The sequence below is a fragment of the Stappia stellulata DSM 5886 genome (assembly GCF_000423705.1).
Lineage (GTDB): Bacteria > Pseudomonadota > Alphaproteobacteria > Rhizobiales > Stappiaceae > Stappia > Stappia stellulata.
In genome coordinates this window covers 627,736-685,406 of sequence record NZ_KE384083.1, presented here as the reverse complement: position 1 = coordinate 685,406, position 57,671 = coordinate 627,736, and the positions used below count along the sequence as shown (strand labels likewise).

The following is a 57,671-nucleotide window of genomic DNA, read 5'->3' as shown; positions in this document are numbered from 1 at the left end:
TGAACCCGGGCGGTGCGGACCGTCCCGTCTTTTCAGGCACGCTTGCGGTTCGCGCCAACCCGGCAGGCCGCTACACGATCAGTGTTCCGCCCAGGTCGGTGGCGTCCTTGGCGCCGACATGCTCGACCCGTCGCCGCCAGTTCGACCCGAGATAATAGTATCTCAGGCTGTCGTGTTTGGGGTCAATTATGCGCTCCAGGCGGGCTTTCAGCCTGGTCCACTGTGCCGGGTCGACTTCAATCTCGAAAACCGAATACTGAACCCGCTGGCCGAAATCGCGGCAGGCCTTGGCCACCGCCCGCAGACGACGGGTGCCGTCGCCTTCCGACGCGCGCACGTCGTATGTCACCAATACCAGCAAGCAACGCCTCCTACTTCCAGAACCACGGCGGATAGGCGTCCAGATCGCCGCGCAAGTGTCTCGCAAGCATCTGTGCCTGAAGATAGGGTACAAGCCCCAGCGGCGCCTTCTCGCCAAGGAAGGCGTGTCTGCGCTCCTCCTTCTTGCGTTCCTGCCAGGCGGTCAGGACGGCCTTTCGGGCATCGTCGGCCAGAAACACGCCCCCTCCGTCCCGGACATCGAAGTCCTCTGCCCGCAATTGCCGGCGGTTGAACAACGACAGCGCGAGCCGGTCGGCCAGAACGGGCCGAAGCTCTTCCATCAGGTCGAGTGCCAGGCTCGGTCTGCCCGGACGGTCCCGGTGCAAGAAGCCGACGGAGGGATCAAGTCCGTTGCTTTCGCAGGCGGAACGGCAGTCGTGCGTCAGAAGCGTATAGAGGAATGACAGCACCGCGTTCACCGGATCGAGCGGCGGTCGGCGGGTCCTTCCCGTCCATCGGATTTCCGGGTCGGGCGATCTGATCAAGTGGTTGAAGACCGAGAAATACAGATTGGCCGCTTCGCCTTCCGAACCCCGCAATTGCTCGACCGTTTCGTCCGCCGCCTCGGCGCGGCGGACTATTCTGGCCATGCGATCAGTCGCTTCGCGAATTTGCGCCAGCGACTGTTGTGCGAATTCGTCGCGGTAATCGCGCATCGCGCGCATCAGCACGGAGCGTTGATTTGCAATCTTGCCCGCAACGATCGAGCGGACGATCTCCAGCGGTGCGTCCGAAGCCCGGTATTGCGCCCGGCGCAGGAGAACGTTCCCGGAAACCGGCCCTTCGATCCGCGCAAGAAAGCGGCCGTTGCGCTCCAGCAGGACAAGGGTGATGCCGGCCGCCGCGCATGCGCCGATCAATGCGGGAGAAAGATAAATCGCGCCAAACACGACCACGGAGGCCAGCATATGAAACGGAACGCGGGCACGCTCCATGCCGTCCACTTCCGCGACCAGGTTTTCTCCGTCCTTGCGCAGGCTGGCGCCCTCCGTGGTGATGTAGACGGTGTTCAGCAGCTTTTTCACGGATCGGCATCCTTCAGCATGTCATCCAGCATCCGTCTGCGCCAGGACCTGACGGGTGCGGCAACGATTTCGGGACGGCAAAGCTCCTTGAGGGAACAGGCCCGGCAGCGCGACGTTTGCGTGGTGGGCAAGGGGGTTTGTCGCGAGCGGAAGACCGCCCTGAGGTCCGCGATGGTGGTTTCGGTGAGTTGCCGGAGAGCGGGGTCGAGCGGCACCCTGACCCTGCGTTTCGTCCCGCCATAGTACAGGGCGCCTTCCGGAACCTGCCGGCCCGTCATTTCCTCGAGGCAAAGCCCCTGCGCGCACAGTTGCACCTCGTCGGCCCGGTGCAGTTTCGGTTTCCCGCGCTTGTATTCGACGGGATAGGGCACCTCGCCCCCATCGCCTTGGTGAAACTCGACCACATCGGCGACACCGGCGATGCCGAGTCGCCTGGAGCCGATCGGCAGCGCCATGACACGCCGGATTCCACGGGCCTGGCGACGACCGCCCTTGTCCGCAACCGCGTGCAGTACGCCGCCTTCCGCCGTGAAGCGGTTGTCGGCCCACAGTCTTTCCAGATGAATCAGCGCGGCCTGACGCAGGCAATAGACGGCGTGCTGAAGGGCCGACAGGGGGATCGGCTCCTCCGGTTCTCCCGCCTCCGGGTTTTCCCGCGTCAGGCTCATGGCTCAGAGCTTTTCGATGATCTCGACGCCGGCCGGGCAGTTGTCCCGGTCGATGTCGACGATGTAGTCGGCAAACCGGCGGGCGGGCGGCTCGTTGCCAATCCGTTTGTCGTCTACCGGTCTGAACTCGCCGTCGACGTTGCGGCCAATTCGAACGAGATCGAACAGCCGGTGGGCGGGGGCGTTTCCAAGCGGATTGTCGTGCTTGAAAATGAACAGCTTGCGCGTGGCCATCTCGCCGCGGGCGGCAGAGCGGTCGTGTTCGAACATGTTGCCGAGCGCTTCCCACAGGAGGTCGAGGTCCGTTTCGGAAAACCCCGTGCGCTCGGCGAATTTGGCCGACACGAACCCATGGGCGACATAAAGGCCGTAGGGAACGATATGCTTGCGTCCCATCGTCCGGTTGTCGGTTCGCTCGTTGCTGTCGTCGCCCTCGACCTTCTGCTTCTTTTCCGCCTCGTTGGTTGCCGCCATCCGCGTGATCGAGATTTCCAGCGGCAGGATCGGCTCGACGGAGGTGGCGAATGTCATCTGCACCGGCCCCTTGACCTGACCGCAGTTGATCCCGGTCGACATCACCGCTCCGAAGGTGCGCACGTCGAAGAAATTCGCGCACATGAAGTCGCGGAGTTTCGCGAGTTCCTCATCATCCTTCGGATTGAGTTTTTTCGCTGTTTCCAGCTTTGCGTCTCCCGGCTGCAGTGCCTTGTAGGCCTGGCGGTGCTTCTCGTTCAGGATCGACCCTTCCTCGACGTAGATGTGGAAGCCGTCCCGACCGGTGCGGGCAAGGTCCACGTAATTGCGGATCTTGCGTTTCAGGCTGACGTCGGAGACGAGCCCCTTGCTGGTCTCCGGATCGAGGCGCGGCAGATTGCCGGCGTCCGGATCGCCGTTGGGATTTCCGTTGGTCACCTCGAAGACAAGGGCAAAGTCGTAGCGGTTCTGAAGTGCGGTCATTCTGCGGTTTCTCCGGATTCTTGTGTCTCGGGAGCCTTCTTGAAGAATTCATTGCGCTGGTGGTAGTAGCCGAGTCCGAAAAGGGCCTGCTCTTCTGCCGCCAATGCGGCAGGAAACGGATCGGCGCCGGGTGTCATCTTGTCCATGATCGACGCGATCAGTTTTTCCAGGTTCACCCGTCTTCCCGGCGATTGCTTTCCGACTTTCGACAGGTGGTTCGCGGACCCGCTTTCCAGCAGGGCGAAGACCTTGCGGGGCTGCGCGGAGGCCGAACCGTAGAATTTGTCCTTGATGGTCGCATTGACCTTGTTGCCGAGCGCGGCCGACTGGGCCTGTTCATAGGCCGCAAACAGGCGACCCAGCAGGTAGCCTCGATCCTTGAAGTCCGGGTCCAGTGACACGGGAACCTCCCTTTTGACATTGCGAATGAGTGTTGCTTTCAAAATGCCGGCGCGCAGCGCATTCACGTCGCCGTCGGCCCTGATCCGTGTCAGGACCGCCGCGATCAGGGTGCGCGGGTAGGGGGCGCCGGACAGGATGGAGCGCATCCACGCCCCGGCGAGATTGGGCTGGACGTTTTCGCGCTTGCCCAGAACCGCCGTCTCGCGGAGGTAGCGCCACAGGGGCGGGTACCCGTCGCGTGGCGGCGGTTCGATCCGCATCTCCTCGACGAATTTCTTGTAATGGTCCGTCAGTTCTCCGAACGTTCCTTCGAAGAAGAACCGAACGGACAGGCGGGCGGCGTTCGGCGCGAGACCCAGAACGAAGAAGCGAACGCCCTCTGCCAGCTTCGGCTCGATCTCGCTCAGCGGCTCCCCCTTGCGGATGCGCTCAAGTTGCAGGCCGACTTTCCTGGCGGCATCGGCCTCTTCGGCACGGCTTGCGTCCGTCTTGCCGTCCGCGTCGAAGAAGCAGGCAAAGACCGCTTCGGCCTCTTCGGCGAGCGACGGATCGGCGGCCTCCGCCCAAAACACCGTCGATGCATCGCCGATCTGGATGCGGTGCCCGCTGTCGCGCTCCAGAAAACGGTTCAGGACCGTGGTGTATTTGAACGCGGCCTCGTCGGAGACCGGAGCGTTGTCGCCCTGGTCGTGACCGTAGGAGGTGAACGCATCGAGATTGAAGGAAACGAGAGCCGCACCCGAGGATTGCGCACCCCAGACCCCCTTGATCGACGGGTGCAGCCGGGCAACGGGCGCAGTCGTTCCCGAGACTAGGCAGATCTGCTTGCCCGCTTCGCCGTCGGCTTGCGTCGCGGTCAAAAGAGCTTTCGCGGCCTGGCGGTCGTGAAGAAAATTGTTGTGAAGACGTTCTCGTTCGAGAGCGAATACAACGTTCTGGTCCTTCATCTCCTCCGGCCAAAGCGGCCCCTGGAAATGATCGGGCGTCCAGTGCCGCAAGAACCTGAGCAGGGCCAGCAGGCCGGGGTCGTCGGTATCCGCTACCAGCGCGTCGTGATGCTCAACGAAGGCTGCATGCTCGGCCCCCGTTCGCTTGCCGTCTCCGACCGTCACGCCGAGCACGTAGGACGTCTTGTCCCAGAACGTGTTCGGTGAAATCCCGGCGGTCCGCTTGACGGCTTGCGGCACCAGCATTGGCCTCGGTTGCGGCTTTTTCCCGCTCGTGTCGCGCAGGTCGACGACATGCGCCACCGACCCGTCGTCGTTGAGCGAGATGCAGAAACCGATTTTCTCGCTGGAGAAGCCAATGGCAGGGGCATCCGGCAGGCGGTCGTAGGCCGAAACCAGGGAGGCGAGAATGCTCATTTGCGGATCTCCTGCGATCCCGGCGGCGGCACGCGCATGACGCCTTTGTCGAGACTTGCGCGAAAGAACATCGAGGGCCGCCCCGGCGCCTGATGGTCGATGTCCCAGAGCATGAAGCCCAGATCCCGGCTGTCGGGGATCGGGGCCGGTGGCTCTTGCTCCGGCGGGATCAGCTCAAAACTGGCGGCGAATTCCCGCGTTCCGAGGCACGGCTGGTGAAAGCACTGGCCGCGTGCGGCCCGCCGGTTGAAGATGTCGAGATGCTTGCCCTCGTTGTCGTCCGGTCCGGCCTTGTCCGTCAGGTCGAAGCGGGCCTCGATCACATAGGCCGGATTGACGAGAACTGTGGAGGCGCGCTGCTGACGATCCTCGTCGGCCAGGAGTTGAAGGCCGCCCAGGTCGCCACGTTTCATCGCGCTTCTGATCTTGCCGGCCGGCGCCTTGTGCCCGACCTCGTTGCGGCGGATCGACTGAAACCGGATCGGCTCCAGCACATGGATGGCCTCAACCACCCAGCGGATCGCGGGCTTCCAGTGGATCGCCTCCAGAATGCCGCGCGCCGCCGATGGCGTCATAACGTCGTAGCTGACCCGCTCGACCTTCATTTCCGGCCGTGTGAAGCAGCCATACTGGCCCCAGACCTTCAGGCGAATTCCATAAGGCACGGTGTCTCTCTCCTAGATCACGCTGCTTTGCGATGACAGATAGTCGGCCTCCTCCCAGACGAGACCGACCCGCTCCCGGTACAGGTCGTTGTTTTTCAAAACCGCGAATTGATCCCCGCGCAGGTCGGGGCGCTCGAAGGCGACATGGCCATTGCGGATCAGGGCTTCGCGGTCCTTTGGGAGCACCTGCACGGTGTAGCCCTGCAGCTTGCGCGCAAGCGCTCCCGAGGAGATCTCGGGGACGTGCAGTTGCCTGATGGCCTCGGCCGCAGTCTCGTCGTGCGCGACAATGACCGGCACCTGTCCGCTTTCGATCATCCGGAAACGCTCGGCCGCCGTGCGAAACGCAAAGTCGGTGCCGCGTCGGGTGCCGGTGAACATCTTGAGAATGCCGTGGGCGTCGAGTTTGTCGCCCATGCGCCAATAGACTTCAGTGAAATAATCCTCGATGGCGGCGAGGGACATCAGGTCGTCGTGGCGCCCCAGCATGCGCTGCATGTCGGTGACAAGGCTTGCGATCTCGCGAGGTGGCGGGTAATCGGGCGCGGCAAAGACGGTGACGATGCTTTGCTCGGCCGACTGCCCGCCCTCGCGGTTGCAGCGTCCGGCCGCCTGCACTATCTGGTCGAGCCCGGCTTCCGCCCGCCAGACTTTCGGAAAATCGATGTCCACGCCCGCCTCGATCAGGCTGGTGGCGATCACCCTGCAGGGAGCGCTTGCCGCCAGGCGGTCGCGCATGCGCTCCAGGATCTTACGCCGATGAACGGCGCACTGCCGGGTCGTGAGATGCACAAGACCGTCGAGGCCGGCTGCTTCCGCTTCCTGGAACAGCTCCCGCGCGTGTTTTCGGCTGTTGACGATCACGAGCCCCTGATGCTCCTGGCCCAAGGCGGCGATCAGGTCGCCGTTCGTCATGGATCCGACGCGTTTGATGTAGGCTCGCCGGAGCTTCCGGGAGAGCTCTTGCGGATCCGGCGCCAGTTCGCGGCCCCGCAGAGGCAATCCGCCTTCCAGCTTGTCCGCGTCGAGCGCCGGTTGCGTGGCCGTGCAGAGAACGATCGTGCAGCCATAGGAGTGCGCGAGCTCTTCGAGCATTCGCATGGCAGGCTTCAAGAGTGAACGCGGCAGCGTTTGTGCTTCATCGAGGATGATCACGCTTCCCGCGATATTGTGCAATTTCCTCGCCCGCGCCGGTCTGGAGGCGAAAAGGCTCTCGAAAAACTGGACATTGGTGGTTACCACCACCGGGGCCGCCCAATCCTCCATGGCCAGCTGCAACTTCTCCCGCTGTTGGCGGTCTTCCGTTCGGCCGGGTGATGGCTTTTCCTCATCGATCGAGGAATGGTGTTCAAGTACATGCCCGTCGCCGAGAACGTCGCGAAAGACATCCGCAGTCTGGTCGATAATCGACGTGAACGGGATGGCATAAATAATACGAGTGTGACCGTGAACGCGGGCGTGATCCAATGCAAAGCCAAGCGAGGCAAGTGTCTTTCCGCCCCCCGTCGGTACCGTCAGCGTGAACAGGCCGGGAGAGGCGTCGGCTTGTCCGCGGACATGATCCAACGTCCGGGAACGGAGCCTGTTCAGGTCATTGGAAAGATCGCGTTTCGCGTCCATGCAGGCGGCGAACCGCTGCAAAAACGCCGGCAAAAGATCCTGCAGGGCGGGCCATGTCCTGTCGGGCATGCGTTGCTGAAGCGCTGCGTAATGGGTTTCGGTATCCTTGAAATCCGCATCAACCAGGCATGAGAAGATCATGCGCGTTGCGACGGAAAGCGAAAAGAAGGTCTTCTTGGGGTCTGTGAATGTCGCGAACAGGTCGGGGGCTATGCCACCGGAAGGTGGTGCCAATTCGCTCTTCCATACCGGATCCAATGCCGGCAATTCGGATTGCAGGCGCCTGTCGAGACAGGCCGCGGTTTCGTTCAACCGATCCGGCAGACTTGCGTGGTGACCTGCGATGCAATAGGCGGCCAGCTCGGCAGCAGCCCTGTCGAGCGGTCGTTCCCAGGCATGTTGGAGCACGGCGACTGCACCGGCGGTCGAATGATCGACGCGGACATCCTCCCCTTCTAGTCGACGCTGAAACGCCTCGCAGTATTTTCCGAGGTCGTGATAAAGCCCGGCCAGAAACGCAACGCGATCCAGTCCCAGGGGCTTTGCATATGCGGCAGCTTGCGTGGCAACAGCCTTGAGATGATCTTCCAGGATCTGCCAGTCGGCCCCCTCGGGATCATTTCCTGAATGCGCGAAATACACGCCACATATCCAATCAATATTCTGATTCGAGCACTGAAAAGCAAATTCGCAGCGCGATCAGATCTGAATTTTGCAGTCTATAATTATCATATTTTCTACTCGATTCAGGTATTGCGTGCAATCTTTCGACTGGCCCGGCAAAGCTGCAGCGAGGTTGGGCTCATATCCAGGGCGAGGCGGTGTCGGACCGTCCGGGTGTTTTCTTTCGCGCGTCGTGTTCTCAGCGGCGCGGCGCTCAGATCCGCGGTGAATTCGGAGAAAGGAACCGATAGCCGATGCCTGGTTCGTTCTGGATAAGGCTCTGACTGGAGGGGTCGTCCTCCCGCTTCTTGCGTAGGGATCTGACGGTGACGCGCAGGTACTCGACCTTGTCGGTATAGGCATGACCCCGGAGCTCGCGCAGGAGATGCGTGTGGGTCAGCACCTTTCCGGGATGAGCGGCCAGCTCGGCAAGCAGCGAAAACTCCTTCGGGGTCAGCTTGGCTTCCGCACCGGACTTTCGCACGCTGTGGGCGTCGAGGTCGACCTCGATCGGTCCGACCTTGATCTGACGGGTGATGCCCGCGCTCCGATCGGCCCTGCCCAGGCACGAACGGATGCGAGCCAGAAGCTCGTCGCTGTTGAACGGCTTGGTGACATAATCGTCCGCACCGAGATCAAGTGTCGCGACCTTCTCGCTCGCCCCCTGGAGTGCGGTGAGCACAATGATCGGAACACCCTTGTCGCGGAAGGGGCCGATGAGTTCGAAACCGCCCCGGTAGAGCAGGCCGAGGTCGAGAAGGCCGAGACGCGGTTTTGAGCGGTCGAGCGCCCCTAGCGCTGTCGCGGCCGTTGCGGCCTCCTGCGTCGCGTAGCCGCTCCGCTCGACGGACACACGCAAAAAAGGCGCCGGATCGGCAGGACGTTGACGGCGCGGTCTCTCAAGGCGGCGGACATGCATGCTGAAACGCGGCAGGCGCTAGGCGCCGCCCGAGATTGATCCCGTTGATCCGCCAACCGTCGTTAGCGCGAAAATTGCGTCAACCGAGAACGGGCTCCAGGTCGTGTCGCCTTACCTCCACCTTCTGGACAGCGGCCTCGGGATATCCCTCAAGCTCCTCCGCCTCATGTTGCTCTAGTGGCAACAGCGATATCACTGCGGCGGCGAAGCGTGTGGTCCAGCTCTGAACGATTTCAAGTTCCGGGATGCCATCCTCGGTGCCCAACTCGAGGTTCCCTTTGCTTAGCTGAAAGGACAACCACCGCCATGTAGCGTCCCAGATGGACTCTTCACCATTGCGCTGTTCCGTTCCGTTTAAAGCTGACTTTCGCGCCCTGGCTCTCGCAGTCCCTAGGGACGGCCCTGAACACAGCCCGCCCCGAGTCATCAGCCTCTGACATCGCCTGCAGCAGCGGCCCGGCGAATTTCCCGGGAACAAAGCTCAGCTCAAGTCGCCGCCGCCCGAGGCCCGGCGCGATCCTGCCGGGACGATGACCCGGGATGAATGGCAGGCGCATGTGACACTCGAAGCGGCGTTGGAGATCGGACGATGGCTTGAGGCCCGAGGCCCGAGGGAGACTGCACGCCCCCATCGCAAGCCTCAGCCTCCGTGACCTCGAAGCCATGGCCGGCAACGCGATCTCGCGCTGGATCGTGCTCCAGTCCGAAGAGCTCCAGAGGGCGGGTTGGTCGCCCGAGGACCCGATCGCGACCGTCTTGCTCGGGTAGCGCTCTGCGCCGTCTGGACTCGCGAGGCTCGCGGCTTGGGCTACTGCCACGGCCTCCGCTGGGATCGCCAACCCTTCCACCGCTTCTGCTCGCGCTGCTGTCAGGACGTGGGCTGCGCCATCGTACAAAGGAACAACGGCATAATCGACAAGACCGCGCGCGATGCGCAGGCGATCCGCGATGCGCGGACGCTCTTCGCCGAAGCGCTCACCGACCTCGGGCTCTGGGAGCCCTTCTTCCACCGAAGAGCCGAGGACATCGACCGCCTGATCGAGGCGGCAGTCGCCGGCTACACCGACAGCATGCAGGAGCAGGCCGCGCGCAAGGAGCGCACCGGCACGATCCTCGGCGACCCCATTCCGTTCTAAGGGTGGCGCGATGATCGACCTGAACGACGACACTCCGTCCTGCAGCTGGACCCACCTGCTCGAGGCGGCCAGCGAGAACGCCGTCACCGACTTCGAGATCGAGTTCTGCGGCAGCCTCCGCGAGAAGCTCGAGCGGTTCGCCGAACGTCTTGAGACCACGAAGAAGGTCAATGATGTCCAACGCCGGATGCTGGAAGCGGCGGCGCGCAGCCCTCGTGATCGCAACGAGCTTTCTCAGCTGCTGCGCGACGGTTTGTTCTTAGGACGGCAGGCTCGCGACGTGCCCGCCCGTAGTCGAGTATGGCCGAGAGTTCCAAGCGCGGGCTGCAGACGAGCGGGTCCTGCTGCCGGAGGGTTCGGCTACCGCCGAAATGCTCGCCGACTACAGCGTCATGCGGGATCAGGCGCGGATGTATTGTAGATAAGCCTCGGTCGTAGCAAGTCCTACCAAAGCAGGTGCTCAGATCTGAGATTGCGAATCCGGGCGTTTTACAATGGAGAAACCTCTCCGCTATTGAGGCGACGGCGACCGTTTCGAATGACCCGATGCGATAGCCCGCCGGACTTTTGACCGGCGTCGCAATTACTGAACCAGTGCGATTTCGCTTGGCCGCCAGGTCTGGTTGATCCACGGCTCCAGCGGCCCATACATTCGCAGGATGGTGAACCAGCTCTTGCCGGGAACCGTCTGAACCCAATTGCCTTCTTTGCCCTCAGGCGCTGTGGGCGCGAAGAATATGTCGTAGGAGCCATCGGCGTTCGCGGTCATGCCGTCCGTCTGGCTGCCGATGGTCGGGAACTTTTGGCCGGTCTGCAGCAACGAGCGCGTCTGGGTATCGTACAGCGTCACGGCCCAGAAATTGTTGACCGGCACATCAGACGGCAGGTGAAGCCGGTACGTCTTTGACCCGTCGAAGGGCTTCTTGTCCGCATCCAGATAGGCGAGAGCGTAATCCGAGCCTTGTCCCACGGTGGTCGCCGCCATTGCCTGCGTCACCCCGGTCGCATTGAAATAGAACAACACGCGGGCGTCCAGATCCGTGGCACCACCGGTCTCAAATGTGGTGTTCTTGTTCGCGTAGGCGGTCGTCCAGGCGCTGTCGGTGTCTGGATAGATGAACACACCGCCGATGCGCGGCTGGTAGGTAATGGCGCGGGCAGTTGCGTTGCCCAGCAGCGCGGCTTCGCCCAGAAGCCGCGTCATCCGCGCGTCGGGTGCGAAGGGCTGGCCCTTCACGATGCCGATGGACGCCAGCAGCCCGCGCGCCTCGGGCCCGATCGCATCGAGGGGCTCCTCCTGAACCACCTGATCGAGACCTTCGAAAAAGCTGACATCGTTCGCTGCGACCGTGCTGTAGCTCACGCCGGAGAAGTTGATGAACTCGGTCGCGGGCGGAGTGTCGATTTGTGCCAGCGGATAGATCCTGAGTTTGGACTTGATGTTCTCGACGGCCGGCGCGAGGCCATTCGCGATAGAGCCGCGAAGAAACAGCAGATTGCTGTAGGTGCCTGTTTTGACGACGAAGTAACCGTCGGGCACGGCCCCTTCATGGTTCGGCGGCAGCACAAGGTACTTGCCTCCCTTGCCCCGGTCCGGACCGATGGCCCCCAGATTTTCGACGAATCTGAACCAGGCGTCGTCCACGAACCCCAGCATACCGGGTGGCAGCTCGATGACGAGCGGTCCATCCGTCTTCAGGTCCAGATAGGCGAGAGCGTAGAGAGTGGATGTGTTTCCAGTCAGATAGAGCGACTCAGGCTGCAGCAGCTGCTCGGTGATAGTAACCTTGTTCGACGCATCGGCGCCGATCCTCGCGTTGCCCGTCCGCATGGCGTGCAGCGACGCCGCCCCTTGGTTGTCGAGAAAGACCGCCAATCCGCGCATCCGGTCGAGATTGTCGTAGAGGGTGTCGATCGTGTCTCCAACCGGCACACCGTCGAAGAACTCGAGCGTCCCGATCGGTGTCGCGACCGTGTCCGGAATCGAGATCGCCGCCAGTTCGGATTCGGAGACATCTGCCAGAGCGGGAAGGGCGGCGCACCAGATCAGGAACGGCGTCGTCAGTAGAAATCTGGGGAGCATGGCTTTGCCTCCTCGGGATGAGATTGCATCCAGAGCACCCGCTCGGGTGCTCCGGTCCGTGTCGGGCGGTCAGTCGACCTTGACCGCCTTCGGCATGTTGTAGGTTCCGTCGGTCAGGGGCGCGTAGGGCCCGTAGAAGCGCGCGGTGAACCGGAAACCGTCCGCAGGGGCGGGGAGCCAGTTCTTCGCCTGATCCGGATCGGTCGGCTTTTCGTGCTGAACATGGATCACCAGCTTGCCGTCCTGTGCGACCAGATCGCCTGCCGCCAGCATGAAGCTGTTGACGGTGTATCGGTTGATCTCGTTGGCGACGAAGTAGCCGTTGGTGTCGTAGATCGGGATCGACCAGAACTGCGTCACCGGCGGCAGATCGTTCATGTCGAAGGTCAGCGTGTACTTGTTGCTGCCGGACAACGGCTGGCCATCGGCATCGGTGAAGAGAAAGGCGCCGCCGTGGGAGATGTTCTTGTCCGGCGCAGCCCAGGCGGCATCGGCGATCACCGCGCGGTCCATCCAGCGGGTCTCGAACCCGCCGTCATTGCGCACGATGCCCCAGCCGTTCATGTCGATCAGGTTCGTCTTCAGCGTGGCGCGCACACTGTCAAATCCCGCCTTGAAACCAGTCTCGAGTGCCGTCTGCATGTCGGGTGTCAGCGTCGCCCAGTCAAAGCTCAGTCCCGGCCCGATACCGATCGAGGCAAGTTGCGCGATCATGTCGGTCTCAAGCACCGAGTCCGTCAGCAGCGGCATGGTCGGATCGTTCAGGATGACATTCAAGAGGGTGAAATACTGTTCGGCGGTCTGCTTGTCGACTTGGCCAACCGCGTAATCCGGCAGACCGTCGGGGATGACGAAATCGCCTGCCACGATATCCCGCCCTTCCTGGGGCACACCCTTGTGCCCGTTTGCCATCCAGTCGGCCAGCGGCGTCATGGTGACCTGGTCCTGATAAGCGTTGATCGTCGCGATTTCCGCGTCCGACCCGTTTTCGACCGCCATTCGCACGACGCCATAGGCGGTCTTCGACGGCCATTGCACGATATCCGTGGTCGGGAAGTCCGCGGGCACGGTGCCGTCGAAGCCCGGGGGGATCAGGATGTACTTGCGGGCGATGGTGCCATTGAAGGGCGAGCCGACGATCATGCGGAAAATGCCGTACTGGTCCATGATCTGGACACTGAAATAGCGGTCCGTGATCGCGGGCACTTCGATCACGACCGGGCCTGCACGCAGGTCGAGGAACCCCGAACCATAGAGCGTCGTCGCATTTGGCGTAACGACGGGGAAATCCGGGGTGATCTGCTTGCGGACCCAGAAAAACCGGTTGACGCCCGAATAGATGTCGTTGGCCGCTGCGTCGTTCTGGGTATAGATCCAGCGCTGGCCATAAAAGATGGCCTGCTGAAGCCCGTAGGTATAGGCCCGTTCGGCAATCGCCTCGGGCGTTGGCGGCGGGCTCGCATCCTGGGCCTGTGCGCCGAGTGCTGCGCCGCCAAGGGCAAGGGCAAGGGCAGTCATGACGCCGGCAAGCCGTTTACGAAGGGCTGTGAGGGTGCCGCCGCGGGCTGCCGCGGCGGTCGTGCAAGGGTGTCTGTCCATGTGTCTCGCCTTTCTCGTGTGTATGTGATCCTGCGCGAAGAACAGGATGTCGGGCTGGTCCGAAAGGTTCACTTCGGAAAAAGGAATGTCATCTGCGCCCGCAAACCCCAGCCGTCCGGCCCGTCCTCCGGCGCATCGGCCCAGTAGCGCGCGCCAAGGCCGAGCTGCACTGGCTGGGCGCCCAGCTTTACGACCTGCGAGACCACGCAGTTGATGGGGACGGACCATTCGTCGGTCTCCCAGTTATGGGTGCTCTCGGTATTCAGCGTGAAGGACGTGGCCTTCGACGTCGTGTAGGACAGGAACGACTGCACGAAGGTCGCCGATACCTTGCCGAACCTGTCCTCATCGCTGATCGACCAGAGATGATTTGCGAGGGCGCCGACGGTCCAGGGGCCGGATTGCTTCAACGCGACGCCGGTGATCCCCGCCGCCCATTGGTCGGGCGCGACGTTGTCTGTGGCGGTGGGCAGCTGGAACACGGGCCCGACGCCCCAGATCAACCCGCCGACGGTCGGATCCTTGGGCGAAAAGAAGAAGCTCTGCGTGATGTTGCCTAGCCCTTTCTGCGAGCCGGAACCGGGCGCAAGATTGTCCTGGTCGACAAGCGGGATGATGGTGCGCGAGATCAGGTTCCAGGACGGGCTTATGGAGATCGGGATCACCGGCTGGATGTTGAGCGTGCTCTGCGATCCACCGCCCCCGTACCCGTCGTTGTAGTTGTACTGCAAGGGAACGCTGATCAGGGACGCGATCGGGTTCGACAGCTGCTTGGCAAGCGCCGCGCCGTCGGTATTTCCGGAAGGCGCCTCAGACCCCTGCGCCGCGCAGACAGCCGGCAGAGCGAGCATCGCCAGAAGAAGCGCGGCTGATCGGAAGGGCGAACGGTCCATCATCGGACCTTCTCTTGGTCAAGATATCGGAAGCGCTCTTGGTTGAGCCGCTGGCATGATCCCGGCGCGCAGATCATTGGACCAGTTCGATCTGGCCGGGCCGCCAGCTCTGGTCGATCCAGGGCTCCAGCGGCCCATACATCCGAAGGATCGTGAACCAGCTCTTGCCCGGCACGGTTTGCAACCAGTTGCCTTCCTTGCCCTCAGGCGCCGTGGGCGCGAAGAAGATGTCGTAGGAGCCATCGGCATTCGCGGTCATGCCGTCGGTCTGGCTGCCGATGGTCGGGAAGCTCTGGCCGGTCTGAAGCTGCGAGCGGGTCTGGGTGTCATACAGCGTGACAGCCCAGAAATCCTTGACCGGTACGTCCTTGGGCAGAGTGAGCTTGTAGGTCTTCGACCCGTCGAAGGCCTGTCCATTGCCATCGAGAAACGCCAGCGCATAATCCGACCCCTGTCCGGGGCTGCTTGTCGCCATGGCCGGGGTGACCCCGCCCGCGTTGAAGTAGTAGATCGCCCGTGCATCGAGGTTCATCGTGCCGTCAGCTTGGAAGCTGGTGTCCCGATTGGCGAAGGCAGTGGACCAGACGCTTTTTGGGTTGTCTGGATAGATCCGCACCCCGGCGATACGGGGATGGTAGGTGATGGCGCGTGCGGTGGCGTTGGCCAAGGTCGCGGCCTCAGCCAGCCGCGCCTGCATCCGGTCGTCGGGGGCGAAGGTCTCGCCCTTCACGATGCCGATAGCGGCGATGGCGCCGCGCGCCTCCGGGCCGATTGCGTCGAGCGGTTCTTCCTGGATAATCTGGTCAAGGATCGTGAAATAGCTGGCATCGCTGGGAAAGACCGTGTTGAACGCCATGTTCGACACGTTCACGAATTCTGTTGCCGCCGGATCCGCCGCGTCCTTCAGCGGATAGACCTTGAGGTTTGACGTGATGTTTTCCACCGCGGGGGCCAGCCCGTTGGCAATCGAGCCGCGCAGGAACATGAAATTCCGGTTCGTGGGCGGCTTCAGCAGGAAATAGCCGTCGGGGATGTCACCGGCATAGCCCGGCGGCACGATCAGATACTTGCCGCCCTTGCCCGCATCCGGCCCGGTGACGCCCATGTTGCCGACAAACCGCTGCCAACCGTCATTGAGAAAGCCGAGCATGCCCGGCGGCACGTCAATCACCGTCGGGCCATCTTTGGCAAGATCGGTGTATGTATAGGCATAAAGGGTCGACGTGTTGGCCGTAACAACCAGCGTTTCCGAATCCATCAGGTCCGCAAACAGGGCGATCCGGTTCGCGCCTTCGGCCCCGGCATCGGCCAGTCCCGTGCGCACACTGTACATCGACACGGCGCCGATGTTGTCCAGGAACACCTGCAGGCCGCGCATGCGGTCGTAGTTGTCGTAAACCGTGGCTATCGTGGCGTCGGTCGGAACCCCGTCGAAGAACTCGAGCGTGCCGATTGCCGTCTCTACCGTGTCGGGAATGGAGATTGCCTCCAGTTCCGCTGGTGAGACTTCCGCAAATGCGGGCCCCATGGCGAGAGTGAGGGCAAGTGCGCTCAAGGTGGTCAGGCGTGTCATCCGTCAGCTCTCCTCGGTCGGATCTGGCATTCCTATTGAGCCTAGACTCGGCACGGCCCTTCTGCTGCCCATTTCGCGCCAATGCCGCGTGGCTTGGGATCCGTCCTGGGGCGCATTCCTGAAGACGCTTGGGGAGCAGCCTGCCCACTTGGCGAAAGCACGCGCGAAGGCCCCCGGTGTCGCGTAGCCCAGCTTCGCGGCAACGTCCTGGACCTGCAGGTCGGTCTCGCGCAGCAGCGCACTGGCGATCTTGAAACGGCTCTGTTCGACAAGAGCCCAGAAGCCGACGCCGCCCCGCTTCAGTCGCCGCTGGAGGGTTCGGGGGCTGGTCTCCAGATGTGTTGCCGCAGCTGCGATCGAGATCGTGCCGTCCAGAACGAGCCCGTCGATCACGGACCGAACCTTGGACAAGCCAGGTTCAAGAGCCTTGGTGCGTCGGGCCATGCGTGATACCAGACCTTGATGATCGTCGCAGGCTTACCCTAACGCGAGTGAGGGGTGTCCTCCGACCAATGCGCGCCAGTCCTAGGCATGGTGTGCCCGGGGAAGCGTGTATGGAAGGACATCTGACGCTCGTGAGGGCGACGCATCTGAATGTCTACATATCGGTGCTGCGCGACATCGGCGCGCCGGTGGATCGCGATCTTGCGCGGTCAAAGCTGCCGGAAAACATCGAAACCACGCCGGACCTCTATGTGAGCATCCCGGTCGCGCTGGAATGGATCGCGCGGACAGGTCACGATCTGCGCCCTATGGAACTGGGTCTGCTGGGCGCACAGAACGCGTGCCTGTCGTCGTTGCGTCCTGCGCAACAGGCGGCCATCATGACGGCGCAGACCGGCCTGACGCGGCTCGAGGCACTGGCCGCTCTCTCGCGGTTCGAGGACAGCGCGCTTGCCATGCGCATCCAGCGCGAGGCCGACGATGTTCGCGTCATCTGCGAGATGGCGGGTGTCGGGCGCCATCCCTTCATCTGTCTTGCCGAGTGGCTCAATCTGCAAGCCGTTATCTCGGTCGTGCGCAGCGTTGCGGGGCCATCATGGCAGCCGCGAGAGCTATGCTTCGTCTCCTCCGCCCCCCCGCCCGCGACCGTCCAGGCGGCGTTTCCCGAGACGCGCCTCCGCATGGGTCAAGCGCATACGTCGATCGTCGTCGGAGGCACGGATCTCGCCCGATCGACGAACGACGCGACCGCTCCGGCGCATGATGCGGCGATGGAGGGGGATGACCCGGACGGCCCGGCGGCGGCATGGGAGTTCGTCAGCCTCTTGCGCATGATGGTTCAGCCTTACATTGGCGGCGGAAGCCCGAATGTCGCTTTTGCCGCCGAGATGGCGGGGATGAGCACGCGGACATTGCAGCGCCGTCTGAAGCTCTGCGGCAGTTCCTATTCGCAAATCCTCCAAGAAGCGCGGTTTTCACTGGCGTGCGAGCGCCTCGACGACCCGGGCCTGAAGGTGATCGAGGTCGCCATGCTGGCGGGCTACGAGACTCCGCAACACTTCACACGCGCCTTCCGGCGATTTACTGGGGTCACGCCTTCGGAATATCGCGACCGGTGTGTCGAGCAAGCCTGATGTGTTTTTTGAGTGCGTGGCGCCGTGCGTGTCGCTGCGACATCCCGCGTGATTGTCCGCCCACCTCTCGAGGAGGTCCGGGCTCTGTCGAAGGCGATCGTTAGGGGTGGTTTTTTCGCACAGCTGGCGCGATCCGATTGCAGGGATTGGCTGTTGAGACCGCGTGGGTAGGCCGGTCTGGCTTGAGCGGGTGACAAGTGAGGATGGGGTGGATGCCCTTCTCCCCAGATGGCATCGCGAGTGCCAAACTCATGGCGTCGAAAAACAAGCTGAAGGAGAGGGCATCCATGGGAGCGGCTACCATCATCGGCGCTGCACAGGCCGCGCCGGATTGGTGGCCCATGTTCTGCAAGAAGCTGTCGCGACCGCAGTCCGTGCGATTCATGGCGGATGAACTGCTGTGTCCGGAGAAGGTTGGACGTCAGGCCCATCCCCTCCGCCACATGCCCTTGCGAAAGCGTTCTCCCGATCCGGCTCCGGCCGGATTTTTCCGTTGTTTTCGAGGGTTATGCGGGAAGGGGTGAGCACCAACTCCTGGGGCAAAAGACCCGGGGGCCGTATCTCGGGACCGATATGCTCCAGACCTGTTGCTTGCGGTGATTTGGTGGACTTCGCACAATGCGCTGAAAGGTATTGATTTTTGCCGCGCACAGCCTGTCGTGTTTCGAGAATCCAACTGGGCGGCGGCCGGAACCGACATCCAAATTCCGTCAGCCGTAGAACCGGTTCTCAGGTCATGTGTCATTGTAGAAATGCGGGATCTGGTCGGGCGTCCGCGTCAGTAGGCAGCGAGATACTCCGGCCATGAAGCTCGTAGAAGTGCCGACCATTGTCGAATTGTTCTTTGATCCTGCGGCTAACTTCAAATCGGTTCTCCGGGGTCACAGTCACGTATCCGCCGTCAAATAGGCTATGAATGTCTCGCCTCATCAGAAGTCCGTTCTTGGCTTCGTGTCCGCCCGCTTCACGGTATATACGTCTTGAACGAAACAATATTTGGTGCCCAGCTTTGCGGGACCGGAATCCAGTCAGTCTAATGAATGAAGAACGGCTGAGTGAGGATTCGGCAACCGATTTGATAGTCACTTCGGTCCGACGGTTCGCTCCTGCGATAGCGTGCGATACGGACTCGCATCTCCTGTGCCGACCGCGCACCATTTGCAACGCCAAAAGCTTCCCAGGCCAGCGAGCATGGCAGAGCATTGGCGTAGGCGAACACGCCACCGCCGACGATCACGTTGCGGGGCGCGTGTAGCTTTAAGAGAGAGAGCTCACCGGGTCGAAGTTGTTCCCTGTCTGATTTGAAGTGGCCACGGGTGCGATGGTCCGGTGCTCCAAGTACCTTCGGCGAAGCGATCAGCTTCACTTATCCGCAACAGGAGTGCATACAAAATGCGCATGCAAATTACGACACGAACTTTTATTAAGTATTTGATATAATGAAAGAATTTTTCTTTATGAGGGAGTTCGAATCTCTCCGGCAGCACCATTTCCCATTTCCTCTCAATTGCTTGTTGAAATCCCGTTGTTCGCCCAAAATCCGAGCCTGCACAGGCACATACAGATTTTGGCGCGCAACAGCGCATGGCATGGCGCGCAAGATCAAATGGCAACCGAATTCGGGTCGGGAAACGCTGTTTGAGGGTGGCTCGAACCGCTGTCGTGGTCCCTGTCTTTGGGGCGCCCCGAACCGGAACTTCCGGGGGAGGGAGAGCTCATCCGGCGGAAGCCGCAGATGAGCCTTCGATGGGCGATATCGGCGGATTGTTTCCGAGCGCGTCGTAAGGGCGGACGTTGTTATAATCCTGGCACCATTCCTCCGTTTTCGAGCGGTCATCGTCAAGCGTCGGGAACCGGTGCGCGTTGAGACATTCGGTTCGGGACGTGCCGTTGAAGCGCTCGCTGAGCGCATTGTCCGTGGGCTTTTCAGGGCGTGAGAAGGCGAGATTGACGCCACTCTGGCAAGTCGCAGATCAAGGTCGCGGAAGAGGAACTCCGAGTCTTGATCGACCGGGGTCGTCTTCGGATCGCCGACGAAACGGCAGGCGTGGTCCAATGTCGCGACGACGTCTTCGCCTCGTCCCCGGTTGCAGCCCCATCTCCGTGTAAAGGCGATAGGTTCGCTTGGCATTCACCGGCCAGACGGCGAACGGGCTTCAGGGCTTTTTTACCGGACATCCTGCAATATCGCCCGGTCGAGCTCCAGATCGGCGACCGGCTTCTTCCGCCGATTGTTCTCGTCTTCCAGCTGGTGCATGCACGTGACCTGCGCCGGTGTCAGCCCGCCATAACGCTTGCGCAAGTTTTGGAACGTCGCGTCGCTGACGCCGGCCTTGCGGCAGACTTCGGCAACCGGCGTTCCGTCCTCGGCCTGGCGCAGAACGAGAGCGATCTGCGCCTGCGAGAACCCGGAGGCATGTCAACGACAGTCGGTCCCGTCATCGAGACCACACTCTGAAAGGCATGGCCCGCGGCTGCGGTATCCGAAAAATGAATACCAACTTAGAAACTGCGCCGTGTTTTTTGAACTGAGTGCTTTGTACCGTCACCGGGAGTTCAACACGCTTGGCTGCAAAGGTCAGGAAAAATAGGGGAGTCAGCAATGTCTGGCCAGTTCCGTCGCTTCTTTGGTGCTTCGCTGACCGCTGTTGCGGTCGCCTTTTCGGCCCTGGCCGTTGAGGCCGCAGATTTCAACATGAAAGTCGGGATTATCGCCCGCAATGATCCTCTGGAACACTACATCACCCGGTTCAAGGAGATCGTTGAGGATCAGAGCGATGGCCGGATCGACGTAACGCTTTACCCCGGTGCCCAGCTTGGCGGTGAATCGACTTTGGTCGAGGGCGTGCAAATCGGCACCATCGAAATGATTGCTGTTCCCGGCGTCTACATGAAAGGTTTGGCGCCGCGTTTTCAGATTGCCGATGCTCCGGGTTTGTTCCGGGACATCGATCACGCAAACGAAACACTGCAGGATCCCGAGTTCCGTGACGTCTACCTGAACCTGGCCGAGGATGTCGGCGTCAAGGGCATCTCGGTCTGGGTGTATGACACCACATCGTTTGCGACGGTCGAGCCCGTCAACGAATTGTCGGATCTGGGTGGGCGCAAGATGCGCGTTCTGGCGTCGGATACCGAAATGACGATCATGGAAGATCTGGGCGCTGTTCCCGTCTCGATGCCTTTTACCGATGTCGTTCCATCGTTGCAGCAGAATACCATTGATGGAGTAAGGACATCGCCGATTATGATGTCGGCTTTCAAGACACAAACCGCAGCCAAGTACCTGACGGCGACTGACGACGGCACAATCGCCATCGCAGGCCTTGTCAATTCTGCTTTCTTCGACCGACTGCCCGAAGATCTCAAGCAGGTCGTTCTTGAGGCCGGGGTGGAAGCCGAGGTCGAAATGCGCGACTTCGTCAAAAAGCGGCAGGCTGCTGCACAATCCGCATGGATTGAGGCCGGTGGTGAAGTAGGAGCACTGTCGGATCGCGACCGTGAGAAGCTGTTGGAAATCAACCGCAACGCAAGCGAACAGACACTGGCCATCGGCAACCTCAAGGAATTCTTTGAGCTGCTCAAGACCGTATCGCAATCTCACTAAAGAAAAAGCCAGAGGCGACGTCTGTTTGCAACGGGTCGCCTCTGGTGCTCTCAGAATGACGAGGCAGCATGGACATTAATAAAGAGATCGTGTGGCGAGAGGGGCGGACCTCTCGCCGTTTGATCAAGCTGCTCCGCTTTGAAAGCATCGTCGCCAACGGCCTGCTGGCGATCGCGGCGATCACCGTGCTCGCGGCAATTGTCATCAACGTCTCGGATGTCGTGGGTCGCAACTTGTTCGCAACGACGCTGCCCTGGTCTGGAGAAGTTCTCACCTACCTCATGATCTGGGCCGTCTTTATCGGCATGGTCTGCGTTACTGCACAAGACGGGCAAATCAAGGTTGACGTTTTTGAAACGGGACAGTCGCGCCGGATTGCCTATGCCCGGGAGATTCTCGTTTCGGTTGGTCTGATCGGGTTGGCAGTTTATCTGGTTTCATACTCCATGAACTTCGTCGAGATCATGTACACGAGCGGTAAGCGCAGTATCGATGCCGGCATTTCGATGTGGCTTGTTCACTCGGCCGTCATTCTTGGCTTTGGGCTAAGCGCACTTATTTCGGCCACCCGCTTGCTTGTCCTTCTGTTTTTGTTTTTTGGTCGTGAAGGAGAGGCCTCATGACTTGGATCCTGTTTGCCAGCCCCCTGCTTCTTCTGGCGCTCGGCTTCCCGATCTATTCGGCGCTACTGCTGGCTTCCGCGGTGATCATGTCGCAGGTGATGCATATGCCGGGCCTCGCGATGCATCAGTATATCTTTTCAACTTTGAACATTCCGGCTTTGGTTGCCATTCCATTTTTCATCTTTGCGGGCGACCTGATGGCGCGCGGCACCCTTGCGCGTGCATTGATTGATTGGGTGACGACCTTGCTCAAAGGGCAGCGTGGGGGACTTGGGACTGCGACGATTGGCGCTTCTACTTTGTTTGGCGCGATCTCCGGATCGGGGGTGGCCACCGTTGCCGCCATTGGCCGTATCACGCATGGGCCAATGATTTCTGCAGGCTATTCCAAGGGGCAAGCCGAGGCGATCATCGCGTCTTCGGCCGCAATCTCGTCGGTTGTTCCGCCATCTATCGCGATGATCCTGTATGGTGTCGCTGCAGAGCAGTCGGCAGCCGAACTCTTCATCGCGGGTATTATTCCGGGATTGCTGCTCGCCTTGTTCCTCGTCGTTGTGGCCCGCGCTATGGCACCGAAAGAGGCAAAGACCGGCCGGGCATCCTTGGCAGCGATCTTGGGTTCGACACGGCGCGCGCTTGTCGGGCTTGGCATGCCTGTCGTTGTGCTCGGGGGCATCTACCTGGGCTTTCTTTCCCCCACCGAGGCAGCCGGAATAGCCTGCGCTTACGCGATCGTCGCGACCATCGCGACCGACCGGAAAATCGCGTTTGCGCATATCTGGAATTCTGCAAGGCAGACGGTTATCGTGACGTCGCAAATCTTGATAATCGTTGCTGCAAGCGGTGTGTATTCTTGGGTATTGACAGTAAACGGCATCCCGCAGGCGTTATCGATGTGGCTGGGCGAACTCAATGCTCAGCCTTGGGTCGTCCTCTTGCTTATCAATATCCTGCTGTTGGCTGTGGGATGCGTGTTGGATACCGCTTCTGCCATCCTCGTCATGACGCCGTTGTTGCTCCCCGCGGTGCTGGCCGCTGGCGTCGACCCGATACACTTCGGGATTATCGTGACGCTGAACCTGTCGATTGGCATGTTTACCCCCCCCTTGGGCCTGAATATTTTCGTCACACAGGCATTGTTCAATTCGAATATCGCGTCCCTGTATCGCTGGCTTGTCCCCTTGATCGGTGCAAGTGTCATCGCGCTGCTGATAATCACTTTTGTCCCGGAACTGTCGCTGTTTCTTGTTGGCCGCTGATGACGAAGAGGAGGCTCGATTGCAGCCCACACCCAAGACCCTGAAGCTGGGCCAGGCCGAGGTGACCCAGATTGTCGATATCGTCAGCGAGACCTTTGCGGTTGGCGATATTTTTCCGGATGCCGATGCGCGGCTGGTGGAGCGGCTGATGTCGCAGGGGGTGCCCGGCTTTGCCAAGGGCGCGTCCCCCATGGTTGATCTGTCATTTTATGGCACGCTTGTGCGCATTGGCGGCCAAACGTTGCTGATCGACACATGCTGCGGGCATGACAAGAAACGCCCCGCAAGACCGGGCTGGCATATGCGCCAGGAAGGCCCGTTCCTGGGGAATCTTGCCTCCGCGGGCGTGACGCCCTCGGAAGTCGATTTTGTCATGTGCACACATCTGCACGCCGACCATGTCGGCTGGAACACAAAGCTTGAGAACGGGGAATGGGTACCGACCTTTCCCAACGCACAATATATCTTCTCTGAGATCGAGTATCGCCATTGGCAAAATGAGGCACTGCGCGCGGAGCCGGGGGCACTGCTTTATGGTGCTTACGAAGACAGCGTTTTGCCTATCATCAACAGTGGGCAGGCGCTTCTTTCAGATCCCGGGGCTTCGCCCTGTTCGGGTGTCCATATTGAAGCCGCCTTCGGTCACACGCCGGGCAATATGTCGATTCATGTCGAAAGCGATGGCCAGCAGCTCATGCTTTTGGGGGATGTGCTGCATCACAGGATGCAACTGGCCGATCCGCACTTGAACACCCGCTTCTGCTGCGATCCCCAAATGGCGAGGGACACCAGACAACGACTGCTGCATCGCGTGGTTGCTGACAAGGCCCTCATCGGTGGAGGGCATTTCACCGGGCAAGCTTACGGAAAGCTGGAGCCCGATGATGCCGGTTATGCATTTGTTGACGCAAACCAGGCTCTGTTGGCAGAAGGGATCCCCAAGTCACGCGGGTTCTGACCCGAGGTTGCTTTTCAGGAGGCATTCTCGGGGCGCGGCGATCCAGGACCTGTCCCCATGAACGGGTTTCATTGATGCGTCAGGCTTGATCGAACCTCCTTGACAAGGAGGTTGTCATGCGCCGTCACGAGTTGAGCGACTGACGTGCCTGCCGGTTTCAAAAGCGCAGATCGCTCTCGTCCTGAGACCGGGCGATGAGGGAACGCCGGTCGCCGAAGTCTGCCGCAGGGCGCGCCGTTCTATAACTGGCGCAAGCGTTTCGGCGGGCTGACGCCATCGAAGATCGAACGCCTGCGCCAGCTCGAAGACGAGAACAATCGGCTAGAGAAGCTGGTTGCCGATCTGTGGCTCGACCGGGCTATGTTGCAGGATGTCCTGTCGAAAAAGCTTTGAAGCCTGCTCGCCGCGCTTCGACTTGCGGATAGATCGAGTATCTATCCGCAAGCAGCTGAAGGCACGGACCCGCTGCTTCTCATCCTTGCCCCGGGTGAACAACCTTCACAGCTTCCACTGCTGGCGAGCGGGCACGGTCGGTCGGACGAGCGGCTTGCGTGTGTGTCCCGGAGGTCAGAACCAGGCGTTCTCGGCGCCTGCCGAGGCCATTGAAAGATGCGCAGGCCCGCTCTCCAGGCGATGCCAGCGGCGGTCCATGTAGACAAGGGGTTCCCGGGAGGTGGTGGCGTGGCCGTCTTCGGAGGTTGCGCCTTCCAGCAGTTCGGCGGCCAGCAGGGTCGCCCCGTCCAGCGGAAGCCGACCCAGAACACGTGCCCGGAACCAGGTTCGGACTTCGCGGTAGCGCGGTTCCCCGGTGGCGAGACGCTCCCAATCCATGCCCGGGCCGAAGCGGTCCGCTCCCGGTGCTGCGACCGTCTTGACCAGGTCGAGGTTCGAGAATTGCAACAGGTGCACCACGATGGTGTCCGCCTCCATGAGGGCCGCGCCGGAGCCTGACTGGCGCGAGACCGAAAAGGCGACGATCGGCGGCTCTGCGTTGACCGAAATCAGGGAACTCACGGTCAGCGCAACGGGGCCAGACCCCGGGTCGGCGGTCACGATGGCGACACCCGCGGGATGGCCGCGAAACGCGTTTCGGAATACCGCCGAGAGGGAAGCCGGGCTGCTTCCGGAGGGGCGGGCGAGGGGGAGGGGCGGCTGGGTCACGAGGCGAGAAAATCTCCGATACGGGGCATGGTTTCCGCCTTTTCATGCGCCACGAAGTGGCCGGCGTCCTTCACGAGCAGGGACCGCGCATCAGGAAGCGCATCGCACCAGAGCGGCATTTGAGAAGCGGGCAAAAGACGGTCTTTGTCACCCCACACGACAAGGGTGGGACATGTGATGCGTGCAAGCATCCTGCGAAGGTTGGGATGGCCGAAGCCTTGTGACGCGGCGATCCTGCCGACGAGATCGCCCTCGCGGGCACGATCCGCTGCGAAGGCGGCCGCCGCGTCCGGATCGGAGCCGTCGGGAAAGTACCGCGCGGCAACCGCCGGATCATGCGAGAGGTAGGCGGGCAGTTCTGCCGGCGGAATGGTGGGGATCGGGGTCATCGGATGCGCGGGGTCGTTCAGTCCCGCTGGAGCTATCAAAACGATGCGGTCGAATTTCTCGCGCGCCACGGCCGCGAGCTCCGCCGTAAGCCAGCCTCCCATGGAAAAGCCCACTAGATGGGGCCGGACAGCAAGATCGAGAGAGTCGAGAAGATCGAGGTAATGGATCACCAGATCCGACATGCCGGCAACGTGATCCGCCGGCCCGGACCGGCCCATGCCCGGATGATGCGGACAAATGACCTGGAAGCGGTCGGCAAGCCCGTCAACGAAATCGAAGCCCTCGAGTGTGGAGGCTCCGTGAAGAAAGATCACCGGGTGCCCTTGTCCGACACTTTGGACATGGGTTGGTACACCGCCCACCAAGAGTGTCTGTTCCTCGAATTTTGCGGTCATGCGGTAATGTTCCTTTTGTCGGTGTTGGGGGAGGCCGGCCGTTCGCCCCGCAAGGGCGGTGCGTGAGAACTCTTCAGGAGGGCGCGGCCCCGGGTCTGGATTTCAGGCGCGAAAAACGGTGCGGGATCTGTCGCACAGGCGGGCGTCAGGCATCGGGGCGGGGCGGGGCGAAACTGCTCGCCTGTGCGATCAGGGCTCCAAGCTGCGTGCGGTTGCGCACACTGAAACGCCGGCAGAGGATCGCGACGTATTCCTTTACAGTGTGCTCGGAAAGTCCCAGTTCGCGCGCGACGGCCTTGTTGGAAAAACCCTGCCGGATGAGCGCGGCTACCTCTGCCTGCCTTGGCGGCAATCGCATCTCGGGTTCGGTCTCGCCGGCCGTTGGGAGAAGCCGCGGAAGGGCGACGGAGGCCGCTCGACACAGAAGCGCCATGTTGTGCTTCATGCGCGCGGTATAGGGTCTGTCGTCACGATCCGTCGCGGTGTAGAGGACGCCAGCGACCTCTCCCTCTCGCAACAGCGGGCCACACATGTTGGAACAAAGCCCCCACCCCCTCAGCAGTTCATAGGAACGGCTCTGGCGCCAGCCGTGCGTTCCGTAGAAACCGTGGCCGTCAAGAACGCCGGGAGCTTCGCTCAGGCGCTCAAGGTAGGGATCGCTGACGCCAAGACCGGTGCGATACTCTCCCAACAGACCCATGGGCACGTTGGTGCTGCCCAGAAGGTGGGGGCGCCCGGCGTCGACCAGATAGATCCCGACGATCCCGGATCCGGTAATGCGGGCCAGGGCCGCGCCACAGGCTTCGCTGAGGGTCTGGGGTGTGACCGCCTCGGCCACGGACATCAGAAGATCCGCGGTCGAGCGCAGAGTCCGGCCCGATGCATCCTCCGAAAAACTCATGGGCCTCCCTCCCATTTGTTTTGACGGCTGTCGGCGCGGCTTGTCGCCGGCGCCAGTCGAAGATTAGCCGCAACACGGTCGCGCCAACACCCCCCGGGTTGGGGGGATTGCGGGAAATCCGTTCGACCGCCGAACCTCACACAGAGGATCGGCCGGAACCCCGGCATGATCATCCCCGTGGAGGAAGCTGATGAACATGAGTGCAGTAAAACCCAGCCTGTCGGAGGGGCCCGATCTGGCAACGCTTGCCGCCAATCTGGAAAAGATCCTGCCCCTGGTGGAGGAGCGGGCGCAGGCGGCCGAAGCGCAGGGCAGCCTGACCGATGACGTGGTGGCGGCGCTGCGCAAGTCCGGCCTCTACACAATGCTGTTTCCCCGGGAGGTCGGTGGTTCGGACGTGAGCCTGGTCGACGCGATGCCGCTGATCGAAAAGTTGTCCCATGCGCATGCCTCCGTCGGCTGGTGCACCAATGTGAACAACATGGAGGGGGCGACCATGGCCCTCTACATCCCCGACAGCGGCATCGCGCGCGTTTTCGCGAAAGGCGCCGACGTCACGGTCGCCGGAAACGGGGTGCCACGCGGGTTCGCCCGGAAAGTGGAAGGGGGCTACGAGATCTGGGGCAACTGGGCCTTTGGCAGCGGCATCTGCCATGCGGAGTGGGTCCACACCGGCGGCTTTCTTGTCGACGACGAGAAGCAGATGATCTTCGGTCCGACCGGCAGCCCCCGTGTCGTTCTCGTGCATCATCCGCGCAGTACGATCCGGCTCAAGGGCGCGTGGGATGTCCTGGGTCTGAAGGCGACCGGGAGCTACGACTACGAGGTGGCTGACGGGGAGACGATCTTCATTCCGGATGAACTGGTCTACGACTTCGACAATGCCGTTCCCCTGCGCGGCGGGCCGCAGGGGCAACTCGGCCTTGCAGGCTACAGCGCTTGGGCTCATTCAAGTTGGGCGCTCGGCGTCGGACGGCGCATGCTCGACGAACTCGTGAAGGTCGCGCGCAACCGCCGCGACGCGTTCGGCAAGACAGTCGACAGCGCGAGCTTCAAGTATCAGCTGGCTCTGGTCGAGGCGCGCTATCGTGCTGCGCGCGCCTATGCATACGAGACCTGGCGCGGGATCTGCCAGGGGCTGGAGCAGGGCGAAACGGTGACCCAGGACCAGATGACGGATGCCAAGCTCGTGTTGCGTCATGTTCATGACGTGGTTTCCGAGGTTGCCACCTTCGCCCATCGCTCGGCGCGCAGTGCCTCGCTCTACAACACGGTAATGCAACGGTGTTACCGCGACATCCACTCCGGGACCCAGCACATCCTGATGGCCGACCAGATCATCGAGGAATGCGGTCGTCAGATCCTCGGGGCGACGGATCCTGAAGCCAAGTGGACCGTCTTCGGTGTCGCCGACGGCGGCAAAGCGTGACGCGGACACTCCCGTTTTTGAAGGATGGAAACCAATGATTGATGAGATTGCCGGGATCACGCGCGCCGACGAAGCGCGGGGACAAACCGTCTGGAACATACTGGGCCAGACTTACACGCTGAAGCAGGTGAGCGAGAGTTCGATCGCTTGGCATGCCTTGTTTCCGGCTGGAACCTTCGTCCCTCCTCACGTGCACCACACGCAGGAAGAGTACATTTACGTCCTGACAGGGCGGTACACCCTATTGCTGGACGGCCAGGAGCAGATTGCCGAACCGGGGGACCTCGTCCGCATGCCGCGGGGTATGCCGCACGGGATCTTCAACAAGACCGACGCCGATGCGACGAGCCTGTTCTGGGCCTCGCCAACCAGCAAGCTCGAGCAACTTTTCCGGAACATCGACAGGGTTCGCGATCCGGCGGAGGTGGTGCGCATCTGCGCCGACTTCGACGTGGATTTCCTCCCGCAGTAACGCCTGGTTGCAGTCGACACGAAAACCGTCGCCGGCAGTCGCGTCGCGCAAATGTCGTGGCGCGGCGGCCGGCTTCGTCGAGAGCTTCAACGGCAGTTTCAGGGATGAGTGCCTCACGAGAGCTGTCTTCGTCGCGCGCCGAAGCCCGGTCCCAAATCACCGCATGGACGGACGGCCACAACAAAACCGACCACACCCATCCCCGGGCGATCTCACGCCCGACGAATTCGCATCGAAAATGACATTGCAAACACCGGCCGCAGGAAAGTCAAAAATCAACCGGAAGATTCCGCGCCAAACCGGATGAGGATCGGGTCTCAGGTCAACGGACATGACCGGTTCTGGGATGGCGGGGATCATGCCCATCCTTCAAGTCTCCACCGGCAGATAGATGTTGCTGCGCAGATCCTTTGGCTTGGTATCAACCGGAGAGTTGAGGTAGATTTCAAATCCTGGGCGATCGGATATTTCAAAACCGGAACTTGGCAACCAAACACCATATAGCCAGCGATACGCATTCCGCATGTCAGCGTAGGGGCCTTTGTACTCCAGTTTGGCGAAACGTCCCGAAGGTATCACGAGCTCTTCTGTGTCGGCAGGTATTTCCAACGCATCGGGCCACGGCGTACAGGCGGCTGACCTGAGGTGTTCTTCTGCGTGAAGGTCAGGGTCGTCGTAAAATACAGCCTGCATCGGCGTATCCTGTAACAACATCCCCGATTTTTCCATTGAGCCAAAGAGTTTTGCCATCGCGGCATCAATTTTCAGATACGACCCAACGTGTGGCACGCTGATGCATCGCACTGCAGGACGATGGGCGATGCTGACGACAAACCCATTGGCACTCTTGCTTGAAATAGCGGCCTTGAACGTCGCGTGACTGCCACTTTGACGGTAGGCACCTGGGGCCTTGCCATATGCGTCGCGGAAGGCACGCGAAAAGGCGTCCCGAGATCCGTATTGTGCCAGACGCGCGATTGTTGATATTGGCAAATTCGAATTTGCCAGGCGATCAGCCGCGCGCTGCAAACGCAGGCGTCGCAGCGTGGTCGCAACGGTCTCGCCACACATTGCAGTGTAAATTCGGTGCCAATGAAAGCTGGATAGACAGGCCACTTCTGCCAGCTCTTCAATGCCAATATCGCTTTCCAGATGGGCGTGCAGATAGGAGATCACCCGATCCAACCGCTCACGATAGCTCAGTTGCGTTGGTTTCAAGGTTTTCGTCCCTTTGTATCCCTTGGAGGCCATGTCCCGACCGGAGCTGCCACGGATCGTGCCGAGTGCCACGGAAATCTCCTTATCTTTGGCGGGATCGCCACTTGCGGACCCCTACCGTACACACCAGCAACACCAGGAGCACAATGAAGACCGTCATCACGCTCGACTTCAACATGGTGGCCATCGAACCGAGCTTCGTTACTGTTGCCGAGACTTCGGGAAATTGTACCAACATCGTTATTTGCAAGGCGTTCTCAATATAATCAGCGCCTCCGCTCAGCAACGGCAAGACGGCAATCCACCCGAGAACTGTCCCGCTGAGTGATGTTTTGCTCAACAGCCACAACCAGGCCGCGGCACCTCCTGACGCGTAGAGAGCGGGATAGACCATATCGAGCGCCAAATGGCGGCCAAGATAGTAGCTCCGCCCTTCTGCACCAAGATTGGTCAAGAAGGCCCTAGCATAGTCGATATCGTAACCTTGTGTCATGACATCGAAGGGTTTCAGTCCACCAGAATACTGCGTCAACTGAGGTATTGTCACCGTGAGCATGTATAAATTGACGAGATTTGACGCAATGAAGAGTGCCAGGGTCTTCTTTCCGTCCGGTGCTCTACTAAAAATCGATCCCATTCTGGCAAGCTCTCCGCCCCGTCGCTTTTTTTTCGATTGCATGATTTGATCCAGATTGTGTCGTTCGGCTGGAAGTTAGGTGAACGACAACCGACAAATCCTGCGAACCTGAGTTCGAAGGTGTTGGTAAAATCCAAAGCGCTTCGATTGCCTTCGCCGCTCAAAGGACCTTTGGGATGACGGCGCGCTTTTTCAGTGGCCCATGTTTTCATCGAAGCCGGCGTTCGCTGCCGCTCAGAAGGCCAGAAAGACCGGCTTTCCGCGTCGATCACAGTTCGCCGATGCCATGCTGTGAGGGATCACTGACACACGAATGAAAACCTGCTGACCTTACCTGTGAAAAACGACAGGTGCCGCCCCGGTCCGGCGGATGCGGTCACGATCCTGGCCGTCGTCGCGATTCAGAACGCCGTTAGCAGCAACGATCGGCAAGAGCGCCTGTCCCCCTGCGAAATCGGAGACATCGAGGCCTATAAGGTTGAAGGAGACGGGCCTTTTGGAGGCCGCCCGCCGGGTTCCGTTCGTGCGTCGTCTCCTGTCCCCTTTCGCACGGTCGTCGGGGGCGTGGACAAAGCGGTTTTCCCTGCGATGCATCGCCTTCTGCCCGGCGCGACCGGGTTTCGGCGTTTTCGTGGCGTATCGCGGTCGCGTTTCCTCATGCGAGATCGACGTTGACGTTGCGTCGCTGCATACTGCACCGCATGAAGACCAGGCACACGACCTCCATCCGTTTTTCCGGCGGCAAGGCGCTCATGGCGTTCGCAGCGTTGGCGGTTGCCGTCGCACTCGTGGCGTTTCCGCGGCTGGAGGAGTTCTTCCAGATCCAGGCCGGGTTGAGGGGCAAGGAAACGCTTCGCCTCACGGTGGAGGGACTGAACGGGGCGCTGCGACGCTACGAACCCCTGCCGGGACTGATCGCCGAGCGTCCCGTGCTTGCGGAGGTATTGATGGCGCCGGACGATCCGGAACTTCTCCGGCGGGTGAACGAGGAATTGCGGCTGACCGCCGAGCGGCTGAAAGCCTCCGACGTCTATCTGATGGACACGACCGGCCTCACGATTGCCGCCAGCAGCTATCGCAAGGAACTGTCCTTCGTCGGACGGAATTTCGGCTACCGGCCCTATTTCACCCAGGCGGTCGAGGGCGGCCTTGGGCGGTTCTTCGCGCTCGGCATTACATCCGGCCAACGCGGCTATTTTTATGCCTTTCCCGTCGAGGTCGATCGGCGCATCGTCGGCGTGGTGGCGGTCAAGTTCCTGGTCGCCCCCTTCGAGGACGCATGGCGCGGGGGCGATCACTGGGTGATCGTCGAGGATCTCAACGGCGTCGTCTTCATGTCCAGCGATCCGCGCTGGCACTTCCGCACCTTGCGCCCGCTGTCTGCCGAGGACCGGGAGCGGATCGAGGCAGTTCGCCAGTATCCGGTCGAGCGGATGGAACTGCTGCCCACCACCGTATCGCCGTTGCGCGACGACATCGCACTCACCTCCATCGAGGTCGACGAGGAGGATGGCGGACGCCGGCAGTTTATCTCGAGCACACTTTCGATCCACGACGCGGGCTGGGACGTGACGATCCTGATCCCGACCGAGCGCGCGCATACCCAGGCGCTCGGTGCGGTGTCGATCCTGGCGCTGCTGATCATGCTGCTGGGGTTCGGCGCGGCCTTTTATCTCCAGCGCCGCGCACAATTGCTGGAACGGATCGCGGTCCAGCGCGCGGCGACGGAAACGCTGGAGACGCGGATCGCGGAACGCACGGTGGATCTCAAGCAGGCCAACGACAAGCTTGTCGGTGAGGTGCGCGAGCGCCGCGATGCGGAAAACCGCCTCCGCCAGACACAGACCGAATTGATCCAGGCCGGCAAGCTCGCCGCGCTCGGACAGATGTCGGCGGCGCTGAGCCATGAATTCAACCAGCCGCTCGCGGCCGTCAAGTCCTATGCCGACAACGCGGTCCGGTTCCTGGAGCGCGGGCGGAGCGGGGAAGCGCGCGAGAACATCCGGCGGATCTCCGCCATGGCCGACCGCATGGCGTCAATTTCCAAGCATCTGCGGAACTTTGCCCGCCGGCCGCAGGAGAAGGTCCGGCCGGTCGAACTGGTGCCGGTGATGAACGATGCGCTTGCCATCCTTCAGGGGCGGCTGGAGGCGAGCCGGGTCGATGTGCGGCTCGTTTTGCCCGAAGACCCTGCCTGGGTCACTGGCGGTCATATCCGGCTGCAACAGGTGATTGTCAATTTGCTCAATAACGCACTTGATGCAATGGAGGGTCAGGCGAGCCCGGTGATCGAGGTCGAACTCGCGCGCGCCGGCGAGCGCTGGAGCCTTCGGATCCGCGATCACGGTCCGGGCATCGACCAGGAGACCATCGGCAAGATCTTCGACCCCTTCTTCACGACCAAGACGCCGGGGCGCGGACTGGGCCTCGGTCTCTCGATTTCCTACAACATCATCCGGGATTTCGGCGGTCGCCTGCTTGCGCAGAACCATGATCAGAACGGCGCCGTGTTCTGTCTGGAATTGCAGGCGGCGCAGGTCGAGACGCCCGCCCTTGAAGCGCAGGAGACGGCGGCGGAATGAAAATCGATACGGTTCTTTTCGTGGATGACGAGGAGCATCTGCGGTTTGCTGCCGAACAGAGCCTCCAGCTCGACGGGTTGTCCGCGCAATGTTTCGAGGACGCCGAAACGGCGCTGGGCCGGTTGAAACGCGATTTCCCCGGGGTGCTGGTCACCGACATTCGGCTGCCGGGAATGGACGGGCTGACGCTGATGCGCCGGGCACTCGAGATCGACCCGGCGTTTCCGGTGATCCTGGTCACGGGCCAGGGCGATGTGGAGCTGGCGGTCAACTCGATGCGTGACGGGGCCTATGACTTTCTGGAAAAGCCCTTCGCGCCGAGCCGCCTGACGGAAACCGTTCGCCGGGCGCTGGAGAAACGGCGCCTTACGCTTGAAAATCGCGTTCTGCGCCGGCAGGTCGACGCCCGCGAGGCAATCGATGTGCAGATCCATGGGCAAAGCCCGGTCATGAAAGCGCTGCGCCAGCAGATGAGGCGTGTCGCCGCAAGCGAGGTGGATGTCCTTATTCTGGGAGAAACCGGGGTTGGCAAGGAGGTCGCGGCGCGGGCGCTTCATCAGGCCTCGAAGCGCGCGAACATGCCCTTTATCCAGATCAACTGCGCGGCACTTCCCGCCGACATGATCGAAAGCGAGCTGTTCGGCCACGAGGCGGGCGCCTTTGCCGGCGCCATGCGCACGCGCGTCGGCCGGTTCGAGGCGGCTCGCGGCGGGACGGTGCTGCTGGACGAAATCGACTGCCTGTCCAACGCAATGCAGGCCAAGCTGCTGCATGCCATCCAGAACCGGGTGATCACCCGGCTGGGATCGAACGAACGGCTTGAACTGGACGTCCGCTTCGTGGCGACAAGCAAGCTGGATCTCGTCGGCGAGGCGGAAGCCGGACAGTTTCGCGCCGATCTTCTCTACCGCCTCAACGTGGTCACGCTCGCGATCCCGCCGCTTCGCGAGCGCCGCGAGGACGTTCCGAACCTGTTCCTGCAACTCGTTGCCGAGGCCGCGGCCCGTTACAAGCTGGACGTGGCGGAGGTCTCCGGCGCGGTCCTGTCGTCGGTCGCCTCCCAGGCATGGCCCGGAAACGTGCGTGAACTCCGCAACGTTGCCGACCGCTACGTCCTGGGCTTCGACCTTGCGCTGGGCCGCAGCTTCAACGCGCATTTGTCGCCCGACAGGCCGGGGCTTGCGGAGAAGATGGCCGATCACGAAAAGTCTCTGATCGCGGCAAGTCTTGCGGCGCATGGCGGCCGGCTGAGAGAAACCTATGAGGGTCTGGGTGTGTCCCGCAAGACACTCTACGAGAAGATGCAAAAATACGGTTTGTCGCGAGACGTTTTTCACGACGACGACTGAGCGGAAAGAGAAGCTAACCCTGCGGCGGGTGGGATTTTACCCTTCGTTTTGCTCTTTGTGTCACGTGATCGACCCATCCTTGCGGGAATTGCAAAAACCTTGGCGATGAACAGACCAAGTGCTCTTGTTTTTATCGCAGGCTGCTCGTTTTTTGACCGATGCACGCCCCGAGAGGCTTGTAGGGTGGATTTCTGTCCACTCGGGAGAGTGCCGGACGGGAGGGAACGGAGACCTTGTTTCCTGGCTGTTCGGCAAAAAAACTGGAGGAACCCATGAAACTCACAGCTCTGACGGGCACGCTGGTTGCCGTCGCGATGTCCACGTCGGTCGCCGTCGCCCAGGATCGCACCGGCTGGCCGGAAAGCTTTACGGTCGGTACCGCGTCGCAGGGTGGCACCTATTTCGCCTATGGCTCCGGCTGGGCGAACCTCGTTGCCGATCAGCTCGGGATTTCCGGCGGCGGCGAAGTCACCGGCGGCCCGATGCAGAACATGGCGCTGGTGCACACCGGCGACGCGCAGTTCGGCATGACCACGATGGGTCCGGCGGCTGAATCGATCGCCGGCACCAACCCGATCGCACCGGGTCTCGAGATGACCAATGCCTGCGCGATGTTCCCGATGTACCAGACGCCGTTCTCGGTGACCGCCCTGGCATCGTCCGGCATCAAGTCGATCTCCGACATTCCGGATGGCGCCAAGATCGGCTTCGGCCCGGCCGGCTCGACCTCCGACACCTACTTCCCGCGCATGATGGAGACGCTCGGCGTCAATTTCGAACGCCGCAACGGCGGCTGGTCGGATCTCGGCGGCCAGCTTCAGGACGGTCTTCTCGACGTGATCGCCTTTGCGGCCGGCGTGCCGGTTCCCGCGGTAAGCCAGCTCGAGGTCCAGACGGACATCAACATCATCGAGTTCACGGAAGAGGAACAGGCCAAGATCATGGAGGCCTTCCCGGTCTCCGAGTTCGAGATCGCGGACAGCACCTATTCCACGCTGGAGGCTCCGGCGCGTTCCGTCTCCATGTGGAACTTCGCCGTGGCGAATTGCGATCTGCCGGCCTCCTTCGTCAAGGCGGCCGTTGATGTCGTCATGTCCGACAACGACCGCATGGTCGGCATTCACAAGGCGGCCCGTTCCACGCTTCCGGAAAACTGGGACAAGAACAAGGTCCTGAAGTGGCATCCGGGTGCGGCCGAATGGTTTGCCGAGAACGCCGGCGCGTCCATCCCTGACGACATGATCCACGGCAAGTAAGCCTCACGATCACTGGCACCTGGCAGGGCCCCGCGACCGGGGCCCTGCCTGAACAAGAAGAAATGTTATCGCAACAAGATAACGCACCCCGGGGGGAGCTTGGCATGACGGACAAGAGCGCTGTCGCGGAATCCGACGATCACATGATTGCCAAAGGCGTGGACGACGAGCCGATCGAGGCCAATCGTCGATTGTACGAGGGAAGATCCCTTGTGTTCGTGAGCGCCTTCGCCGCTCTTTATGCGCTGTTCCACATGGCCGCCCTCAACGGTGTGTCGATCTTTGAATGGACCGGGATCAGGATCCCGCTTCTTCCGTCATTTCCGATGGAAACCTGGAATTTCCGCATCGCCCACGTCGCCGGTGCCCTCGGCCTCGGCTTCATCCTCTATGCCGGCCGGCTCGACTTCCCGGACAAGGACGCGGAAACCCGGACGCTCGGCTATGTCGCCTATGCGCTTCTGGTGCCGGCGCTGTTTTCGCTCGGCACGGCCCTGTCGTTCGGCGTCGAGATCAACAACGGCGTCAACTGGAACGGCATGGATGCGCGGATCAGGTTCAACGAGACCTATCTCTTCGGCCTGCCGTTGATCGTCGCCACCATGGGCGCCATCGTGCTGTCGTGGTTTCACAAGCGCGAACGGTCCGGTTTTGCCGCGCCCGACATCGTTCTCGCCGTCTGCGGCGTTTCGGTCGCGACCTATCTGATCATCATCTACGGCACCTTGATGCGCAATTCGACCGGCACGCCCTTCGCGCCGATCGGCATTTCGATCGCGGCGGTGGCCGGCACCGCGCTGATCATGGAGTTGACGCGTCGCGTCGCCGGCATGGCGCTCATCGTGATTTCCGCGATCTTCCTCGTCTATGTCTTCGTCGGCGACATGCTGCCCGGGTTCCTGAATTCGCCGGCGATCACCTGGCAGCGCTTCTTCAGCCAGGTCTATACGGATGCGGGCATCCTCGGTCCGACGACGGCGGTGTCGTCGACCTACATCATCCTGTTCATCATCTTCGCGGCCTTCCTGCAGGCCTCGCGGGTCGGCGAATACTTCGTCAATTTCGCCTTTGCCGCTGCGGGACGGGCCCGCGGCGGGCCGGCCAAGGTGGCGATCTTCGCCTCCGGCCTGATGGGCATGATCAACGGCACCTCCGCCGGCAACGTGGTGTCCACCGGCTCGCTGACCATCCCGCTGATGAAGCAGGTCGGCTACCACCGCAAGACCGCTGGCGCGGTCGAGGCGGCCGCCTCGACCGGCGGGCAGATCATGCCGCCGATCATGGGGGCCGGCGCCTTCATCATGGCCGAGATCACCGGCATTCCCTACACCGACATCACGCTTGCCGCGCTCATTCCGGCGGTTCTCTATTTCGTGTCGGTCTATTTCATGGTCGACATGGAAGCCGCCAAGCTCGGCATGCGCGGCATGCGCGCCGACGAGTTGCCCAAGTTCGCGCGTCTTGCGCGGCAGGTCTATCTGTTCCTGCCGATCATCATCCTGATCTATGCGCTGTTCATGGGCTATTCGGTGATTCGGGCCGGCACGCTTGCAACAATGGCCGCGGCCGTCGTGTCCTGGCTGACGCCCTATCGCATGGGGATCCGTTCGATCGCCAAGGCCTTCGAACTCGCCGGCACCATGTCGGTCCAGATCATCGCCGTTTGCGCCTGCGCCGGCATCATCGTCGGCGTGATCTCGCTGACGGGCGTCGGCGCGCGCTTCTCCTCGCTGCTGCTCGGTCTCGCGGAGGCCAGCCAGCTCCTGGCGCTGTTCTTCGCCATGTGCATCGCGATCCTGCTCGGCATGGGCATGCCCACGACGGCCGCCTATGCGGTGGCGGCCTCCGTGGTCGCTCCGGGACTTGTGGAGCTTGGCATTCCGCTGCTCACGGCGCATTTCTTCGTGTTCTACTATGCTGTCCTGTCGGCGATCACACCGCCGGTCGCGCTGGCAAGCTATGCGGCGGCGGGCATATCCGGCGCCAATCCGATGGAAACCTCGGTGACGTCCTTCAAGTTCGGCATCGCCGCCTTCATCGTGCCCTTCATGTTCTTCTACAACTCGGCCCTGCTGATGGACGGCACGACCCTGGAAATCGCCCGGGCCGCCGCCACCGCCATCGTCGGTGTCTTCCTGTTGAGTTCGGGGGTTCAGGGCTGGTTCCTCGGCGGCTTCGCGGCCTGGTTCCTGCGCGTCGGGCTGATCCTTGCGGCGCTTCTGATGATCGAGGGCGGGATCTGGACCGATCTCACCGGCATCGCAGTGGGGGCCGCGGTGTTTGCCATTCAGCGGATCTTCCACCCCAAGCCCGGCGCGAGCATTCCGGTGCGCGGGGTCGATTAGGCCGCGGCGCATGTTCCCGCCGGCCATCTCCAGCAGATGGCCGGCGTCCCGACATGGTGGCCTTCCCCCGGGCTTTTAATGTAGAAGAGCGGTCTCTTTCGCTCGCATGGGGCAGGGCGCAAGAGAGCGGGACGACACGCCCCTGGTGGATTTTCAAGCGTGACCACGATCTATGTCGATGCCGATGCCTGTCCGGTGAAGGACGAGGTGGAACGCGTCGCGACCCGCCTCGAAATCCCGGTCGTGCTGGTGTGCAACGGCGGGATCCGTCCGCCGCGCAATCCGCTGGTGAGGCTGCACATCGTGCCGGAAGGGCCGGATGTGGCAGATCAATGGATCGCCGCCCATTGCGGCGTCGGCGATGTGGTGATCACCGGCGACATTCCGCTGGCGGACCGTTGCGTAAAGGCCGGCGCCCATGTGCTGCAGCACAATGGCGATGAACTGACGAGCGCCAATATCGGCAGCCGGCTGGCAACACGCGATCTGATGCAGGACATTCGCGCCGCCGACCCCTTCCATCAAAGTGGTGGCGGGAAGTCGTTTTCCAGGGCGGACCGGTCCCGCTTCCTGCAGGCGCTCGACCGGATGGCGCGGCGGGCGTTGAGCGAGGCCTAACCGGGATTGAAATCCCGCGCGAAGCGGTCGTACCAGGTCAGGCAATCGGGATTGGCCATCGCGTCTCGCGTCGCGACAGCCTCCATCGGCTGGCCAAGCAGGCGCTTCTTGATCGGCACCTCCAGTTTCTTCCCCGTCAGCGTGTAGGGAATATCCGGCGTCGCGACGATGTCATCCGGTACGTGATGCGGCGAGACCCGGCGTTTCAGCTCCGCGACGATGGCCGCCTCCAGGCTTTCGTCCAGCGACGCGCCCGGCGCGAGCTTGACGAAGAGGATCATGCAGGACGTCTTGCCGAGATACTCCAGATCGACCACGAGACTGTCGGCAATCCCGGCCATGTCCTCCACCACCCGGTAGATGTCGGCGGTGCCCATGCGGATGCCGTGGCGGTTGATGGTGGCATCGGAACGACCGTAGATGATGCCGCCGCCATCCGGCGTGATGCGCACCCAGTCGCCATGCCGCCAGACACCGGGGTAGGTGTCGAAATAGCTCTCCCGCAGACGGCTGCCGTCCGCGTCGCCCCAGAAGAACAACGGCATGGAGGGCATCGGCGTGGTGCAGACCAGTTCACCGACGTCGTTTTCCAGCGCGTTGCCGTCCGCGTCGAAGGCGTGGACGCCGGCCCCGAGCGCGCGGCACTGCATCTCGCCGATGCGCACCGGCAGGGTCGGCGCGCCGGCGAGGAAGACGCCGGCGAGATCCGTTCCGCCCGCGATCGGCGCGATCCAGACGTCGGGCCGTACGGTCTCATAGATCCACGCATAGGCTTCGGGGGGAAGCGGCGAGCCGGTCGAGCCCAGCATCTTCACGGCGGAGAGATCGGCTTCCTCACGTGGCACGATGCCGGCCTTCATGCAGGCGATGTACCAGGCAGCGCCCGCGCCGAAGACGGTCACGCCCGCGCGCTCTATGAAGCGCCACAGGCGGCCGTTGTCGGGAAACCCGGGACTGCCTTCGGCAAGGGCGACGGTGGCGCCGGTCAAAAGGCCGCCGACCTGGACGTTCCACATGATCCAGCCGGTCGAACTGTACCAGGCGAAAACGTCGTCCGCGCCGATGTCGCAGTGGAGGCCGAGGAGTTTCAGATGCTCCAGCATCACCCCGCCGTGTCCGTGCACGATGGCCTTGGGCGTGCCGGTGGTGCCGGAGGAATAGACGATCCAAAGCGGATGATCGAAGGGCAGCATTTCGGGCGCGGCCCGCTCTTTGGAAGCACACAGCGCTGCCCAGTCGGTGCGCGCGAGCGACCCGTCGTCGACCGCCTCGGCCGCATCCATCGAGACCCAGGCGGCAAGTGTCGGCAGACCCGCGATGAGCTCCGACACCTCGGCACTGCGGTCGCGCCATGTCCCGCCGAACGCATAGCCGGACGCGGTGAGGAGCACCTTCGGCTCGATCTGGCGGAAGCGTTCCAGCACGGTGGCGGCGCCCATGTCGGGCGCGCAGAGCGACCACACCGCACCGAGGCTTGCCGTTGCCAGAAAGGCGACAACCGTATCCGGCGTGTTGGGCAGGTAGCCGACGACCCGGTCGCCGCGCCGCACGCCAAGGGCAGCAAGTCCGGCCGCAACCGCCGCCGTCCTGTCGCGAAGCGTTTCCCAGTCGAGGTCCGTCAGCGTGCCGTCCTCCGCCTCGTGGCGGATCGCCGCGCGGCCGGGCCGGACATGGCGCATGACATGTGCCGTGTAGTTCAGCGTCGCGCCGGGAAACCACACCGCGCCCGGCAGGCGCGGGTCGTCCAGCGCCGCGCGCCAGGGAGTTGCCGTTTCGACCTTGCCGAAGGCCATGATCGCGTCCCAGAAGGCGCCCGGTTCGCTGACCGACCATTCCCAAAGCGCGGCATAGTCGTCGAAGTGAAAGTCGCGTGTTTCCGCGAGAAACGACTGGAAGGCGGCCATGTTGCTGCGCCGGACAAATTCGGGCGCGGGCGTCCAGTCGGGGGAGGGAGGTGTCTCGGTCATATGGTCCAGATGCATAACGGGCAGGGGCCGTTCCACTCGCCGGCGCGGCGGGCCCCAGAGTAGCGTCATGACCTGCACAGTAAAGGGCAAGGGGCCTGGCCGGCGCCCGGTCCGGGCGCGGGCGGTTTTGACCCGGACGCACTGGACGAGCGCCCCGTACCGGGGCAGAACAGGAGCCGGAAATCATCATACCAAAAGCAAAAACCTGAAAGAGGACAAACGCATGGGCGTGAAAACAGCAGTCATCGGCCTCGGCATCATGGGCCAGCGCATGCTGGAGCACATGGGCCGTCACGAAGGCTACGATGTGGTTGCACTGTGGGATCCGAGCGCCGAGGCCTGCACGGCGGCGGCGAAGCTTGCGCCGGGCGCGATGGTGACCGACGGCCCCGATGCGGCCATCGCGGCGGCGGATCTCGTCTATCTCGCCTGCCCGCCGGAGCCGCGCAAGACTTATGCGCTTGCGGCCGCCGCTGCCGGCAAGGCCGTGTTCCTGGAAAAGCCGCTCGGCGTGGATGTCGCGGAGAGCGAGGATCTTGTGGCCCGCCTCGAGGCATCCGGCGTGCCGGCGGCGGTCAATTTCACCCAGGCCGCAGGGGCGGCGCTTACCGACGTGTCGCAAGCGGCGAAGGCCGGCGAGATGGGCGATCTCGTCGGTGTCGATGTCGTCCTCACCTATCCAGCCTGGCCGCGCGCCTGGCAGGTGGCGGCGGACTGGCTGCGGTTTCGCGCCGAGGGGGGCATGACGCGCGAGGTGCTCTCGCACTTTCTGTTCTTTACAAGCCGTGTTCTGGGGGCGCTGGAGGTCGTCTGGGCCAAGCCGAGCTATCCCAAGGACCCGAAACTCTGCGAAACCCAGCTGCTTGCGCGTCTTGAAAACGCGGCCGGCCTGCCGGTCTCCATCCTGGCAAGTGTCGGCGGCGCGCAGCCCGATCGTCAGGAGTTCACCGTCAAGGGCACGACAACAAGCCGGCGGATCACGGATTTCTACGTCGATGCCTGTTCCGACGGTGGAGAGTTTGTCGAGTTGAGCAAGCGCCCCGCGGATCCGCGCGCCGTCAGCCTCAAGGCCCAGCTCGACGATCTCCTGCTGCTGATCGACGGCAAGCCCAACCGCCTCGCCACCCCCGCCGAGGCGCTCGCCGTGCAGAAGCTGGTAGAGACGATGCTGGCGTCCTAGGGGTGTCGGATTGTTCGATCATGGCCGCGCGGCGGGGGATCTCGGTCCGCCGCGCAGCCCTGCCGTTTGCGCCGTCTACTGCGGGATCCAGACGGCGCTTTGGGTGTTGACCTTCAGGTGCACGTCGGTGTCGGGCAGGTAGCCTGCCTCGCCGGCCTTGTGGCCCTGATCGACCACCATTTCCGTGCCCGCCGCCTGGACGATGTAGCGGATCTGGCTGCCGAGGAATTCGCGGTGCAGGATCCGGCCCGACAGCGTGTCCGCGTCGGGCTTTTCGCTGATCGCGATGTTCTGCGGCCGGAGCACGATGGCGCCGGTCCCGTCCGCTTCGCCCGACAGTAGCAGCTTGTCGCCGGTCCCGGCCACGAAGCGGATATCGCCGCCCTCGCGCTCGACCTTGCCCTCCAGAATGTTGGCGGTGCCGAGGAAACGCGCGACGAAGAGGTTTTCCGGCGTGTCGTAGAGCGTCTGCGGCGTGCCGATCTGCTGGATGACGCCGCCGTCGAGCACCGCCATGCGGTCGGAGGTGGTGTTGGCCTCCTCCTGGTCATGGGTGACGAAGATCGTCGTCAGGCCGAGCTTGCGCTGAAGCGCGAGCAGTTCGCGGCGCATCTGGACGCGCAGGGAGGCGTCGAGGTTGGACAGCGGTTCGTCCAGAAGCAGCACCTTGGGTTCCACCACGACGGTGCGCGCCAGCGCGATGCGCTGCTGCTGACCGCCCGAGAGCTGGTTGGGCATGCGTTCGGCCAGATGCTTGAGGCCGACGAGATCGAGGGCGGCTGCAACGCGCGGGCCGATCTCGGAGGACGGCATCTTGCGCTCCTTCAGTCCGAAGGCGACGTTCTCGCGCACCGACAGATGCGGCCAGAGCGCATAGGACTGGAACACCATGCCGACATCACGCTTCCAGGGCGGGAGGTTCACCACGTCCTTTCCGCCGATGCGGATATGCCCGTCCGGCTGGGGACCGAAGCCCGCGATGGAGCGCAGGAGCGTCGACTTTCCCGATCCCGACGGGCCGAGGAAGGCGAAGAACTCGCCAGGTTCGATGGTGAGGTTCACGCCCGTCAGCACCTTCGTCTTGCCAAAGGCGAGATGAACGTCCTCGATCTCGATTCCAACCATTTCCGTTGTCATAGTCATGTCCTCCCGGCGCCCGTCAGTGGTCGCCACTTTGGGTTTTGAGTTTCTTGTCGCGCTCGACGATGATCTGCGAGAGCAGCGTTCCAAGGCCGACAATCACCACCGCGACGATGCCAAGGGCCGCACCGGCACCGCGTCCGGACGGCGTTTGCATGAACAGGTAGATGCCGTAGGCAAGCGGGGAATCCGCATCGGATGACACCAGCATGATCGTCGCCGACAGCTCGACCGCCGCGGTCGCGAAGCTGGTGACGAAGCCGGCGAGGATGCCGCCCATCATCAGCGGGATGACGATCCGGCGGATGGTGCGCGTCTTGGAGGCGCCGAGGTTTTCCGCCGCTTCTTCCAGCGCATGGCTGACCTGTTGCAGCGCCGCCATGCAGGCCCGAAGCGCATAGGGCAGGCGACGGATCATGAGGGCGATGGCGATGATCACCCACCAGCTTGCCAGCGGCTCGCCGATGAAGGGCACGTCGACGCCCTGGAACGAGCGCAGATAGCCGATGCCGAGGACGACACCGGGGACGGCGAGGGCTGCGGTTGCCAGATAGTCGAGCCCCTTGCGGCCCCAGATGCCGGTGCGCAGCACGATATAGGCGATGGCCGTGCCGATGATCACATCGCCAAGCGCCGCAAGGCCGGCATAGAGCAGCGTGTTGGTGATGTACTGCTGCGAATTCTCCCACATGGTGATGTAGTTCTGGAACGTGTAGCCGTCAGGAAGCGGCGCATAGGACCACACGGTGCCGAGCGACAGAAGCAAGAGCCCGATGTGCGGCGACAGCACCAGAAGGAGGATCAGCGAGACGGCGCCATAGGCCAGCACCTTCTCGCGCGTCTTCAGGTCGCGCCGGGCAAGTCCGCCGCCCCCCTTTTGCACGGTCGAATAGTCCTTGCCGCGCATCACCAGGAAGGAGGCCCAGAGCGACAGCACCGAGAAGGCGACCAGGATGACGGAAATCACATAGCCCATCGGATCGCTGATCCCGACGGAGGTGATGCGCAGATAGGCCTGCGGCGCCAGCATGTTGTTGACGTTGAGCAGAAGCGGTGTGCCGAGGTCGTCGAAGACCTTGATGAAGACGAGGACGGCGCCGGCGATATAGCCGGGCATCGCCAGCGGGAACACGATCCGCCGGAACAGCCGCATGCCGTGCGAGCCGAGGTTCTGCGCGGCTTCTTCCATCGAGCGGTCGATGTTGCGCAGCGACGTCGACAGGTTGATCAGGATGAAGGGGAAGTAGTGGATGCTCTGGACGAGGATCACACCGTTCAACCCGTCCATGAACGGAATTGTGAAGCCGAAATGCTCGCGCAACAGCAGGTTCACCGTGCCGTTGCGGCCGAAGATCAGCTGCATGGCGACGGCGCCGACGAAGGGCGGCATGATCAGCGGAATGAAGCCGAGGCTCTGGACCACCATTGCGCCGCCGAAATTGAAGCGGGTGGTGATATAGGCCAGCGGCAAGGCGATCAGCGTCGCGAAGACGACTGACATCGCCGAAACGTAGAAGGAATTGACGAAGCTCTCGCGAAACAGGCTCGTGGCAAAGAAATCGCCGAAATTGCGAAGGGTCAGCGCGCCGCTGCCCGGATCCTGGAACGCGACATAGATCACTTGCAGGACGGGAAAGATCAGGAAGCCGCCAAGAAAGATGGCGATGAACAGGCCAACGATGGCCGGGCCGCTGAGTTTGGGAAAGAGGGCATCTGGCAAGCGGTCGGCAAGCGACCGCCCTCCTGCCGCAGGGCGGGATGAGGATGTCATTTCGATTTCCGGCGTTTTCGGGGATGGGCGGCCCCGGATCCGCAAGGGAGCCGGTCCGGGGCCTGGGGGGATCGCGCGCGGGGCGCGAGCCCGCCGTTACATTGCGGCGGCTTTGTCCGCCAGCTGCTTGGCGAGCGCGTAATTCGCGGTCACCTGTGCGTCCCATTCCTGTTCGATCTCGGCCTGGCGACGGTCGACGCTGTCGGTGGCCTTCTTGCGCCGCTTGGTGAAGGCGCCGTTCAGGCCGGGGTCGAGGCTCTGGGCCTCGGTGATCGGGGTCTTCTCGATCAGCTTGCGGGCTTCGGCGATCAGCTCCATGGCTTCCGCGTTCGATCCGTCGGCGTGCTTGGCTTCTGCCATCTGCACCGCGCGAACGGCGGCGCGCAGATCGTCGAGCCGGTAGGTGATCATCACGTCGAAGAGCGAGCTGACCACATAGTAGCGCTGGCCGGACTTGTTCACGTCGAACTTGACCGACGCGGAGATGGCTCCCTCCTCGAAGGGATTGGGCAGGCCCTCGGGCGCGTCCGCGTAGGTTGCCGGGTTGACCGGCAGACGCATGATCGCCGGGTTGAACAGGGTCTTCTGGCCCGCAGGCGACAGCAGGAACTCGATGAAGGTCTTGGCGCCTTCCTCGTTCGGCGCATTGCTGACGACGCCGATGTTCGCCGGCACCAGCGCGGTCACCGACGGATAGGCGAAGTCGACCGGGAAGCCGGAGGCCTTCGACGAAAAGCCGAAGAAGTCGATCACGATGCCGAGGCCGAAGTTGCCGGTGTTCACGCCGTCCGGCACGCCGAAGCTGCGCTCGGTCACGGAGGCGAAGTTGCCCGCGATCCATTTCCAGTCGGCCCAGGCCTTGTCCCAGCCTTCGCCCTGGATCAGGGTTTCAACCGTCAGATGCGTGGTGCCCGAACGCGACGGCGCCGACATGCCGACATGGCCATGGTACTCGGGCTTCTGCAGATCCGACCAGTCGCGGGCCGGCTCAAGCTCGTTGGCGGCGAGATAGCGCTCGTTCCACATGATGCCGTAGCCGGACGCCGCGAAACCGTAATAGGCCCCGTCCGGGTCGTTCATCGGATAGGAGCCGATCCTGTCCGGAATGCCGTCGACCTCAATGCCGACCTTGGCGAGATGATCGCCCGACTTCAGGACCTCGAAGGCATCCGGCGCAGACGCCCAGAACAGGTCGGCGGTGTTGGAGCCGGCGATTTCCTGAATGTATTTGACGCCCGAGGAGGTGCTCTTGTTCAGCACTTCCAGATCGTATTCCGGATGTGCTTCCTCAAAGGCCTTCTCGATGACCGTCGTCATGGTGTCGGGAAACGACGTGACGATAACCACCGGATCCGCCGCGAAAGCGGAACTGGCAAGCAGAACCGTTGCGGCAACGCTGCCGCAGAAAAACGTCTTCATGGTAGTCCTCCCAAACTTGCGCGGTCTCATGTCGCGCCATGGAAGGCTACCCATGCCCCGGAAATTTAGTCAAACTATTGAATTATATGGAAAAATTTTCGCTCATTGGGTCAGTATCGACACGCGTTTTTGGGGCATTTATGACCCATCCTGGAGCAGTCCGGTCGCCTTCAGCCGCAAATAAAGGCGCTTGCGCGGGATCTTGAGCATCTCCGCAGCCTCGCCCTTGCGCCCTCCGCTCTTGAGCAGCGCCGCGCGCAAGAGCGATGCCTCGAAGTCCTGCATCGCACTGTCGTAGTCGAGACCGTCAGGCACCTGCTCGTTGGGTTTTTGAAACCGGACTTTCAGACCGATCACCAGTTTTTCCGCGACATTGCGGAGTTCGCGCAAGTTTCCGGGCCAGTGGTAGGCCTTGAAGGGTCTCAGGTCCTCGGCCGTCATGGTCGGATAGCGTCGCTCGTGGCGGGCGACGGACTCATTGATGAAATGGTCGAGCAGCAGGAAGACGTCGTTTTCCCGCTCCCTGAGCGGCGGCAGTTCGATCTCCGCCAGGTTGAGCCGGTAGTAGAGGTCGTCGCGCAGCTCACCCGCCCCATGGGCGTCCGACAGGGTGCGTGGATTGGCCCCGATCACGCGAAACGGGTTATCGCCGCCGCGGCGGTCCATGACATCAAGCAGACGCAGCTGCACCGTTTCCGTGAGCGACGCGACATTGTCGAGAAACAGGGTGCCGCCGCGCGCGCGGCGGATGGCGCCGGGACGGGCCTCCGTTTCCGCAAACATCACGTCGTCGAAGGTGGTTTCGCTCAGGCTCCCGCAATTGAGCGAGACGAAATCTCCCTCCGCACCGGACAGGTCGTGAATGCAACGCGCGGCCAGTTCCTTGCCGGTGCCCGTTTCGCCGTGCAGCAGCACATCCACGTCCAGAGGCGCAACGGAGATGATCTCGCGTCGGCAGGTGCGGATCGCGGCGGAACGGCCGAGAAATCGCGCGCCAAGGTTCGCTCCCCTGGCGACGCGCCGCCGCAACCGGGCGTTTTCGACCTGAAGCCGGCGTGTGGTAACGGCCCGGGCCACGACGGCAAGCAGGTGTTCGGGCGGGGCCGGCTTTTCGATGAAGTCGAAGGCGCCGTCCTTCACGGCCTTCACCGCCATCTGGATATCGCCGTGGGCGGTGATCAGGATGAACGGCACGTCGGGGGCCAGTTGCCGGGCTTCCTGCATGACGTCCAGGCCGGAAAGCCCGGGCATGCGGATATCGGACAGGATAACGCCCTCCCATTCCGGATCGAGCTGGCGCAGCATGTCGCGGCCGTTGGAAAAACCTTCCGCCGGGATGCGTTCGCTCGCCAGCACCTCCAGAAGTGCCTCGCGCAGATCGCCGTCGTCGTCGACGACATAGACCCGGGTTTTCTCAGTCATCGCGGTCCCCGCTGGGAAGTTGCAGGACGGCACGCGCGCCGCCCCTGTCGCCCGGCTCCAGGCGGAAGTCGCCGTTCAGGTCCCGCGCGATATTGTAGGAGATTGACAGGCCGAGACCCATGCCCCGGCCGGCCGTCTTGGTGGATACGAAAGGATCGATCGCGACTTCCGGAGCGAGGTCCCCGAGCCCGACGCCCGTATCGGAAATGGTGAGCACGAAATCCTTGCCCGAGGGCGCTCCCGTCATCTCGATCTCACCGGTTCCCCCGGCATCCTCGATGGCGTCGACCGCATTCGACAGGAGATTGACCAGCACCTGTTCGACCAGAATCGGATCGCCGATCACGGATGCGGCGCGGCAGGTGTCCTCTACCTTGAGCGTGATGCCCGGCGCGTCGATCTTGCCGCGCATCAGTGCGATCGCGTTGTCGATGGTCTCGCCAAGCGACAAGGGGACCCGCTCCTGGTCGGCGCGCCGGGCGAAGCGACGCAGATGGGCGATGATTGCCTCCATCCGTTCCGCCAGTGCGGAAATCCGACCGATCTGGCGGTCGATCTGGAAGGCATCATTCGTGTCCCGGGCGGTGTGCAGCAGATGCAGGCGGTACTTCATCGCGGCCAGCGGCTGGTTCAATTCGTGGCTGATGCCGGCCGAGAGGTTGCCGAGCGCTGCCATCTTGCCCGCCTGCACCAGTTCCGCCTGGGTGCGGTGGAGGTCTTCGATGGCCCCGTCCCGCGCCAGGATCGACGACTGGAACACGCGGACTGCCTGCGCCATGCGTCCGATCTCGTCGCCGGTCACCGGAGGCAGCGTTTCCCTCCGCTCGCCCTCGGCAATTCCCATCATTGCATCGGTCAATTGCTGCAAGGGAGCGATGATGCCCTTCTGGACGATGCCGAAGAGCGTGGCGACACCGGCGATCCCGACGAGGATCGTGGCGCCGATCAGCCAGGCCATCGTGGTGCGCAACCGTTGCGCGGCGCCATCGACGGAGGCCAGAACGCTGCGCTTCTCGCTTTCTGCGACCTCGGTCAGGTTTGCCTGCAGCGCGGTGATCCCGTCCTGCAGCGACTGGATCCGCGCGTAGACGCGCAGTTCCTGCGTGAGCCAGTCATTGCGCAGGGCGAACACGCCCTTGTCTCCTTGCGCGACGTCGCGCAAGCCCGCGACCGACTGGCGGAGGGTGAGGAACTCGGGCTTCGCCGGGATCGCATCAACGCTCTCCGTGACGCGCACGAGCATGTCGTTGGTGAGATCGGAAAAGCGTTCGAGTTGCAGCGGATCGGCCGCCACACTGCCCTGAATGATCAGGGTGACGGCGGTTGCCGCGTCGCCGCCGATCTGGGCGATGGCGTTGCGCAGGGTTCGTTCGTCGCCAATGCGGCGCACAAGATCCTCGCGGACAGAGCGCTGCTCGGCGGCGCCGATTGCGCGCATCATCGCCTCGATGTTGAAGGAATAGTCGTTGAGGATCGGGTCGACCTCATCCTGGATGTCCACGTTCAGCCAGCGCAGACGCTCGATTCCGTCGGCGAGCGCGTCGGACAGCGCGCGGCGGTTCTCGAAGAGCGCCAGCAGCGCCAGCAACTCGCGCTCGACATCGCCGGGCGTCTCGGCGATGCGGCGAACGTCCGGAGCATTGGCGGGCAGGGGATCGGTCCAGGCCGGATCCTTCAGGGCGGATGCCAGCTGGACCGACACCCGCTTGATCTCGGCGAGGAGATCCTGATCTTCCGTTTGCCGTCCCAGGATCGCGGTGGCAAGACCGGCCAGACGGGCAGAGTATTCCGCAAGTTCGCTCGACAGCGCCAGGCGCGGGACATGCGAGGCGGCCAGGTCCGAATAATCCTCCTGTACCCGGGCGAACAGCAGGATCGAGAGGGCAAGCATGAACCACAGCACCATCACCGTGATGCCGATCACGACGAACAGGCGCCGCCAGATCCCGCCCGCCCAATAGCCCCGCCGGGACAATGTCATGGGCTTGCCCCGTCCTCGACATCGCGCAAGGCGGCATCGATGGCGGCAATCTGTTGAAGAGCCGCCTTGCGCCAGGCCTCCAGCGCGGCCTTCTGGCGGTCGGTCTGCGCGGTCAAATTGGTGATGCGCAACGGCAGGTCGTTCAATTCGCTGGAGGTCGCAAGCGTTTCGGGCACAGGCAGGGTGGTGAGCATGTCATGGACAAGGGCCAGCCGGATCGACGCGCCTTGCGCCTCCAGTCGCCGGTAGCGGGCCCAAAGCGCGCGACGCTCCGGCAGGACGTCGGAAATGAAGATGTCGAACAGGCCGTTGACCGCCCAGTAGCGGTCGCGGGCAAGTTCCGCGTCATAGGCCAGCCAGGGAAGTCGCATCGCCTCCCGGATTTCCTTGGGCACATTGTCGGTGTCCGCCTCGCGGAGCGTGCGGGAGATCGGAACGCGTCCGATCTCCGGGTCGAGCAGCACGCGCTGGCCTTTGTCGGACAGCAGGTATGCGACGAAGGCGCAGGCAAGATCGCCGGCCTTGCCGCTTGCAAGGACGCCGATCTGGGCGGGGAAGATCATCACCGGCTTGCCATAGCGGAACGTCAGGTCCGGCTGTGCGCTCACCGCGAGAAAATCGATGGTGATCCCGATGTCGAAGCGGTCGCTGCGCACCCCGTCGATCACGCCGAAACTGCGCGATGTCAGTGTCGAAAGGTTTTCCGACAGGGCGAGGAAATAGCCCCAGCCCTCGTTCCAGCCGCGAACCTGCAAGAAGCGCTCGACCAGCATGTGCATGGTCCCGGAGCGCGAGGGCCGCGCCATGCCGATGCGCTCGCGATAGGCGGGAAGCAACAGGTCGTTCCAGTCGGCGGGCATGAAGAGCGAACTGTCCGCGCGCCGTGTCCAGCCGATGGAGGACAGGGCAAAGGGGCGGTATCCGCGCGCGCCCGTGGCCGGGCAGAGCGGCTTTTGCGTCCCTTCGGAGGCAAAGGCGTCATGGCTTGCAAGGATGGAGAAGGCTTCCGGCGCGCTCGCCCAGAAGATGTCGAAGTGCCGTGGATTGCCGCGCACGACCTCTTCCAGTGCCGCGCCCGTGTGCTTGTTGAGAACCAGAACATAGGTGCCCGGGTTGGCGGCCTCGAAGGCCTCCTTGTAGGGCTGGAACAGTGCCGGCGGCATGGATGTGAGAATGCGTAACTCGCTGGCGGCAATCGCCTGAGCGGAAGCCGTGGACGCGAGCGCCAGTCCGAGAGCGGCGACAAGTGCCGTGTGAACGCCCTTCTCGCATATGCGCGCCAAACGGGACGACCGTCGCGCCCGAAACGGGGACGGGATGGCTTTCGACATGTCGACCTCACCTGCTCATCGGCGGCTCCGGGACGGACGCTCACGGCCGTGCCTTGCCGTGGTCGTGCCGCGCGTGTTCCGAGTTTTCGGTCAAGCGTGCGGATTGTTCAACGGCCAAGCGCGGTGAAAACGGATCGACGTGTCAAAAACGACCCAATGCATTCGGGCGAGAGGGGAGGGACCTTCGCGCCCTGTCGGTGAGACGGCCGACAGATCCTGTGGCGAGGGCCTGCGGGCGCTCGCCACGGGGCGGGTGAACCGGTCAGGCGATGCGCGCGGCGACGCTCTTGGTCTTGCAGTAGCTCTTCAGGCCTTCGAGGCCCTTTTCGCGGCCGAAGCCGGACTTCTTGTTGCCGCCGAAGGGCACCTCGATTCCGCCGGCGAAATACTCGTTGATGAAGACTTGCCCCGCATCGATGCGCCGCGCGAGGCGGTGCGCGGTGCCCAGATCGCTGGTGTAGACACCGGCGACCAGGCCGTACTGGCTGTCGTTGGCGAGCGCCAGCGCATGATCGGGATCGTCCGCGCCCTGAACCGCAAGCACCGGTCCAAACACCTCTTCCTGCACGATTTCATCGCGGGGGCTCAGGTTCGCGACAATGGTCGGCTCATAGAACCAGCCCTTGCCGGTCTCCGGATCGCATGTTGCCTGGCCGCCGGCAACGACCTCGGCGCCCGTCTGCCGGGCCCGGGCCACGAAGCCGGCGATCTTGTCGAGCTGCTCGGCGGAATTCACCGGTCCGACGTCCGGGCCGCGGAGCCCGTGCCCGAGCGTGAGCGCCTTTGCGCGGGTGGCCAGGGCGGCGAGGAAGTCGTCCTGGATCGAGCGTTCGACGATCAAGCGGGACCCGGCCGAGCAGATCTGTCCCGCGTTTTCGTAGATCGCGCCGAGAACGCCGGAAAGGGCCTGCTCGCGGTCGCAATCCTTCAGCACCACCACCGGCGACTTGCCGCCAAGTTCGAGCACGACGCGGGTGATGTCATCGGCGGCGGCCTTCATCACCTTGCGGCCCGTGGCGACGGAGCCGGTGAAGGTGATGTGGTCGATGCCGGCGTGTTGCGTCAGCGGGGCGCCTGCGTCCGCGCCCGTTCCGGTGACGACGTTGCACACCCCGTCCGGAAGCCCGGCCTGCGACAGGAGCTCGGCGAGCATCAGGGCTGTGAAGGGGGTCTGCTCGGCCGGTTTGGCGACGATCGTACAGCCGGCGGCAAGGGCCGGTGCGAAGCCGCGCGCGGCCGTCGAGATCGGAAAGTTCCAGGGGATGATATGGGCGGTCACGCCGACCGGCTCATGGATGGAATAGGCGAGATAGTCGGGCCCGAGCGGAAAGCTAGCGCCTTCGAGCTTGTCGCAGGCGCCGGCGTAATACTCGAAGGTGCGGGCCGCACCGCGCACATCGCCGCGCGCTTCGGCAATCGGTTTGCCGCTGTCGAGCGTTTCCGCAACCGCAAGCCTTTCGAGGTTTTCAAGGATGAGCTGCGAGGCGCGCATGAGAATGCGGGCGCGCTCGACCGGGCGCGTGTCGCGCCAGACGACCTCGAAGGCATGGCGAGCGCTCGCCACCGCGTCGTCGATATCCTCGGGCGTGCCGGCTGCGAACTCCGCAAAAACCACTCCGCGACCGGGGTCGAAGCTCTCCATGCGCCGGTTGTGCGCGGGACGGACAAATCCGCCGCCGATGAAATGGCCGTCCGGCAATCCAGCAAGCGTTCCCGTGCGCAGCGCCTCTGCGACGAGATCCGTCCTGGAGGTTTCGTTGGAAGTTGTCATGATTGCGTATCCTGGGTGCTGATCTTGTAGCTCGACCGGGCAAGCCATTCGGGATTGACCTCGACGCCCCAGCCGGGGGCGTCGGTCACCGTGGCATGACCGTCGTCAATGGCGAAGGGCGAGGAGACGAACAGGCCCTCCTGCCAAGGGTAGTAGTCCTTGCCTTCGATGGAAAACTCGAGGTATTTGCCCGCGTTCGGGATCGCGCGCAGCAGATGCATGGTGAAGAGTGTCACCATCGACAGATTGGCCGCATGCGGCGTGCAGGGAATGCCGGCCGACTCCGCCATTTTTGCCACCTGCAGCGTTCGGACCAGGCCTCCGAGATAGCAGATATCAGGCTGGATCACGTCCACCACCCGCTGGTCGATCATCCGCGCCCAGTCGACAAGGGAGCAATCCTGTTCGCCGCCGGTGATATCGATGGCGAGCGCATCGGTGACCTGTTTGGTCTGATCGTAGTGCCAGTAGGGACAGGGCTCCTCGTAGTGCGAGATGCCGTTGTCTTCCAGAAAACGCCCGACCTCGATGGCCTTTTGCGGCGAGTAGCAGGAATTGGCATCGACCAGAAGCGCCGTGTCGTCGGCGAAGGCCGCACGCATCGTCGGCACGATCTCCTCGGTGCGGCCGGGCCATTCGTCCCGGTCACGGCCGCATTCGGCTCCAATGCGGAACTTGAAGGCGGTGAAGCCATGGGCATCCTGAAGGCGCTTCAGGCGTTCCGCCTCGTCCTTTGCCGTTATGTCGCGTTTCATCGAGGAACCATAGGCCCGCACGCGTCCCGGCGTTCCACCGAGGAGTTCGCAGACGGGTTTTCCTTCAAGGCGTCCGCGCAGGTCGAAAAGTGCTGTGTCGAGCCCGCCCATCGCGCGGCGGACATAGGCGCCCGGGAACTTGTGCTCGCGCTCGGGAATGATGTCCATCAGACGGGCGACGTCGAAGGCATCCTCACCCAGCGCATGGGGCGCGACCTGGCGGTGAAGCACCTCCGCGGTGATGTCGGCGAAATAGGGCGCGACCTGTCCCCAGCCTTGCGCGCCGTTCTCCGCCGTGACCCGCACGAAACAGACGAACTGCGTCGTGAACGTCTCGATTGCCGTGATTCTCATCGACGTCCAATTCCTCCTGCGCGGGCGGTTTTCCGGCCGCAGGTCAAACCATTCGCGCCAACCTATCCAGAATTGGTCTTGAATTAAGGTCCGTTTTGCGGAAATTTCCATACCAATATTGCGCTGAAGGGGAGGAACATGAAGCGCCACGCCGGAATGATGCTGTCCTCGATCCGCATCGACAAGACGTCGAACCGGCGCATTTCGGTGCAGCTTTACATGGCCTTGCGCGAATTGCTGCTGTCGGGCGGGCTTGCACCGGGCGACCGCCTGCCGGCGACGCGCACGCTGGCGCAGGAGGTCGGCGTGTCGCGCACGACGGTGATAGATGCCGTCGACCGGCTGGTCTCCGAGGGACTGCTGGAAGCGCGGGTGGGCGCGGGAACCTTCGTCAGCGATGCGCTGAAGGTGCGCGATCCCGTGGCGGCCGGAAACGGCGCGCCGGCCTCCAGGTTTGCCCGGCCGCGCCTGTCGCATTCCGCAATCCATGCCGCGCCGGAATTTGCCCCCCGCAGCCGCCTGCCGCACAAGTCGCAGGCCTTCACCACGGCGCTTCCCGCGCTCGACGCCTTTCCCATGGCGCAATGGGCGCGTCTGTCGGCCCGGCATTGGCGCGGCGAGCGTGACCACGTCACCGGTTACGGGGAGCCTTTCGGCTATCCGCGTCTGCGTGCGGCGATTGCCCGCCAGCTCAACGCCTCGCGCGGCATCACCTGCGAACCCGACCAGATCTTCATCGTCAACGGCGCGCAGCAGGGCTTTTCCCTGATCAGCGCAATGCTGGTCAACCCTGGCGAAACGGTGTGGTTCGAGAACCCGGGTGCGATCGGCGCGCGCAATGCCTTTGTCGCCAATGGCGCCAAGCTCGTTCCCATCGGCGTCGATACGGAAGGACTGTGCGTGGAGGAGGGGCTGGCGCGCGCGCCGCATTTCCGGCTTGCCTTCGTGACGCCGTCGCATCAGCAGCCGCTCGGCCATGTCATGAGCCTGGAACGCAGGCTGGCGTTGCTCCAGGCGGCCAACGACGCCGATGCGATGATCGTCGAGGACGATTACGACGGCGAGTTTTACTACGGCGACCAGCCCCCGCCGACGCTGAAGAGCATCGATACCCGCGACCGGGTGATCTACGTCGGGACCTTTTCCAAGTCGTTGTTTCCAAGCCTCAGGCTCGGGTTCGTGCTCGCACCGCGCGGACTGGTTGCCGCCTGCGAGCGCATCTGGGAGGCCTGGCTCAGCGGCGCGCCAACCGTAACCCAGGCCATCGTTGCCGATTTCATGGACGAAGGGCTGTTCGCCACGCACATCCGAACCATGCGTCAGCTCTACCGGGAGCGTCACGATGCGCTGATCGATGCGGCCGCCTCCTTGCGTGGACGTATCGACGTGCAGTCCACCGGCAGCGGATTTCATGCCGTAGGGTTCCTTTCGGATAACTTAGCGGAAGAGACCGTCGTTCGGAAGTTGCGTGCGGAAGGTGTCGTCATCTCGCCGCTGGGCCGCTATGCTCTGTCACCGCTCCCGCAGCGGGGAGTGGTTCTCGGATTTGGCAGCGTGACACCGGAGGAAATCCGAAAGGGAATTGCGGTGGTTCGCAAGATTGTTTCGCGGGAGGGTGGATTGGACTGATAAAATATCGGGAATGGATATATTTTGCAGTCCAATCGGGCCATAGACTTTTTCACGATACTGTCATGTCGCTCATGTCATTTCGATCGTGTTGACTGCGTTTAAGGGAGGAACTGATGCGCACCAAGACAACAATCGCCAGCCTGCTGGCCGCGACCATGCTGGTCGCCGCCGGCACCGCACAGGCGGAAACCCTGCGGCTCTTGACCTGGGGTTCTTATGCGCCCGAGGAACTTGTGCAGAAATTCGAGGAGGAGTACCCTGACATCGACGTCGAGGTGACCTTTTCCAACAACGAGGAGATGATCGCGAAGCTGCGCGCAACCGGAGGTGCGGGTTTCGATCTTGCCCAGCCCAGTCACGACCGGATCTATGCAGCGCAGCTGGAATACGACATCTACAAACCTCTCGACCTGTCGCAGATCGACACCGACGCGATGCAGGCTTCGCTGCTCGACGGGGTGAAGGCCAACACCACCATCGACGGCAATGTCTATGCCGTGCCGCACCAGTGGGGCACGTCCGGCCTGATGGCCGACAAGACGAAGGCTCCGGACCTCAAGGGCTGGGGCGATCTTTGCGATCCGGCATACCAGGGCAAGACCTCGATGCGCCTGCGGCGCACGATCCTGCTCGGAATGGCCTTCTCGATGGGCGAGGACCCGTTCGCGGCCTATTCCGACCTCGGCAAATATCAGGAAATCCTCGACAAGGTCGCCGACAAGCTGATCGAGTGCAAGGCGAACATCAAGGCCTACTGGAAGGGCGGCGACGACCTTTCGGCAATGATGCTCTCCGGCGAGATCGTGGCCTCCGAAACCTGGGATTCAACCGCCTACAAGCTCTTCGACCAGAACAAGAACATCGTCTTCGTTCCGCCGGAGACGGGCGCGCTTGCCTGGATCGACACCTTTGCGATTCCGCGCAAGGGCGAGGCGGACGATGCCGCCTACAAGTGGATCAACTTCGTGTTGCGCCCGGAAAACGTGACGATCATGTCCGCCAGCACCGGCGCCATCGCCTCCGTGAAGGGGGCCAAGGATCTTTTGCCGGAAGACAAGAAGGCGGCCGTGAACGCCTCCTTCACCGACGCGGATATCGACAACCTGAAGTTCTTCGCCAACATTCCTCCCGGGGTGGAGGATATGGAAGGCAAGACGCTTGAGAAGATCAAGGCGGCGACCGGCGGCTGATCGCCGCTTCGTCCCGACCGAGACCTTGCGGGGCGCACGCCCGCTCCTGTGCGTGCGCCCCGTCCTGGTTGCGACCTTCACAGGTTGAAGCCTCCGGTCCGTTTTCGGAACGAGGGGCTGTTCGATGGCGCGGGCGCACTCTCGCCTGCCGCCGTTTGTCTGCATGTTTTCCAGTTGGCGTAATTCATGACCGAAACCCCGGCCTACGATCTCGAGTGCCAAGGCATTTCCAAGTCCTTCGGGTCCGTTCGCGCGGTGAAGGATGTGTCCTTCAACATTCCGAGCGGGTCGTTCTTCTCCATTCTCGGTCCGTCCGGTTGCGGCAAGACCACCTTGATGCGCATGATCGCGGGCTTCGAGGAACCGAGCGGCGGGGACATCCGCATCAAGGGCAAGTCGGTGCTCGGCACGCCGCCCAACAGGCGCAACGTCAAGATGGTGTTCCAGCATCTGGCGCTGTTTCCGATGATGAACGTCTACGAAAACATCGCCTACGGCCTGCGGTGCCGGGGGGCGAACACCGACGAGATCAAGCGCCGCGTCCAGGATGTGCTGGAGCGCATCGCGCTGCCCGATGTCGGCGGGCGCGAGATCCATCAGCTTTCGGGCGGACAGAAACAGCGCATCGCGATTGCCCGCTGCATGGTGCTCGATCCCGATGTGCTTCTGCTCGACGAACCGCTCGGCGCGCTCGACCTGAAGCTGCGCGAGGCGATGAAGATCGAGCTGAAACTGCTGCAACACCAGTTCAACACCACCTTCATCTACATCACCCACGACCAGTCCGAGGCGCTGGTGATGTCCGATCACGTGGCGATCATGAACGACGGCAACTTCGAGCAGATCGGAACGCCGCAGGCGCTTTATCACCGGCCGAACACGGCCTTCGTCGCCGGCTTTGTCGGCGACAGCAACCGCTGGTCCGGCAAGGTCACGGCAAGTGACGGCACGGGCGGCAAGGTCGCGACCGGGCAGGGACTGACAATGAGCTTCACCGCCGGGGGGGGCTTGCGCATCGGCGAGGGCGAGGCGG

Annotated in this window: 46 protein-coding genes and 2 pseudogenes (1 of these 48 running past the window's edge); 19 read left to right on the top strand and 29 right to left on the bottom strand. The window is 62.7% G+C overall.

What is annotated here, in order from left to right:
• Positions 1-70: 70 nt before the first annotated feature.
• The 8 genes from cas2 to G572_RS24960 all read right to left on the bottom strand — a co-directional run bounded on the left by cas2 (position 71) and on the right by G572_RS24960 (position 8,598).
• On the bottom strand, positions 71-361 hold the full coding sequence (gene cas2 / locus G572_RS0120270) for a CRISPR-associated endonuclease Cas2 (protein ID WP_029060029.1): 291 nt from the start codon (positions 359-361) through the stop codon (positions 71-73).
• A 10-nt stretch (positions 362-371) separates the two neighbouring features.
• Complete coding sequence (cas1c, locus tag G572_RS0120265; protein WP_029060028.1) at positions 372-1,406, bottom strand: type I-C CRISPR-associated endonuclease Cas1c; 1,035 nt, start codon at positions 1,404-1,406, stop codon at positions 372-374.
• Positions 1,403-2,074 carry a CRISPR-associated protein Cas4 gene (cas4, locus tag G572_RS0120260; protein ID WP_037547522.1) on the bottom strand — a complete coding sequence of 224 codons (672 nt, stop codon included), beginning with the start codon at positions 2,072-2,074 and terminating at the stop codon, positions 1,403-1,405. The genes cas1c and cas4 overlap by 4 nt, the downstream gene beginning before the upstream one ends.
• Before the next feature lie 3 nt (positions 2,075-2,077).
• Complete coding sequence (gene cas7c, locus G572_RS0120255) at positions 2,078-3,031, bottom strand: type I-C CRISPR-associated protein Cas7/Csd2 (protein WP_029060026.1); 954 nt, start codon at positions 3,029-3,031, stop codon at positions 2,078-2,080.
• Positions 3,028-4,797 carry a type I-C CRISPR-associated protein Cas8c/Csd1 gene (cas8c, locus tag G572_RS0120250; protein WP_029060025.1) on the bottom strand — a complete coding sequence of 590 codons (1,770 nt, stop codon included), beginning with the start codon at positions 4,795-4,797 and terminating at the stop codon, positions 3,028-3,030. The genes cas7c and cas8c overlap by 4 nt, the downstream gene beginning before the upstream one ends.
• Positions 4,794-5,462 carry a type I-C CRISPR-associated protein Cas5c gene (cas5c, locus tag G572_RS0120245; protein ID WP_029060024.1) on the bottom strand — a complete coding sequence of 223 codons (669 nt, stop codon included), beginning with the start codon at positions 5,460-5,462 and terminating at the stop codon, positions 4,794-4,796. The genes cas8c and cas5c overlap by 4 nt, the downstream gene beginning before the upstream one ends.
• Before the next feature lie 12 nt (positions 5,463-5,474).
• Positions 5,475-7,724 carry a CRISPR-associated helicase/endonuclease Cas3 gene (locus tag G572_RS0120240; RefSeq protein ID WP_029060023.1) on the bottom strand — a complete coding sequence of 750 codons (2,250 nt, stop codon included), beginning with the start codon at positions 7,722-7,724 and terminating at the stop codon, positions 5,475-5,477.
• 235 nt (positions 7,725-7,959) lie between these two features.
• Positions 7,960-8,598: a response regulator transcription factor gene (locus tag G572_RS24960; protein WP_245566280.1), complete on the bottom strand. Its 639-nt coding sequence runs from the start codon at positions 8,596-8,598 to the stop codon at positions 7,960-7,962.
• An 869-nt stretch (positions 8,599-9,467) separates the two neighbouring features.
• On the opposite strand from G572_RS24960, the gene G572_RS26475 reads away from it, so the two are divergent.
• Both G572_RS26475 and G572_RS26370 read left to right on the top strand, forming a co-directional pair.
• Positions 9,468-9,800 (top strand): DUF6511 domain-containing protein, encoded by a 333-nt coding sequence (locus G572_RS26475; protein ID WP_245566268.1) that lies wholly within the window; start codon positions 9,468-9,470, stop codon positions 9,798-9,800.
• Positions 9,801-9,810: 10 nt separating this feature from the next.
• Entirely contained in the window at positions 9,811-10,221 is a 411-nt protein-coding gene (locus G572_RS26370) for a hypothetical protein (RefSeq protein WP_037547513.1), read from the top strand.
• A 162-nt stretch (positions 10,222-10,383) separates the two neighbouring features.
• On the opposite strand, the gene G572_RS0120205 is transcribed toward G572_RS26370, so the two are convergent.
• From G572_RS0120205 to G572_RS24935, 5 genes are all read right to left on the bottom strand, one after another.
• Positions 10,384-11,580: a DUF1254 domain-containing protein gene (locus tag G572_RS0120205; protein ID WP_425423458.1), complete on the bottom strand. Its 1,197-nt coding sequence runs from the start codon at positions 11,578-11,580 to the stop codon at positions 10,384-10,386.
• 372 nt (positions 11,581-11,952) lie between these two features.
• Positions 11,953-13,482 (bottom strand): DUF1254 domain-containing protein, encoded by a 1,530-nt coding sequence (locus G572_RS24940; RefSeq protein ID WP_084650452.1) that lies wholly within the window; start codon positions 13,480-13,482, stop codon positions 11,953-11,955.
• 68 nt (positions 13,483-13,550) lie between these two features.
• Entirely contained in the window at positions 13,551-14,378 is an 828-nt protein-coding gene (locus tag G572_RS0120195) for a transporter (protein ID WP_342664775.1), read from the bottom strand.
• 70 nt (positions 14,379-14,448) lie between these two features.
• On the bottom strand, positions 14,449-15,948 hold the full coding sequence (locus tag G572_RS0120190; RefSeq protein WP_029060019.1) for a DUF1254 domain-containing protein: 1,500 nt from the start codon (positions 15,946-15,948) through the stop codon (positions 14,449-14,451).
• 3 nt (positions 15,949-15,951) lie between these two features.
• Entirely contained in the window at positions 15,952-16,341 is a 390-nt protein-coding gene (locus G572_RS24935; protein WP_169391347.1) for a helix-turn-helix transcriptional regulator, read from the bottom strand.
• A gap of 119 nt (positions 16,342-16,460) precedes the next feature.
• On the opposite strand from G572_RS24935, the gene G572_RS0120180 reads away from it, so the two are divergent.
• Positions 16,461-17,525 (top strand): helix-turn-helix domain-containing protein, encoded by a 1,065-nt coding sequence (locus tag G572_RS0120180; protein ID WP_084650394.1) that lies wholly within the window; start codon positions 16,461-16,463, stop codon positions 17,523-17,525.
• A gap of 741 nt (positions 17,526-18,266) precedes the next feature.
• Here G572_RS0120180 and G572_RS26725 read toward each other — a convergent pair.
• Positions 18,267-18,455: a hypothetical protein gene (locus G572_RS26725; RefSeq protein WP_245566267.1), complete on the bottom strand. Its 189-nt coding sequence runs from the start codon at positions 18,453-18,455 to the stop codon at positions 18,267-18,269.
• Between the two features lie 785 nt (positions 18,456-19,240).
• A pseudogene (locus G572_RS26365) lies at positions 19,241-19,917 on the bottom strand (integrase core domain-containing protein).
• Positions 19,918-20,127: 210 nt separating this feature from the next.
• Here G572_RS26365 and G572_RS0120160 point away from each other — a divergent pair.
• The 5 genes and pseudogenes from G572_RS0120160 to G572_RS26065 form a co-directional block, all read left to right on the top strand.
• Complete coding sequence (locus tag G572_RS0120160) at positions 20,128-21,132, top strand: TRAP transporter substrate-binding protein (RefSeq protein WP_029060015.1); 1,005 nt, start codon at positions 20,128-20,130, stop codon at positions 21,130-21,132.
• Positions 21,133-21,200: 68 nt separating this feature from the next.
• On the top strand, positions 21,201-21,755 hold the full coding sequence (locus tag G572_RS0120155; RefSeq protein WP_084650392.1) for a TRAP transporter small permease: 555 nt from the start codon (positions 21,201-21,203) through the stop codon (positions 21,753-21,755).
• Positions 21,752-23,014, top strand: a complete 1,263-nt coding sequence (locus G572_RS0120150) for a TRAP transporter large permease (RefSeq protein ID WP_029060013.1) — start codon at positions 21,752-21,754, stop codon at positions 23,012-23,014. Before G572_RS0120155 ends, G572_RS0120150 begins: the two co-directional genes overlap by 4 nt.
• Before the next feature lie 19 nt (positions 23,015-23,033).
• Positions 23,034-23,972, top strand: coding sequence for an MBL fold metallo-hydrolase (locus G572_RS24930; protein WP_051242817.1), 939 nt, complete (start codon positions 23,034-23,036; stop codon positions 23,970-23,972).
• Between the two features lie 139 nt (positions 23,973-24,111).
• Positions 24,112-24,379 (top strand): annotated as a pseudogene (locus G572_RS26065) (transposase); the annotation flags it as partial.
• A gap of 160 nt (positions 24,380-24,539) precedes the next feature.
• Here G572_RS26065 and G572_RS24925 read toward each other — a convergent pair.
• From G572_RS24925 to G572_RS25685, 3 genes are all read right to left on the bottom strand, one after another.
• Entirely contained in the window at positions 24,540-25,133 is a 594-nt protein-coding gene (locus G572_RS24925) for a flavin reductase family protein (protein ID WP_051242815.1), read from the bottom strand.
• Positions 25,130-25,918 (bottom strand): alpha/beta fold hydrolase, encoded by a 789-nt coding sequence (locus tag G572_RS0120130; protein WP_029060012.1) that lies wholly within the window; start codon positions 25,916-25,918, stop codon positions 25,130-25,132. Before G572_RS0120130 ends, G572_RS24925 begins: the two co-directional genes overlap by 4 nt.
• A 145-nt stretch (positions 25,919-26,063) precedes the next feature.
• On the bottom strand, positions 26,064-26,819 hold the full coding sequence (locus G572_RS25685) for a LuxR C-terminal-related transcriptional regulator (protein WP_029060011.1): 756 nt from the start codon (positions 26,817-26,819) through the stop codon (positions 26,064-26,066).
• A 196-nt stretch (positions 26,820-27,015) separates the two neighbouring features.
• Between G572_RS25685 and G572_RS24915 the strand changes: the two genes are divergently transcribed.
• Together G572_RS24915 and G572_RS0120115 are read left to right on the top strand one after the other, a co-directional pair.
• Complete coding sequence (locus G572_RS24915; protein WP_245566265.1) at positions 27,016-28,248, top strand: acyl-CoA dehydrogenase family protein; 1,233 nt, start codon at positions 27,016-27,018, stop codon at positions 28,246-28,248.
• 34 nt (positions 28,249-28,282) lie between these two features.
• Positions 28,283-28,720 (top strand): cupin domain-containing protein, encoded by a 438-nt coding sequence (locus G572_RS0120115; RefSeq protein ID WP_029060010.1) that lies wholly within the window; start codon positions 28,283-28,285, stop codon positions 28,718-28,720.
• 369 nt (positions 28,721-29,089) lie between these two features.
• Here the strand turns inward: G572_RS0120115 and G572_RS26060 are convergent, their stop codons facing one another.
• Positions 29,090-30,010 (bottom strand): AraC family transcriptional regulator, encoded by a 921-nt coding sequence (locus G572_RS26060; RefSeq protein ID WP_245566264.1) that lies wholly within the window; start codon positions 30,008-30,010, stop codon positions 29,090-29,092.
• Between the two features lie 10 nt (positions 30,011-30,020).
• On the bottom strand, positions 30,021-30,617 hold the full coding sequence (locus G572_RS25680) for a hypothetical protein (protein ID WP_156884755.1): 597 nt from the start codon (positions 30,615-30,617) through the stop codon (positions 30,021-30,023).
• A gap of 659 nt (positions 30,618-31,276) precedes the next feature.
• On the opposite strand from G572_RS25680, the gene G572_RS0120095 reads away from it, so the two are divergent.
• The 5 genes from G572_RS0120095 (at position 31,277) to G572_RS0120075 (ending at position 38,725) form a co-directional block, all read left to right on the top strand.
• Positions 31,277-33,157 carry an ATP-binding protein gene (locus tag G572_RS0120095; protein WP_029060007.1) on the top strand — a complete coding sequence of 627 codons (1,881 nt, stop codon included), beginning with the start codon at positions 31,277-31,279 and terminating at the stop codon, positions 33,155-33,157.
• Positions 33,154-34,506 (top strand): sigma-54-dependent transcriptional regulator, encoded by a 1,353-nt coding sequence (locus G572_RS0120090; RefSeq protein WP_029060006.1) that lies wholly within the window; start codon positions 33,154-33,156, stop codon positions 34,504-34,506. Before G572_RS0120095 ends, G572_RS0120090 begins: the two co-directional genes overlap by 4 nt.
• 272 nt (positions 34,507-34,778) lie before the next feature.
• Positions 34,779-35,762 (top strand): TAXI family TRAP transporter solute-binding subunit, encoded by a 984-nt coding sequence (locus G572_RS0120085; RefSeq protein WP_029060005.1) that lies wholly within the window; start codon positions 34,779-34,781, stop codon positions 35,760-35,762.
• 104 nt (positions 35,763-35,866) lie between these two features.
• A complete protein-coding gene (locus tag G572_RS0120080; RefSeq protein ID WP_029060004.1) occupies positions 35,867-38,107 on the top strand; it encodes a TRAP transporter permease in 2,241 nt (746 codons plus the stop codon).
• Between the two features lie 159 nt (positions 38,108-38,266).
• Positions 38,267-38,725: a YaiI/YqxD family protein gene (locus tag G572_RS0120075; protein WP_029060003.1), complete on the top strand. Its 459-nt coding sequence runs from the start codon at positions 38,267-38,269 to the stop codon at positions 38,723-38,725.
• On the opposite strand, the gene G572_RS0120070 is transcribed toward G572_RS0120075, so the two are convergent.
• Positions 38,722-40,692 carry an acetoacetate--CoA ligase gene (locus G572_RS0120070; RefSeq protein ID WP_029060002.1) on the bottom strand — a complete coding sequence of 657 codons (1,971 nt, stop codon included), beginning with the start codon at positions 40,690-40,692 and terminating at the stop codon, positions 38,722-38,724. The genes G572_RS0120075 and G572_RS0120070 overlap by 4 nt on opposite strands.
• Positions 40,693-40,915: 223 nt before the next feature.
• On the opposite strand from G572_RS0120070, the gene G572_RS0120065 reads away from it, so the two are divergent.
• The gene (locus tag G572_RS0120065; protein ID WP_029060001.1) at positions 40,916-41,872 is read left to right on the top strand and encodes a Gfo/Idh/MocA family protein; all 957 of its coding nucleotides are present in this window, start codon (positions 40,916-40,918) and stop codon (positions 41,870-41,872) included.
• Positions 41,873-41,947: 75 nt separating this feature from the next.
• Here the strand turns inward: G572_RS0120065 and G572_RS0120060 are convergent, their stop codons facing one another.
• The 8 genes from G572_RS0120060 to G572_RS0120025 form a co-directional block, all read right to left on the bottom strand.
• Complete coding sequence (locus G572_RS0120060) at positions 41,948-43,015, bottom strand: ABC transporter ATP-binding protein (RefSeq protein WP_029060000.1); 1,068 nt, start codon at positions 43,013-43,015, stop codon at positions 41,948-41,950.
• Between the two features lie 16 nt (positions 43,016-43,031).
• Positions 43,032-44,783, bottom strand: coding sequence for an ABC transporter permease (locus G572_RS0120055; RefSeq protein WP_029059999.1), 1,752 nt, complete (start codon positions 44,781-44,783; stop codon positions 43,032-43,034).
• 96 nt (positions 44,784-44,879) lie between these two features.
• Positions 44,880-46,202: an ABC transporter substrate-binding protein gene (locus tag G572_RS0120050; protein WP_029059998.1), complete on the bottom strand. Its 1,323-nt coding sequence runs from the start codon at positions 46,200-46,202 to the stop codon at positions 44,880-44,882.
• Positions 46,203-46,340: 138 nt separating this feature from the next.
• Entirely contained in the window at positions 46,341-47,624 is a 1,284-nt protein-coding gene (locus G572_RS0120045) for a sigma-54-dependent transcriptional regulator (protein WP_029059997.1), read from the bottom strand.
• A complete protein-coding gene (locus G572_RS25675; protein ID WP_029059996.1) occupies positions 47,617-49,605 on the bottom strand; it encodes an ATP-binding protein in 1,989 nt (662 codons plus the stop codon). Before G572_RS25675 ends, G572_RS0120045 begins: the two co-directional genes overlap by 8 nt.
• Complete coding sequence (locus G572_RS24900) at positions 49,602-50,936, bottom strand: ABC transporter substrate-binding protein (protein ID WP_084650382.1); 1,335 nt, start codon at positions 50,934-50,936, stop codon at positions 49,602-49,604. Before G572_RS24900 ends, G572_RS25675 begins: the two co-directional genes overlap by 4 nt.
• Before the next feature lie 262 nt (positions 50,937-51,198).
• Positions 51,199-52,707 (bottom strand): aldehyde dehydrogenase family protein, encoded by a 1,509-nt coding sequence (locus G572_RS0120030; RefSeq protein ID WP_029059995.1) that lies wholly within the window; start codon positions 52,705-52,707, stop codon positions 51,199-51,201.
• Complete coding sequence (locus G572_RS0120025) at positions 52,704-53,816, bottom strand: mandelate racemase/muconate lactonizing enzyme family protein (protein ID WP_029059994.1); 1,113 nt, start codon at positions 53,814-53,816, stop codon at positions 52,704-52,706. Before G572_RS0120025 ends, G572_RS0120030 begins: the two co-directional genes overlap by 4 nt.
• Before the next feature lie 138 nt (positions 53,817-53,954).
• On the opposite strand from G572_RS0120025, the gene pdxR reads away from it, so the two are divergent.
• The 3 genes from pdxR to G572_RS0120010 all read left to right on the top strand — a co-directional run.
• Entirely contained in the window at positions 53,955-55,445 is a 1,491-nt protein-coding gene (gene pdxR / locus G572_RS0120020; RefSeq protein ID WP_029059993.1) for a MocR-like pyridoxine biosynthesis transcription factor PdxR, read from the top strand.
• A 116-nt stretch (positions 55,446-55,561) separates the two neighbouring features.
• A complete protein-coding gene (locus G572_RS0120015) occupies positions 55,562-56,638 on the top strand; it encodes an extracellular solute-binding protein (protein ID WP_029059992.1) in 1,077 nt (358 codons plus the stop codon).
• Between the two features lie 186 nt (positions 56,639-56,824).
• Positions 56,825-57,671, top strand: partial view of an ABC transporter ATP-binding protein gene (locus G572_RS0120010; RefSeq protein WP_029059991.1) — the 5' portion only. It continues 269 nt past the right edge of the window; only the first 847 of its 1,116 coding nucleotides appear in the window; the start codon lies at positions 56,825-56,827; its stop codon lies beyond the right edge, outside the window.

Excerpts from the sequence above, each read along its gene's own strand:
- cas4 (WP_037547522.1), bottom strand. The coding sequence starts at position 2,074 with ATGAGCCTGACGCGGGAAAACCCGGAGGCGGGAGAACCGGAGGAGCCG.
- cas7c (WP_029060026.1), bottom strand. The coding sequence starts at position 3,031 with ATGACCGCACTTCAGAACCGCTACGACTTTGCCCTTGTCTTCGAGGTG.
- cas8c (WP_029060025.1), bottom strand. The coding sequence starts at position 4,797 with ATGAGCATTCTCGCCTCCCTGGTTTCGGCCTACGACCGCCTGCCGGAT.
- G572_RS26370 (WP_037547513.1), top strand. The coding sequence starts at position 9,811 with ATGATCGACCTGAACGACGACACTCCGTCCTGCAGCTGGACCCACCTG.
- G572_RS24940 (WP_084650452.1), bottom strand. The coding sequence starts at position 13,482 with ATGGACAGACACCCTTGCACGACCGCCGCGGCAGCCCGCGGCGGCACC.
- G572_RS0120195 (WP_342664775.1), bottom strand. The coding sequence starts at position 14,378 with ATGATGGACCGTTCGCCCTTCCGATCAGCCGCGCTTCTTCTGGCGATG.
- G572_RS0120190 (WP_029060019.1), bottom strand. The coding sequence starts at position 15,948 with ATGACACGCCTGACCACCTTGAGCGCACTTGCCCTCACTCTCGCCATG.
- G572_RS0120180 (WP_084650394.1), top strand. The coding sequence starts at position 16,461 with ATGCGCGCCAGTCCTAGGCATGGTGTGCCCGGGGAAGCGTGTATGGAA.
- G572_RS26725 (WP_245566267.1), bottom strand. The coding sequence starts at position 18,455 with ATGAGGCGAGACATTCATAGCCTATTTGACGGCGGATACGTGACTGTG.
- G572_RS0120160 (WP_029060015.1), top strand. The coding sequence starts at position 20,128 with ATGTCTGGCCAGTTCCGTCGCTTCTTTGGTGCTTCGCTGACCGCTGTT.
- G572_RS0120155 (WP_084650392.1), top strand. The coding sequence starts at position 21,201 with ATGGACATTAATAAAGAGATCGTGTGGCGAGAGGGGCGGACCTCTCGC.
- G572_RS0120150 (WP_029060013.1), top strand. The coding sequence starts at position 21,752 with ATGACTTGGATCCTGTTTGCCAGCCCCCTGCTTCTTCTGGCGCTCGGC.
- G572_RS0120130 (WP_029060012.1), bottom strand. The coding sequence starts at position 25,918 with ATGACCGCAAAATTCGAGGAACAGACACTCTTGGTGGGCGGTGTACCA.
- G572_RS25685 (WP_029060011.1), bottom strand. The coding sequence starts at position 26,819 with ATGAGTTTTTCGGAGGATGCATCGGGCCGGACTCTGCGCTCGACCGCG.
- G572_RS24915 (WP_245566265.1), top strand. The coding sequence starts at position 27,016 with ATGAGTGCAGTAAAACCCAGCCTGTCGGAGGGGCCCGATCTGGCAACG.
- G572_RS0120115 (WP_029060010.1), top strand. The coding sequence starts at position 28,283 with ATGATTGATGAGATTGCCGGGATCACGCGCGCCGACGAAGCGCGGGGA.
- G572_RS25680 (WP_156884755.1), bottom strand. The coding sequence starts at position 30,617 with ATGCAATCGAAAAAAAAGCGACGGGGCGGAGAGCTTGCCAGAATGGGA.
- G572_RS0120095 (WP_029060007.1), top strand. The coding sequence starts at position 31,277 with ATGAAGACCAGGCACACGACCTCCATCCGTTTTTCCGGCGGCAAGGCG.
- G572_RS0120090 (WP_029060006.1), top strand. The coding sequence starts at position 33,154 with ATGAAAATCGATACGGTTCTTTTCGTGGATGACGAGGAGCATCTGCGG.
- G572_RS0120085 (WP_029060005.1), top strand. The coding sequence starts at position 34,779 with ATGAAACTCACAGCTCTGACGGGCACGCTGGTTGCCGTCGCGATGTCC.
- G572_RS0120080 (WP_029060004.1), top strand. The coding sequence starts at position 35,867 with ATGACGGACAAGAGCGCTGTCGCGGAATCCGACGATCACATGATTGCC.
- G572_RS0120070 (WP_029060002.1), bottom strand. The coding sequence starts at position 40,692 with ATGACCGAGACACCTCCCTCCCCCGACTGGACGCCCGCGCCCGAATTT.
- G572_RS0120065 (WP_029060001.1), top strand. The coding sequence starts at position 40,916 with ATGGGCGTGAAAACAGCAGTCATCGGCCTCGGCATCATGGGCCAGCGC.
- G572_RS0120060 (WP_029060000.1), bottom strand. The coding sequence starts at position 43,015 with ATGACTATGACAACGGAAATGGTTGGAATCGAGATCGAGGACGTTCAT.
- G572_RS0120055 (WP_029059999.1), bottom strand. The coding sequence starts at position 44,783 with ATGACATCCTCATCCCGCCCTGCGGCAGGAGGGCGGTCGCTTGCCGAC.
- G572_RS0120050 (WP_029059998.1), bottom strand. The coding sequence starts at position 46,202 with ATGAAGACGTTTTTCTGCGGCAGCGTTGCCGCAACGGTTCTGCTTGCC.
- G572_RS0120045 (WP_029059997.1), bottom strand. The coding sequence starts at position 47,624 with ATGACTGAGAAAACCCGGGTCTATGTCGTCGACGACGACGGCGATCTG.
- G572_RS25675 (WP_029059996.1), bottom strand. The coding sequence starts at position 49,605 with ATGACATTGTCCCGGCGGGGCTATTGGGCGGGCGGGATCTGGCGGCGC.
- G572_RS24900 (WP_084650382.1), bottom strand. The coding sequence starts at position 50,936 with ATGTCGAAAGCCATCCCGTCCCCGTTTCGGGCGCGACGGTCGTCCCGT.
- G572_RS0120030 (WP_029059995.1), bottom strand. The coding sequence starts at position 52,707 with ATGACAACTTCCAACGAAACCTCCAGGACGGATCTCGTCGCAGAGGCG.
- G572_RS0120025 (WP_029059994.1), bottom strand. The coding sequence starts at position 53,816 with ATGAGAATCACGGCAATCGAGACGTTCACGACGCAGTTCGTCTGTTTC.
- pdxR (WP_029059993.1), top strand. The coding sequence starts at position 53,955 with ATGAAGCGCCACGCCGGAATGATGCTGTCCTCGATCCGCATCGACAAG.
- G572_RS0120015 (WP_029059992.1), top strand. The coding sequence starts at position 55,562 with ATGCGCACCAAGACAACAATCGCCAGCCTGCTGGCCGCGACCATGCTG.